The 57,671-nt window shown below is 57.1% G+C and carries 38 protein-coding genes and 2 pseudogenes (1 of these 40 running past the window's edge); 32 read left to right on the top strand and 8 right to left on the bottom strand.

Going from position 1 to position 57,671, the window contains the following annotated elements:
* Positions 1-53: the 3' portion of a nuclear transport factor 2 family protein gene (locus A6V37_RS39715; protein ID WP_075643607.1), read on the top strand. Its footprint begins 433 nt before the window's first position; only the last 53 of its 486 coding nucleotides appear in the window; its start codon lies beyond the left edge, outside the window; its stop codon occupies positions 51-53.
* Between the two features lies 1 nt (position 54).
* The gene (locus A6V37_RS34915; protein ID WP_064271939.1) at positions 55-981 is read left to right on the top strand and encodes an NADP-dependent oxidoreductase; all 927 of its coding nucleotides are present in this window, start codon (positions 55-57) and stop codon (positions 979-981) included.
* A gap of 636 nt (positions 982-1,617) precedes the next feature.
* On the opposite strand, the gene A6V37_RS34910 is transcribed toward A6V37_RS34915, so the two are convergent.
* Positions 1,618-2,409 carry an alpha/beta fold hydrolase gene (locus tag A6V37_RS34910; protein WP_064271940.1) on the bottom strand — a complete coding sequence of 264 codons (792 nt, stop codon included), beginning with the start codon at positions 2,407-2,409 and terminating at the stop codon, positions 1,618-1,620.
* 972 nt (positions 2,410-3,381) lie between these two features.
* Here A6V37_RS34910 and A6V37_RS34905 point away from each other — a divergent pair.
* The 4 genes from A6V37_RS34905 (at position 3,382) to A6V37_RS42950 (ending at position 8,384) form a co-directional block, all read left to right on the top strand.
* On the top strand, positions 3,382-4,929 hold the full coding sequence (locus tag A6V37_RS34905; protein ID WP_064272045.1) for a methyl-accepting chemotaxis protein: 1,548 nt from the start codon (positions 3,382-3,384) through the stop codon (positions 4,927-4,929).
* 230 nt (positions 4,930-5,159) lie between these two features.
* Positions 5,160-5,876 (top strand): substrate-binding domain-containing protein, encoded by a 717-nt coding sequence (locus A6V37_RS34900; protein ID WP_242665970.1) that lies wholly within the window; start codon positions 5,160-5,162, stop codon positions 5,874-5,876.
* 1,173 nt (positions 5,877-7,049) lie between these two features.
* A complete protein-coding gene (locus tag A6V37_RS34890) occupies positions 7,050-7,928 on the top strand; it encodes an intradiol ring-cleavage dioxygenase (RefSeq protein ID WP_064271942.1) in 879 nt (292 codons plus the stop codon).
* 213 nt (positions 7,929-8,141) lie between these two features.
* Positions 8,142-8,384: a DUF2798 domain-containing protein gene (locus A6V37_RS42950; RefSeq protein ID WP_341845771.1), complete on the top strand. Its 243-nt coding sequence runs from the start codon at positions 8,142-8,144 to the stop codon at positions 8,382-8,384.
* 166 nt (positions 8,385-8,550) lie between these two features.
* Here the strand turns inward: A6V37_RS42950 and A6V37_RS43270 are convergent, their stop codons facing one another.
* Entirely contained in the window at positions 8,551-8,748 is a 198-nt protein-coding gene (locus tag A6V37_RS43270; protein WP_423213169.1) for an nSTAND3 domain-containing NTPase, read from the bottom strand.
* Positions 8,749-9,518: 770 nt separating this feature from the next.
* On the opposite strand from A6V37_RS43270, the gene A6V37_RS34880 reads away from it, so the two are divergent.
* From A6V37_RS34880 to A6V37_RS42675, 4 genes are all read left to right on the top strand, one after another.
* Positions 9,519-10,676 (top strand): ComEC/Rec2 family competence protein, encoded by a 1,158-nt coding sequence (locus A6V37_RS34880; RefSeq protein WP_064271943.1) that lies wholly within the window; start codon positions 9,519-9,521, stop codon positions 10,674-10,676.
* Positions 10,676-12,922 (top strand): ThiF family adenylyltransferase, encoded by a 2,247-nt coding sequence (locus A6V37_RS34875; RefSeq protein WP_064286826.1) that lies wholly within the window; start codon positions 10,676-10,678, stop codon positions 12,920-12,922. The genes A6V37_RS34880 and A6V37_RS34875 overlap by 1 nt, the downstream gene beginning before the upstream one ends.
* A 28-nt stretch (positions 12,923-12,950) precedes the next feature.
* Positions 12,951-14,111: a patatin-like phospholipase family protein gene (locus A6V37_RS34870; protein WP_165614500.1), complete on the top strand. Its 1,161-nt coding sequence runs from the start codon at positions 12,951-12,953 to the stop codon at positions 14,109-14,111.
* 228 nt (positions 14,112-14,339) lie between these two features.
* Positions 14,340-15,209, top strand: coding sequence for a hypothetical protein (locus A6V37_RS42675; RefSeq protein ID WP_242665971.1), 870 nt, complete (start codon positions 14,340-14,342; stop codon positions 15,207-15,209).
* A gap of 161 nt (positions 15,210-15,370) precedes the next feature.
* On the opposite strand, the gene A6V37_RS34860 is transcribed toward A6V37_RS42675, so the two are convergent.
* The gene (locus A6V37_RS34860; RefSeq protein ID WP_064271946.1) at positions 15,371-16,696 is read right to left on the bottom strand and encodes a ComEC/Rec2 family competence protein; all 1,326 of its coding nucleotides are present in this window, start codon (positions 16,694-16,696) and stop codon (positions 15,371-15,373) included.
* 529 nt (positions 16,697-17,225) lie between these two features.
* Here A6V37_RS34860 and A6V37_RS41105 point away from each other — a divergent pair.
* The 8 genes from A6V37_RS41105 (at position 17,226) to A6V37_RS34820 (ending at position 28,055) form a co-directional block, all read left to right on the top strand.
* Positions 17,226-17,375 (top strand): hypothetical protein, encoded by a 150-nt coding sequence (locus A6V37_RS41105; protein ID WP_157447930.1) that lies wholly within the window; start codon positions 17,226-17,228, stop codon positions 17,373-17,375.
* Positions 17,376-17,396: 21 nt separating this feature from the next.
* Entirely contained in the window at positions 17,397-17,837 is a 441-nt protein-coding gene (locus A6V37_RS34850) for a hypothetical protein (protein WP_064271948.1), read from the top strand.
* Positions 17,838-18,173: 336 nt separating this feature from the next.
* Entirely contained in the window at positions 18,174-19,934 is a 1,761-nt protein-coding gene (locus A6V37_RS34845) for a hypothetical protein (RefSeq protein WP_064271949.1), read from the top strand.
* Positions 19,931-23,059, top strand: a complete 3,129-nt coding sequence (locus A6V37_RS34840) for an AAA family ATPase (protein WP_064286825.1) — start codon at positions 19,931-19,933, stop codon at positions 23,057-23,059. The genes A6V37_RS34845 and A6V37_RS34840 overlap by 4 nt, the downstream gene beginning before the upstream one ends.
* 379 nt (positions 23,060-23,438) lie before the next feature.
* The gene (locus tag A6V37_RS34835) at positions 23,439-24,665 is read left to right on the top strand and encodes an ABC-three component system protein (RefSeq protein WP_064272048.1); all 1,227 of its coding nucleotides are present in this window, start codon (positions 23,439-23,441) and stop codon (positions 24,663-24,665) included.
* The gene (locus A6V37_RS34830) at positions 24,665-25,153 is read left to right on the top strand and encodes a three component ABC system middle component (RefSeq protein WP_064271951.1); all 489 of its coding nucleotides are present in this window, start codon (positions 24,665-24,667) and stop codon (positions 25,151-25,153) included. The genes A6V37_RS34835 and A6V37_RS34830 overlap by 1 nt, the downstream gene beginning before the upstream one ends.
* 2 nt (positions 25,154-25,155) lie before the next feature.
* Complete coding sequence (locus A6V37_RS34825) at positions 25,156-27,141, top strand: DUF3732 domain-containing protein (RefSeq protein WP_064271952.1); 1,986 nt, start codon at positions 25,156-25,158, stop codon at positions 27,139-27,141.
* A gap of 479 nt (positions 27,142-27,620) precedes the next feature.
* Positions 27,621-28,055 carry a hypothetical protein gene (locus A6V37_RS34820; RefSeq protein ID WP_064271953.1) on the top strand — a complete coding sequence of 145 codons (435 nt, stop codon included), beginning with the start codon at positions 27,621-27,623 and terminating at the stop codon, positions 28,053-28,055.
* A gap of 267 nt (positions 28,056-28,322) precedes the next feature.
* Here the strand turns inward: A6V37_RS34820 and A6V37_RS34815 are convergent, their stop codons facing one another.
* On the bottom strand, positions 28,323-29,372 hold the full coding sequence (locus A6V37_RS34815) for a hypothetical protein (protein WP_131799949.1): 1,050 nt from the start codon (positions 29,370-29,372) through the stop codon (positions 28,323-28,325).
* Between the two features lie 534 nt (positions 29,373-29,906).
* Here A6V37_RS34815 and A6V37_RS34810 point away from each other — a divergent pair.
* The 12 genes from A6V37_RS34810 (at position 29,907) to A6V37_RS34755 (ending at position 52,037) form a co-directional block, all read left to right on the top strand.
* Positions 29,907-30,191: an H-NS histone family protein gene (locus A6V37_RS34810; protein WP_064271955.1), complete on the top strand. Its 285-nt coding sequence runs from the start codon at positions 29,907-29,909 to the stop codon at positions 30,189-30,191.
* 282 nt (positions 30,192-30,473) lie between these two features.
* A complete protein-coding gene (locus A6V37_RS34805; RefSeq protein WP_131799950.1) occupies positions 30,474-32,060 on the top strand; it encodes a hypothetical protein in 1,587 nt (528 codons plus the stop codon).
* The gene (locus A6V37_RS34800; protein ID WP_064271957.1) at positions 32,057-34,534 is read left to right on the top strand and encodes a phospholipase D-like domain-containing protein; all 2,478 of its coding nucleotides are present in this window, start codon (positions 32,057-32,059) and stop codon (positions 34,532-34,534) included. The genes A6V37_RS34805 and A6V37_RS34800 overlap by 4 nt, the downstream gene beginning before the upstream one ends.
* A 248-nt stretch (positions 34,535-34,782) precedes the next feature.
* On the top strand, positions 34,783-35,568 hold the full coding sequence (locus A6V37_RS34795; protein WP_064271958.1) for an H-NS family nucleoid-associated regulatory protein: 786 nt from the start codon (positions 34,783-34,785) through the stop codon (positions 35,566-35,568).
* 479 nt (positions 35,569-36,047) lie between these two features.
* Positions 36,048-36,320 (top strand): hypothetical protein, encoded by a 273-nt coding sequence (locus A6V37_RS34790; protein WP_064271959.1) that lies wholly within the window; start codon positions 36,048-36,050, stop codon positions 36,318-36,320.
* A 64-nt stretch (positions 36,321-36,384) separates the two neighbouring features.
* Positions 36,385-37,395 (top strand): IS21 family transposase, encoded by a 1,011-nt coding sequence (gene istA, locus A6V37_RS34785; RefSeq protein ID WP_064271960.1) that lies wholly within the window; start codon positions 36,385-36,387, stop codon positions 37,393-37,395.
* Entirely contained in the window at positions 37,392-38,180 is a 789-nt protein-coding gene (gene istB / locus A6V37_RS34780) for an IS21-like element helper ATPase IstB (RefSeq protein ID WP_064271961.1), read from the top strand. The genes istA and istB overlap by 4 nt, the downstream gene beginning before the upstream one ends.
* Before the next feature lie 82 nt (positions 38,181-38,262).
* Positions 38,263-38,772 (top strand): hypothetical protein, encoded by a 510-nt coding sequence (locus tag A6V37_RS34775; protein WP_157447929.1) that lies wholly within the window; start codon positions 38,263-38,265, stop codon positions 38,770-38,772.
* Between the two features lie 183 nt (positions 38,773-38,955).
* A complete protein-coding gene (locus A6V37_RS34770; protein WP_064271963.1) occupies positions 38,956-40,650 on the top strand; it encodes a site-specific integrase in 1,695 nt (564 codons plus the stop codon).
* A 591-nt stretch (positions 40,651-41,241) separates the two neighbouring features.
* The gene (locus A6V37_RS34765) at positions 41,242-45,060 is read left to right on the top strand and encodes a hypothetical protein (RefSeq protein ID WP_064271964.1); all 3,819 of its coding nucleotides are present in this window, start codon (positions 41,242-41,244) and stop codon (positions 45,058-45,060) included.
* Between the two features lie 540 nt (positions 45,061-45,600).
* The gene (locus tag A6V37_RS34760) at positions 45,601-50,601 is read left to right on the top strand and encodes an AAA domain-containing protein (RefSeq protein ID WP_064271965.1); all 5,001 of its coding nucleotides are present in this window, start codon (positions 45,601-45,603) and stop codon (positions 50,599-50,601) included.
* Positions 50,601-52,037, top strand: a complete 1,437-nt coding sequence (locus A6V37_RS34755) for a hypothetical protein (RefSeq protein ID WP_064271966.1) — start codon at positions 50,601-50,603, stop codon at positions 52,035-52,037. Before A6V37_RS34760 ends, A6V37_RS34755 begins: the two co-directional genes overlap by 1 nt.
* A 167-nt stretch (positions 52,038-52,204) precedes the next feature.
* Here the strand turns inward: A6V37_RS34755 and A6V37_RS43355 are convergent.
* Positions 52,205-52,774, bottom strand: a pseudogene (locus A6V37_RS43355) (transposase); the annotation flags it as partial.
* A gap of 367 nt (positions 52,775-53,141) precedes the next feature.
* On the opposite strand from A6V37_RS43355, the gene A6V37_RS34745 reads away from it, so the two are divergent.
* The gene (locus tag A6V37_RS34745; protein ID WP_064271967.1) at positions 53,142-53,924 is read left to right on the top strand and encodes a phospholipase D-like domain-containing protein; all 783 of its coding nucleotides are present in this window, start codon (positions 53,142-53,144) and stop codon (positions 53,922-53,924) included.
* A 323-nt stretch (positions 53,925-54,247) separates the two neighbouring features.
* Here the strand turns inward: A6V37_RS34745 and A6V37_RS34740 are convergent, their stop codons facing one another.
* Both A6V37_RS34740 and A6V37_RS34735 read right to left on the bottom strand, forming a co-directional pair.
* Complete coding sequence (locus A6V37_RS34740; RefSeq protein WP_064271968.1) at positions 54,248-55,144, bottom strand: DUF5677 domain-containing protein; 897 nt, start codon at positions 55,142-55,144, stop codon at positions 54,248-54,250.
* A 54-nt stretch (positions 55,145-55,198) separates the two neighbouring features.
* Positions 55,199-55,402 carry a hypothetical protein gene (locus A6V37_RS34735; protein ID WP_064271969.1) on the bottom strand — a complete coding sequence of 68 codons (204 nt, stop codon included), beginning with the start codon at positions 55,400-55,402 and terminating at the stop codon, positions 55,199-55,201.
* Between the two features lie 575 nt (positions 55,403-55,977).
* On the opposite strand from A6V37_RS34735, the gene A6V37_RS39705 reads away from it, so the two are divergent.
* On the top strand, positions 55,978-56,229 hold the full coding sequence (locus A6V37_RS39705; protein WP_075643606.1) for a helix-turn-helix domain-containing protein: 252 nt from the start codon (positions 55,978-55,980) through the stop codon (positions 56,227-56,229).
* 832 nt (positions 56,230-57,061) lie between these two features.
* Here the strand turns inward: A6V37_RS39705 and A6V37_RS34730 are convergent.
* A pseudogene (locus A6V37_RS34730) lies at positions 57,062-57,671 on the bottom strand (adenosylcobalamin-dependent ribonucleoside-diphosphate reductase); the annotation flags it as partial.

The following is a 57,671-nucleotide window of genomic DNA, read 5'->3' as shown; positions in this document are numbered from 1 at the left end:
CTCATGGAATTGTGCTGGATCTGCCAATACCGATGCCCGCGCCCGAGAATTGATATGAAAGCTATAGTGTATAAGCAGTATGGTGGCCCAGAGGTTCTCGAGTACGTCGACGTGCCCGAGCCAAAGATTTCACAAAATAGTGTTCTGGTGCGTGTGAAGGCGGCAGCCATGAATCCCGCCGATCACATTCTCCAGTCAGGGGCGGCAGATCGCTTTACGGACGCTTGGTTTCCAGTCATACCTGGCTGGGATGTTGCTGGAGTCGTGGAGCGCGTAGGCGCGGGGGTTACGGAGTTCGCTCCCGGCGATGCGGTATTTGGCTATATTCGCAACGAGATTTTGCGGCACGGCTCGTACGCCGAGTTTGTCAGCGTGCCCGTGGAGACGCTCGTCAGGAAACCTGACGCGATGAGCTGGCACGCTGCCGCTGGACTTCCTCTGGCAGGGTTGACTGCCTTTAGGGCAGTGATCCAGGTGCTCGCGATTGAACGCGGCGAAACTTTGCTGATTCATGGTGCAGCGGGTGGCGTTGGTGCGCTTGCCGCGCAGTTGGCGGTTAGCCGTGGAGCAAGGGTTATCGGGTCCGCGTCTATCGTTGGGCAGGATTTTTTGGCGTCGATCGGCGTAGAGCCCGTCGTTTACGGTGAAGGGCTTTCTGAGAAGATTCGCGCAATATTTTCTCACGAGTTCGATGCAGTATTCGATTGTGCCGGGAATCGTGCACTCGAGTCCTCCGTTGCCCTAATTGGGCCCGCTACGCGCGTGTGCTCGATAGCAGCTGGTGGCCCTGGAATCACGACAGTCTTTGCGCGGCAAAGCGTCGAGATATTGAGCCTGCTCGCTGATCAGGTAGTTTCCGGTCACCTAAAGGTGCCTATTGCGGCCGTTTGGCCGCTGGCAGCTGCAGCCGCCGCTCAGGAGGCTTTGAAGAAGCCTCACGCTCCCGGGAAGTTTATCCTTGTGCCGGATGCGGCTGCCTGATTTCTGCTTGGTGGCAGTGCGACCAGCGGTATTTTGATCGGGTGCGAGGCAAGGCTTGCCCGTTACGTCAGGGAACGATGCCGCGAATTTCATAGGCATCGCTCACTACGCGTTAGAGCTGGCGAGCTTTCCCGTATGCAAGGATTCTAGGCTTCTAGGCTTGCGGGCTCGAGGTCTTACTTAATGGCGAGCCGTTTGCGCAACTTGCGCCACTTCGCTGGGATGTGCCGGTTCATCTTCGACAAGGCGCTGGGTTGCAGAAGCTGAACTACGATGCCAGCCGAAAGGGCCGAATTGCGATGACCTGGCGCATGACCACTTGGTGCAACGGCTCGCAGACATCTTCGCTCAGCGCTTCTCCGACCCGTCCACTCCAGCATGTGCACCGGATTTTGGACCTGCGTGAGCGGGCATGGATATGGCAACGACAAAGTGCAGACCCGTCAGGGGTTCAGGCCGGATATTGCCGGCACACCTTTCGTGGCGGTCTTCTTGTTCGCCACGGGGTGCGAAGGTCAGTTGCGAAGCCCGCGGCGTGCCGTTGTGAGGCGAAGTGCTGGGCGACGACACCCAGCACGATCGACGGGGTGATCCCGGAGATTCTCAGGTACCCACCGAGTGTTTCCTCAGTCGGACCTATGGCTTTGACACATCCTGTCCAGCCGCCTCAAGAATCAGATTAGCCACTTCTTGTGGCTGAGACAGCAGTGAGACATGGCTTGCATTTATTTCGATCGTTTGGGCCTTCATGCGTTTGGCCATGAAGCGCTCGAGGTCGGGATTGATGGTGCGGTCCTGGGTTGATACGGCATACCAGCTGGGCTTATCGTGCCACGCCGCAACGGTGGTTTTGGCTATTGTGATGGCCTTGCCCATCGGCTGCTGTACGGCGTAGTAGGTTTCGGCTTCTGCTTTGGGGAGGTCGCCGGCAAAGTCAGTGACAAAGGCGCTTTCGGAGAGCTTGGCGTAGCTGTCAGTCGACCATTTCAGTCCTGCCGAGGCCGGCGCGACGGGGAACTTGCGAGTCAGCGCAGGATAGTCTTCACCCGCATCAGGCGCTCGTGCGGCGATATACACAAGTCCCGTTACTTTGGGGTTGTCGCCGGCCTGGCTGATGACCATACCAGCGTACGAATGACCAACCAGCAGTGTCGGTCCGTCCTGCTCGGCCAATACACGGTTCACGGCGGCCACGTCCGCGTCGAGCGACGTCGTTGGATTCTGCACCGCAGTTACGTGCAAGCCCTTTGCCTGCAGTAGCGGAATCACCTTGGCCCAACTCGATCCATCGGCATAGAGGCCATGTACCAGCACAACGTTATGCACAGGTGTGGCGGAGATTACTGTGGTGCTTTGAGCCCAGGCTGCGTTGGTTATCAAAGTGGCCATCGTGATGGTCACGGCAGCGCAAAGCGAATGGGGTTTCATTTGAATTTCCTTATCGGAGACGAGGGGGATTTGCACTGCCACAAACACTTCTGCTTACGCGATATTCCGCACTCAATGATTAAACGTTTCTATGACACGTATAGGAAATTCTCTGACGCTATTGCAGGGCACCGGTTGAAGGCGTCGTGCATGGCAGGATAGGTTTCGCGCTTGCCGTTACGACATGGTATCGCCGCATGACTTGTGTCTCTGTTGCTGTGATTGAATTGAACAGATGTAGGTTGTTCAATCCATTGTTCATCAAATCGTGCGTGATGCTCGTTGGGCCTTCCTTCCGGTTCGGACATTTGATACTGTGACGCACGCTCGTTATAGCTGTCATTGATACGACAGCGGGCGTGATGCGGCAGATCGAACGGCACGAGCAATACAAATATATCGGGAGGCGGCCTTACGAGACGCCGGCAACGCGCCACTGGTGGGTCTCTCATTTAGTCTGTGCAGACATGTATGTTGATGTTTACCGACATCTGATCCGCGCACTTATCTAGATTGAGCCACGCAGAAGCAACGTTCTACAGGTATTCCGCCGAAGGTAACTTTTCGGAATCTGCCGCCTTGGTGGCAGCCGCTCTCATCGGCCACTTTTCCCGCGCTGAGACGTCGGCGATACAACCGGTGAGGGCAACATCCGGACCCACCAATCAATAAGCAGTGCGTCACCTGGCGGCCTCGAACGCAATCGGGGAATGCGCCTTTTAGTTCGGTGCGTCAGCGCATGCAGCCAAAACTGAAAAGAATACGTGAAGCTTGTGCGCCATGACGTTGTATTAGAGCGCATTTTGAGCGCGGCGTCGTATGCGTGGGAGTGAATGCATTTTCTGCATGATGAGTATTCCATTGATAGGGTACTTCCTGGCTCTCACGCGTATTTGTGCGCGCCGTAAACATTCCTTGGCGGCCTTGTCCCGCCAGTCATGTACCACACGTGGAAAACCGAACATGCAAAAGATGACACTCAACAAGAAGCTCCGCTCGATGATCGCGATCCTCTGGATCGGCATGCTATTGATCGTCGCCTTTGGCGCTTGGCAAAGCCGCGAATCAATGATCCTTGAGCGGCGAGCACAGCTCACGACTCTCGTAGATGAAGCGATGAGTGTCGCGAACTATTACTATGGCCTCTCGCAACGTAAGATCCTCTCCGAATCCGACGCGCAGAAGCAAGGGCTCTCTGTGATCGGCGCGATTCGCTATGGCACTGACGGTTATCTGACCGTCAACAACTCGCAGTCGATCATGCTGATGCACCCGATCAAGCCCGAACTCAATGGGACGAATCTCGCCAACTTGACCGACCCCGCAGGCACACATCTGTTTAGAGAGGTCATAAAGGTCGCGAGCGAGCCCAACGGTGGCTTTCTCGAATACGTCTGGGTGAAGCCGGGCCACAGCGAGCCCTTGCCCAAGTTGGGCTACGGCCGCCGCTTCGCACCATGGGACTGGGTGGTTGAAACCGGTATGTACATGGACGACGTGCGTGGCGAGTTCTACGATAGCCTGCTGCGCTGGCTGGGCGTGACCTTCCTCCTGGGCGCCGCCGCCACAGCAGTGATGGTGCTCGTGGTGCGCAGCGTGCGCAGCAGCATCGGCGGTGAACTCGAAGGCGCGGTGGACGCGGCCAATCGCATCGCGCAGGGCGACCTCACCCTGCGCCTGCGGGTGCAAGGCACGAACGAGGCCAGCCTAACGCGCGCGCTCGCAACGATGCAGACAGCGCTCGTGCAAACCGTCTCGCGCGTGCGCAGCGGCGCGGAAAACATCAACGTGGGCGCGAACGAGATTGCGGCTGGCAACACGGATCTCTCGCAGCGCACCGAGGAGCAGGCAGCGGCGCTCGTGCAGACTGCATCGAGCATGGATCAGATGACGGCGAACGTGCGCCAGAACGCGGACAGCGCCCAGCATGCGGCGTCGCTCGCGAGCCAGGCAGCCGACGTCGCCACGCGCGGCAGCGCTGTGATCGACGACGTGGTGCGCATCATGGGCGATATTACGACGAGCTCGCAGCAGATCGGCGATATCATCGGGGTGATCGACGGCATTGCGTTCCAGACCAACATCCTCGCGTTGAACGCGGCCGTGGAAGCGGCGCGTGCGGGCGAACAGGGCCGCGGCTTCGCGGTCGTGGCCGCTGAAGTGCGCAGCCTCGCGCAACGCTCCGCCACGGCGGCCAAGGAAATCAAGGCGCTGATCGAAAAGTCGACCGGCACCGTGACCGAAGGCCAGCAGCTCGTAACCCATGCGGGATCGACGATGACCGAGATCGTGCAGTCGGTGCGGCGCGTGCACGAGATCCTCGAAGAGATCAGCAACGCTTCGCGCGAGCAGAGCGCCGGCATCGAGCAGGTCAACCGCGCCGTGGGCGAGATGGATCAGGTAACGCAGCAGAACGCGGCGCTCGTGGAAGAGGCTGCTGCCGCCGCCCATTCGCTCAAGGATCAGGTGAGCGCGCTGCGCGAGTCGATCGCGAGCTTCCGCCTGCCGGAGAACGGGTGACGTATGGCGTCCGGTGCGGAACGCATGGAGCACGGCTGCAGCTTCGCGGTGGTGGCCATCAGAGTGTGCAGCCTCGAGGGGTGTTCAATATGTCCAGCATGGTTTTCCAGTATGTTGTGTCTTGCTGCAACCGCTAGCAAGCTTGTCCACCCCTCCTATAGCGGATTGTCATAACAGCTAGTCGGTTCGTCGCACTAGGCAATGCACATCCCGATTGGCAGAATCGGGCCATGGAAAACTTCGCTGCCTCTCCTCGTTCCGACGACAGACTTGCCGGAGTCTCGTCGATGGCCACACGGCTGTTACTCGCTGACATCAGCGCGCTTTATCGCGAACAATGCGGTATTGATGTCCATTTCAGGTCTGTGGGCGGAGTCGACGCTGCGCGACTTGTGCGTGAAGGTAATCCCTTCGATCTTGTTGTGCTCGCGAGCGATGCCATCGACGCGCTGATTGCCAGCGGCCACGTGGTGGGTGGCAGCAAGACAAATGTCGTCCGCTCGAACGTCGCCGTGGCCGTACGTGCCGGCACAGCTCATCCTGCAATTCACAACGAGCGGGCGCTCCGTGAATCCATACGCGCTGCGAACCGCATTGGATATTCCACCGGACCAAGTGGTACGGCCCTTATGAGTTTGTTTGCCGCTTGGGGGATAACCGATTCGATGGGCAATCGTTTCGTACTTGCACCCCCAGGCGTGCCGGTCGGGCAGCTTGTTGCCGACGGGGTGGTGGATCTAGGCTTCCAGCAATTTAGCGAACTCATGAACTTACCGGGCATCGATGTGCTGGGGACGATGCCAGACGACTGCGCGATTGTGACGACGTTCTCTGCGGGAGTCTGTACGAACACGACGCACCTCCTGGAAACGCGCGAACTGCTTGATTTCCTGTGCTCGCAGGCAACTGATGAGCTCAAGCAATGCCACGGTATGGGGCCAGCGTGAGCGATGGTAGTTCCCCTTTTTCGATAACTGCCCGTGGGCGTATATGCGCGGTCAAAATGCAACAGCGCGAAAGGCGCTCGACGAATGGTGCAGTCGCTAGACTGCCGGCGCGGGGGCGCCGGAGCATATACGCAAGGCATCGGATCTCTGGGTAAGTTCTTCTTCGCGGTGAGCGTCATTAGACTGCGGTTGGCCCGGTTTCCAGGAGGCGGTTCAACCTGAACGTTGTGACTAACCGCGCTCAACTTACCGACTCGTGGGATCTTCGAGTGGTAGGCGTGAGTCGACCGCCATTTGACGGTGCATGCCGTTTTGGAATTCGATCAATTAGCATCTGACTATGGCGGCTTCTCTCTAGCTCGTCCATACTGCTTTCCAAGCCCACCTCATGGTCATCGCTGAACTCCTCATCAAGCGCAACGTCAGCACGACGGCCACATTGATGATGACGTTGACGGGGCGCATGTGGTCGGGTTAGTGCACGGAGCATTTGTTATCGGTCTGCCTTCCGCGACTAAAGGAGATCAAAATGAACTCGGAAGGGAAGTCCTTGCGTTGGCTCATCGAAAAGTGGTTGGCGCCTTCGCCCGATTTTCCGATTCGCCTGACGCGGTATGGTCGCGCGAACTGCAGACCAGGGCGATGTGTGCTCGTGCAGACGTCCAGAGCGGTCATGCCATTCGAGGTTTTCTTTTTTCGGCACGCTGATGGCGTGTGGCGCGTGTTTCCACCTGCTCCTAACGCTCTCACTATGCACGTGCAGCGCAAGAGGGATAGCGAAGCCGTCAATTCAGAGAGCGAGGTTTCACGTGCCTGATACGACTACGCAATTCGCGGTTGGCATCGCAATTCAACGGTGCCTAACGTTGGTAAAGGCGCCGATGAAACGGTATGACGGAGGCATATCGCTGACACTATGAGAAGTGTCGGCGAATTGCGAATGCAGTCATCCTCGATGGCCGCAAGGGCAGTGAGGATTATCGAAGCATGGCGGGCGTCTAGGATTTGCTTTGCAGTTCAGACCGACCGGCGGGTGTGCGAACCATGCAGGGAACGGTGGCATAGGTTTTCGCCGAGAACTGTCATCCACTTTGCGTGAGACTGCTTCGGGAACGAAAACCTGCCCATCGCAGCTCCTTTTCAACGAAGATAACTCACCAGCGGAAGAAGGGAATGCGCGATCTTAATGAGGGAAACATCACTCAGGCGGTATTGTCGAGTCTCGCGAATATGCCAGAGGGGCGACTGAGGACAATCATTGTCAAACTGATCCAGCATCTGCATGCGTTTGCTCAAGAAACCGGACTGACTGAAGAGGAGTGGAAGTACGGGATTGATTTTCTTACGGAAACTGGGCACAAATGCACAGAGACGCGCCAGGAATTCATTCTTCTGAGCGATACGCTGGGGCTGTCGCAATTGGTCGTCGCACAAAGCCATCGACGCCCGGATTCGGCAACGGAGCAGACAGTCTTCGGACCATTCCACGTGCCGGGCGCCCCCGAAGTGCCCCCTCACGGGGCCGATATTACAAACGGAGCGGCCGGGGAGCCGTGCTTTGTTTTCGCTCGTGTGAGCACGACCGGTGGAGAACCCATCGCGGATGCGCTTGTGGATGTGTGGCAGGCGGACTCGGATGGTTACTACGACGTTCAATTTGCCGGCTGGGACCTTGAAAACGCGTCGTTGCGCGCGAGGCTTCGGACGGATGATAAGGGTACTTTATCGGTTCGCACTGTGTATCCCAGGAGCTATCCGATTCCTACGGACGGGACAGTTGGATTGATGCTGGAAGCGATGCATCGCCACCCAATGCGGCCAGCTCACATCCACTTCATGGTGCAAAAGCCTGGTTTCGACACACTGGTGACGCACGTGTTTTCAGATACTGACGAATATCTCGATTCGGATGTTGTGTTTGGCGTGCGCTCCTCGTGCATCGCTCAGTTCTTGCGGCACAAAGCAGGGATCGCGCCGGATGGCACCACTGTGAATACGGCTTTTTACACGATGCACTGCAACCTGGTGCTAGACACCACCCCCACCGCCTGAATGGTCACGCAGGGCGCTAACTTTATGATGCGAATTTCATCGGTACATCAGGACCGATGAAAGTCAAATCAAACCTAGCAATAAATACCAGAAGATGCCACGCAACAATTTAACCCTTCGATTCGACAACGGTCCCGATAAAGATTTTGCGTATTTGATTGCCGTTTATGAAGACAATCCTGGGTACTCGCACAGGCGCTCGTGAGTGTTGGAATGGCCAAAACGATGTGGAAGATCCCGAAGCAATACAGCCATTTTGTGTACGGCGCAATTCAGTCTGGAGTAACGTGTGCGGTAGCATCCGCGATCGCAAGCATGCAGTTCGTTGCGGAGGGGACGTTTATGTCACACTGGCTGCGGTCATATTTTTTTTCCTGGGTTGCGATGTTACCCGTTGTCGTCGTCGCGGCGCCATCCATCCGCTGGCTTGCCAACCGGATTACGCGTGAATGCTAGCCGTATCGGCAGCAGTCTCGCCTACGACGTGATAAGCAATAACGGCTAGACCGCGGGTCATCCCTCAAGCGAATTGTTCTTCCTCAGTGCGTCTGAGCACTGCTGCCTTCGTTTCCATCGTTCTGGTTCCCACTTGATCAGGTGGGAATCAGATTGAGACTCCGCGCTACGGGGAACAGACGTTAATGACGCAACGCCTATGGTTGTAGAAAAGCTGCTCTTTTTCGCCTTTGCTCAGCTGTTCGACGTGTATGACAACCTGAGACTCCTGAAGAACGGGAAGAGCCGGCTGTTCTAGAAAGCGCTTTGCCGCCTGGTAGATGTAGTCACGGGACGTAAATGCCACTTTTGCGCCACGCCGAATCGCCGCCTAGACGTGAGGGAAGGTGCGATTCCTGGCTATCGTTGGCGCGCAGCACTCTCTATTATCAGCAGAAGGTACTGCAGGCAGAGGACAAATATGCAAGCTTGAAAAATCGTATCCGTGGGCTCTTTGAGCAACGCAAGGGTCGCTACGGGTACGCGACCGGCGTCTTACGCGAACGTTGTCGCTTTGCCCATCGAAGACCATATCGCTCACGGAATCGGCGAGGGCGATCTCCGAACTGCTGATCAAGGTGGTTGACGAACTGTGTAGCGAACATAGATGGAACGGTGCCCGAACTTAACGCTTGCTCGAAGAGCGATATGCCGAGGAACGGTTGAACAAGAGAGCCAGTCCCGCTCTATCCCGATTTGCGGGGCTGGACGAGAGTCCGATTTTCCACTTACTTCACCATCGGCGGTCGTCACTCGTCACGCCGACAATGCTGTGACTGTCGCCATTTTCAGCATGACCGGGTCACGTAAGCACCACCCGAAAACCGTACACCGGTCAGCAGCCATGGTCCCAGTTGCGGCGCGATCTGTCGTCACGATCCGGTCGAATGGCATTCCTTGCCGATTCAGGCAGAGCGCAAACGTTTTCCTCGTGGCGGCCGAGGCGAATCTCGCAAGGCAACACTACATATTGGAAATAAAACGAAAAAATCCCAACATCTAGTGATTTCTTGTAATATGATTTGAGATGAGTAGGTAAAAGTTGCCGTCCGCCTGGCGGCGCACATAGACGTTTTCAGATGGACGGAGAATCACATGTTTGCGGATGTCGATGGACCGTCGTTTATATTCTGGCCGGTTGGCTGTGGTGATGCCACCACCGTCGTAATCAGTGATAGCGAAGTCTTGCAGATCGATCTAAATGATTGTGCACTCGCGGACGAAATCGACAACGGCAGGATTCCCGTCGTCGACGAACTGATTGCCAAGCTGCCCAAGCGGAATGGCAAACCCTATCTCTCATGCTTTGTTCTCACGCATCCGGACGAAGATCATTGCCGTGGGTTTGCGAACCTGCTGAAGCACGTCACGATCGGCGAGTTGTGGCACACGCCGCGGATCTTCCGCGAATACCATAAGGATCTGTGCGCGGACGCGCAGGCTTTCAGGAAAGAAGCCGGGCGGCGGCGCGAAGAGACCATCGCGGTGCAGGGTGATCCCGGCTCGGGTAACCGAGTACGGGTGTTCGGCTATGACGATCTGCTGAAGGAAGAGAAATATCAAGGCTTGCCGAGAGCGTTTCTCACGATACCGGGCAACCCTGTCACCCTGCTGGACGGTATCAACGTAGGGAGCCGTTTCAACGCGTTTATCCATGCGCCATTCAAGGATGATTCGGCTGACAAGCGGAACGAAACGAGCCTTGCGCTGCAGATATTGATCGGCAACTCCACGCGATCGATGGCTGGATTGTTCTTCGGTGATCTTGCGCATCCTACGCTGCGCCGCGTGTTCGATGAGACCCGGAAGCACGGTAACGATAGCCGGCTTTCGTGGGATGTGCTGCTTGCGCCGCATCACTGTTCCAGGAAAGTGATGTTCGATAACGACGAGGTGGAGCAACAGGATATTCTGGACGACCTGAAGTCAGGGAAGCGCAAGGGCGCGTATATTGTGTCGTCTTCGCCAGCCATACCCGGCAGGAACATGCCGGGCGATAACCCGCCCCATGCGAAGGCGAAGTTTCGTTATCTGGAAATCGTCGATGCGCCGGGCAATTTTCTCTGCACCGACGAATACAGTACGTCGAAGAAAGTGCGTCCCATCATCTTCACCGTCACCGACACGGGCATCCGCCTCGTCGATAGCGACTATACGCTGTCGGAGCAAGCCGAAGACGATCTCGCCAAGGCCGTCGCCGCTGTTCGTGGAACGAATACGCCACCCGCGGCGAAGGTCGGGTTCGGCAAGTAATGAGGACCGAAGGTCAACGCTGGGCACTCGAGCAGTTGACGCAGATTGCCGAGAAATCCAATGACGCGCTTGAGATCGTCCAGGTCACGGAGCCGGCTTCGACTGGCGCCGACCTGAGGATCTCGGTTTCCGTCGCGTGCAGCGCCTATACCGTGGCAGCGGGCGGGATTCCGTTCCGGCCGCGAGAGCGCTTACTGATTTTTGTGCCGCCAACATTCCCTCTCGAGATTCCGGCGCTCTGGTTCGCGCATTCCGACTACGGCGGCTTCCCGCATGTGCAGTGGGGGCATACGGTATGTCTTTACCAGTCGCCCGAAACAGAATGGCATCCAGCGGATGGAATGCTCGGCTTCGTCCAGCGTATGCACGAATGGTTACGGGCAGCAGCCCTAAACGAGCTTGACCCAGTGGGACTGCCGCTGCACCCACCCGTCGCCTATTATGACGGTCGGGCGCTGGTCGTGGTGCCGACCGTCAACACACCTGTTGCTGCCGCACCTTTCTGGGCCGGTTATGCCCGCATCGTTCGCGAGAACGAATTTTGTGTTGAACTCGGCGAGTGGCTGGACTACAAATCGCCCGCGTCACAAATGAGCGTCGCGCCTGCGATCCTCCTTCCATCGGACATGCCGTTTGAGTATCCGGAGACCTTCGCGGCGCTGCGGACCGTGCTGCAGGCGCGAGGTATCCCGCTTGACGTCATTCGGCTGCTGCTGACAATCGGCGCATTGCACAACCCGGAGAACAAGCCGCTGGTATTCGTGCTTGGCGCGGCCATGCGAGGCATTGCTGGCGGCGAGCGGCGTCAGCATCTCGCGGCCTGGCGCATCAAGGCAGACGATGCTATCGAGTTGCGCAAGGCCGTGCTCGCCAGAACCAACGACGATCCAGTTGACGAGCGCCTGTTTAATGACTGGGCCGAGAGCGCATCCATTGACTGGTGTTCGGTGCTTGAGGATCGCCCGGAAATCGTGGTGCCAAGGGATGCCGGTACGCCAGCTGCATACTGGCGCGGCCGTCACGTCGCCATACTGGGGTGCGGCGCACTCGGCAGTACGATCGCGACATTCCTGGCACGCGCCGGTGTGGGAAAGCTCACGTTGTACGACAAGACGGTCGTTAAGCCAGGCGTGCTCGCGCGCCAAATCTTTAGCCGACACCAGGTGGGCGTCAACAAAGCGTACGCAACACGCGCAAACGTCCGCCTCATCAACCCGGCGATCGACACTGATCCGCAGCGAACAAATATCATTCATGTCCTTGGGAGTCCCGAGAGCGCGCAGACACTGTTCGAGGCGGATGTCGTCATCAATGCAACGGCATCGATCCGCGTTGCGACTGCGCTGGAACTGTGTCTGCGTGAGCGACCGGGTAGCCATGCGCCGATCATCTCAATGGCGGTCGGGCATCGGGCAGACGCAGGTCTTATGACCTTGGCCAGGAGCAACGGGCCGGGCGTTGCGCTCGACCTCGACAGACGCATGAAACTGGCGTTTGCAAATGCGCCGAGCGCGCGCATGCTGCTCGATGAATTCTGGCCGACAGATGCGCGAGCATCGCGTCTGTTCCAGCCAGAGCCCGGTTGCTCTGATCCCACGTTCGTTGGCTCCGCCTCGGATATCGCAGTACTGACAGGTCGCATGCTGAATGTGGCAGCGGGCTGGCTAGCCAGCGGAACGGATGAGCACGCCCGTGGGTTCGGCATGCAGCCATCTGAGGCCCCACGCGTCCGTGCCGATGAACCGCCTGAAGCGGAGTATTCGTGGCCATCCGATGATGTGCTTGTCGATCCACGTCATGGCTATCAGATCCGGCTTGCCCCTGCGGCTAAATCTGCAATGCTCGGATGGATGCGCAAGTCGGAAAGGATGTGGGGCCCCACGCCGGAGACAGGCGGAATCCTGTTTGGCGAGATCGACCGGTTTCTCAAGATCGTGTGGATCACGGCCGTAAGCGGCCCGCCACCCGATAGTCAGGCAAGTCCAGTGGGTTTTATCTGCGGCACCCGCGGCGTAGCCGAGATGAATGCAGAACAGACCTCGAGAACGAGAGGCTCGGTGGCGTTCATCGGCATGTGGCATACCCATCCGGGCTCGCAACCCGATCCAAGCCATACAGACCGGAGCGCGATGGTGCGGCTGTTCGAAGGTACCGATTTTCAGGCCCATCAGTTTCTGATGCTCATTGTCGGTGGGTCAGCGAAAGCGCCGCTAATAGCAGGCAATGTATTCGACCGTGATGACTGACGCACACCGAGAGTCCTCCGGGACATTTTTGACGCTCGCGCTCTCCGGCGGTGGCTCCCGAGCGATGGCCTTTCATCTTGGATGCCTGCGTGCGCTCAATGACCGCGGGCTGCTGGACAAGGTCAGAGTAATTTCCACCGTATCGGGCGGAAGCGTGATTGGCGCCTGCCTCGCGTACTGGGGCGCGGAGTTCGCTGAGTTCGACCGGCGGATGGTCGACATCCTGCGCAGGGGTTTCAACGGGTCGATTGCAAGGTCTGTTTTTTTCAGCGGCGAAACACCCAAGATTTTCGCAACCCTTCTTTTGACTGCGTTGCCCTCCTTCGCGCTCGGTGCGTTGGGAGCAGTGCTTTCCGTGATACGTGTCATCACGCGATTGCCGACGAGACGACTCGAAAGTGGTCTCGCCCGGCTATCTGGTCTGCTACCAATCTGGGGCAGCCTGACGACCGCGTTCGAAAATGCGCTCGCACGGACGATCTTCGGCGACACAGTGATCAAAGACGTCCGGTGGAAGGGCGTGGAGGTCATTATCAATGCCTGTGATCTGCGCACGGGCACCGCATTTCGCTTTGGTTCCGAAGCATCAGGAGGCTGGCGATATGGCCGCATTGAAGACAACCATATTCCCGTTGCCCGTGCTGTTGCGTCGTCGGCGGCGTTTCCGTTGCTGCTACCGCCGTTGATCCAGAAATTCTCCTTTGTCCGAGGCAACAGGACATCGGCGCAGAAGGTAGTGCTCACCGACGGTGGCGTCTTCGAAAACCTCGGCGTAACCGTCCTCGAACCGGGCAGAAACTCGGGCATCAGTGTGAACAGCTTCAACGCGACGCATATCATCAGTCTGAATGCGGGGGCAGGGCAGGTCGGTGGTGAGTCCAGTCCGTTCTGGTGGATCAGTCGCGTAAAGCTGTCTTTCGAGACGATCCATCGCAAGGTACAGGATGCAACCTATAGCCGGTTGCATCAATACGCGCGCAACGGACTGCTGAAGGGCTTCGGCATGGTGTATCTGGGCCAGATGGACGAACAGTTGCCTTATGCGTCGCCGGACCTGGTGCGCCGTGAGCAAGTGAAGGACTATCCAACTAATTTCGCCGCGATGCGGCAGGCAGATCTTGACGCGTTGTCGTTACGTGGCGAGCAGCTTACCCATATTATCCTCGACCGATATCTGTCTACTCTCTGAATATCGGAGAACCTTTGCAGATGAGCTGATCAAATATGCGCATGATGAAGCCAGTTCAGCCTGGGCATAGCCGCTTCAGCGCAGGACTACAGATGCGTTGTCAACGATGCGACACATCGGGTAATGACCGGGGCGGGGCAGTTGATCCGGAATTGTCAAAATGAACGGTTTATTCCAGGATCGCCGCTGTCGGGGCGCCAACAGGAACATCCCAAGTTAGGAGAAAGTATGCGCGATGAGTTAATGACCGAAGCGCTATGCTGGCAAGTGGAATCAAAGGTTACCGCGGACTACGCATACAAGATAAAGGGCGCATTTGATCTTGACTGCTATTGCCCAAATGACGCCTGCCTCGTCAAGGTGTTTCCCAAGAAGAGGATCAACACCTACTTCTTCGCTCCCGAACGACATGTCGCTGGCTGTTCCAACGAGGCCCGTTCCACTGAAACGTCGCTATTTCCTGGACGGCCGCATCCAAGACCCGCGGAAGAGCCACGCAAAAGCGTGCCAAACCTTCTCGGTCCCGGCCCGACGATAAAGAAGAAAACCGGAGAGCCCACAAAGGCGGAATTGCTACAACTGGCTGTGACCGTCCGTACACTCCCCGCGTACTACCCGGGAACGCTGGAAGAGGTGATTGATGCCTGGATCCAGTTGACGCCCGGGGAGCGTGCGCTACAGCCATTGACTATCGGAAAGCAGCACCTGACGTACGAGACTGCCTTTACGTTTCTTGGCAGTGTTTCCGATGACATCAGTTCGCTGAATCCGCGTGAGCGGATCATTTTCGGCGCGTCGACCGTCAGAGAGGCTGACTATAGCTTTCTTATAGAAAGCAGAAAGCGATTTCTGCATGAAGCGAGGAAACTTCCCCTGCTACTGGTGTCGAGCAAAAAGAAAGTGCTGCCCGACTACCTTCCGACACTGGTAGACAAGAAGGCAACGTTGTTCTGGCACGGCGCCATTCCCGGCTTGACCGACAAGAAGAATGCTTTCCGCTTCGACCTCGATTTCAGTTCTCCATACGCGGGAGTCGCGCTCAGATTCGGAGAGTTGGCATCTTGGACAAGTGCAGCGTCCGAGAACGCTCAGGCTTAAGGTTCTTGGGCTGCCAGGAAACACCGCAGTCCTCTCGCAGGCCAGCATCCCGCTAAAAAGCAGCATCGTGCAAGACTTCCCTCAAGCGACTGTGGCACGCCAAGTTCGACCATCTTGCGCGGCACGGATACGAGACCGCGCGATGGATTTACGCACTGTTTCTAAATGGATGGAATCCCCACACTGCATGGATGGGCGAAGGGGCAAGCGTCCGATACGACTCTCAAAGGGCCGTTCCATGGCTGAAAGACGTGACTTGGGCGACTTCCATAGTGTCCCGTCGATATGGGAGTAGGCCATCCGCCGTCATGGTGCGCATCTATGGTCTCCCAAAATGGATGTTTATATGAGTTCCCGCTTCCCACAGAACACATCGCGCGTGCCCCGCGCTTTGGTATCGGAATCTGTTTGGAATGCAGTCGCCCGCCGTGATGCGTAATGGATAAAGCGTTAAACCGTTCATTTGCCACAACCGACGGGATATAGCGGTATCCAGCGTCGCCAGGCAACAGACAACGTTTGGTGCCCCTGGCGCCGCCAAACAACGTCACCGCGATTCCGGAGTCGTTCGTCGTCTTTCCCGTGCACAACTCGAGAAGCATGCTCTTGGTGCGGTACGTCGGAGGCATCCCCCGCACCCACAAGCTCAGGCGCCCCAGGCCTCGCAGAATCCATGACAACGACTGCTGGATCGGCTTCGGGGGAGGGAGGGGAGCAATCCAGTCACTTTTCAGGAGATCGGGAAATCGACAAACTGACGACCAATGGTCCCAATCCCAGTGGGAAAGGATAATCGGCACGTCATGCGGACAAAATCCTTTGAAGTTTTTCGGGAAGGTGGACAGGTTCTGGAGCACACCGCCGCCAACGTCGACGTAGAGCATCGGAAAGAAATGGCCGCTATCCTCGTACATCAGCGCCTGACTGGCGCCCTGGCCGACGTCGAAGACAGCCACGCCCGCGCTCTTCATCGATGAGTATCCGCCGAGGACATTGGGATTCAACTCCCTGTCCGGATTCCCCTTCAACCAGTAGTGAGGCGGGATGGGGGAGCCTTGTGAGGTCGACCCTCTGAACTTCCTGAAATGAATATGAACACGTTCTCCGGCGTCAAGAAGTTGGCCATACTGCATGCCATTGTCTTCGTTCACCGTTGCCGGACTGACCACGACTTCGAACCATACGATATCGCCGGGCTCGCTGTTGCCGATGTTCGCATATATCCCACTTTCGTCGTCGAGCGCGAGCACCGATAGTGAAACCTTGTTCCAAAATCGCCCAGGCTCCATCTGAGTGTCGACAAGCTGGTCAACGTCGTCTGCAAAAGCGCACTCGAGGTAAACTGGCTCCCCCCGTTCCTCGTTCTCTATAGGCTCTGCGACTTCGAAGGCCGCATAAAAACGTCCCTTTGGTCTTTCACCAGGCTCTCCGGACGAGAAAAACCGGTTCCTGTTACTGTCAGGAAAGCGATCGTCGAGCGTACTCATCTAAGCCCTCAGTTTGGTCTGTGTGCTTGTTCACTGGCAACATGCGAGGCGCATGCGCTCGCATGTTCAATGCCGGCGCCATCTTCTACGGTCTTAACTTGAACCAGGATGGATGCGATGAAGATTCTATCTGGACTTCGCGCTCAATACCTCAGCGTTCTGGTACAAATGATATTCGCGAGTCGGCGCGACGGTAACGTACTTGCCCGCCGGGAGCTGCAACCAGAAAACGATGAATTGGTCTTCCGCGGCTGTGGATAACGTCAGGAAACGAGTTTTCTTTCGCTGCGGGCGCTCGACCCGAGTTGCGGTCCGTTCAAACGCGACCTCGTGCATATCAGCTCAGCGAGACTCGTGCCTCATACTCATACCTCGCCGACGGGCATTTCACCTTGATCGAGGCTCGTCGCACGGAAGAGCGGAGCTACAAACCCCTGGTACATGAGCTCAAGCTTTGTGGAAAGGAGATAATTGATACGCTTCATATCACGAACTGGAATAACGACCACTGCAATCTCGGCGACCTGAAATGGATCCTGAAAACCTCGCGTCCAGCAGGATCGAATATCCCGGCTATGAGCCGCATCCGGACACGGCGCGCGAATGGCTTTCTGCCATTCGACAGCACGATATGACCAGCTACAACGTCGACTTCGCCCTTGGGTCAACCAGGGGGTGAACGGTCCTTTGGAATTTGTCCATGACAAGCCATCCTGAGCATGAACTGCCGACTACAGCAGCGATCGAGTTCCGCGACGAGCTTCTTGAAAAGGGCTGGCCGGACGATCGCCGCATTGCCGAACTGGCGGGTGAGGCGCCGTGTCCGGGAGTTGCAACGTACGCGGTCCAGGCGCGCGCGCGAGGCTCCTTGCTGGGTGTCTGGTCGGCCCCCACGCATTGCTTCCTGTACCCGGACTTCCAGTTCGACTCATCAGGCGACATTCGGAAGGATGTTGCCGAACTCCTCGCGGTCCTGCCTGGCGAAGACGATCGCGGAGGCTGGAGACGCACATTCTGGCTGTATTCGCCGCATGCCTTGCTCGATGACCGCGCGCCAGCGGAGATGTTTATGGACGATCCGATGCGGGTGATTACAGTTGCACGGGAGGAATTCCTGAGCGACCCAGAGGCCATCTGGTGAATCGCCGGCTTGCCGGGCTGACCTGATCGGCGAATAAGCCGCGACGCCCGGAATCGCGGTAAACACGCGACAGTGCTAAGAGCGAAGGCCCCCTGAAAGATTGAATGGGAAGTGTTCCTGGCGACGCTTGGGGAGTACAGCCGGTGGCTGCAATTATGCAAAACAGATAATCGGCGCAGCCGGTCACTTTCGATGGTCCACCATGTCGCGAAGAACTCAATGGTCGATGACCGCATCGGCGGCAGTCGACAATCCCGCCTTGCGATGGCAAGGATGTAGAATCTTGCACAGGCTCGGCTGACCCAACGGGGTCCACCAACCAGGGAGAACACTGGAATGATGGAAGTTAGGGAAGTTCGCGAGTTGCTGGCACAGCTCGACTTGGAGTCTCCTGACTTGGAGATGCTTCGCCCAACAGAGGCCTCTTATACCTGCCTGCTTCTTCAGCCGAGCGGTCCAATCTTTGCAAGTGGTGCGCGGATTGGTGGGGTCGACCAGGACCTGAACGCTCGAAAAGCGATTGCATTTGCAAAGCTTGCCAACGAGAGAGGAGCTCACCTTGCGGTAGCGCCAGAGTACTTTACGCCTTGGTCTGCCATCAGGTTACTAGTTGAACAAGGCATTGTTCCACCACTTGGTGCCTTGTGGGTACTTGGTTGTGAGAGCATCCACCAAGAGGAATTGGCTCAGTTCAAAGGCGATGTTGCTGTTTCTTGCGAGGTTGTCCACGAGCCTTTCGACGCCTTGGCCGCGGATCGACCATTGCTTGACCCGGTGGTCTTGCTCTTTGCGACAAGGCGCACCGATGGAAACTCACGTTTGGTGGCGCTGGTTCAGTTCAAGACTCACCCATCGCGAGACGACCTCTTTTTCGAAGAGGGTCTGCTGAAGCGTGGGACTAGGGTCTACAGATTTCGCGGGCGCTGCGGCACCTTGAGTACCTTGGCATTCATCTGTTCAGACGCCTTTGCACTGGATGACGCGCATGTCAGCGACCTCGTCGACCGGTCCACTCTCATTCACATCCAACTGAACCCTGATCCTCGTAATAGCGTTTACCGACAGTATCGGAAGACAGCATTCGATCTCGACCCGAGGATATCGGAGTGCCACATCCTGTGCTTGAACTGGGCCAGGACGATTGTTCAGCATGATGACAACGGGCATACGGAGACTTGGCCGGCTGTTGGCGGCTCAACCTGGTATTGCCCGGAGGATGCTTGTACCCAGATCGACGACATCGTCCTTCCCAACCATCGGCTCGGCCTATACTACACCCACATGAAAGAGCGTCGGCATGCGCTTCTTTTTGACTATGACGAGGCGGTCTTCGAGTGCCGCGTTCCGAAGGTCGTCACTAGGGGGCAAGCCGTTCTTGCCAACAAGAACGGGCCGAACGCGGTGGTCCGTTATGAGTGGGACAACATCGGCGGTGCATGGAGAGCTCAAGGCGAAACGCGCAAAGCTGGTTTCGATCAACTACTTCGCGCAAGTGCGGAGGCAAGGTCCGCACTTGCGCACGTGGACGGCGAGAACGCCCTGAACATAGAGCGCTTGCTGGCGCTTTCCGCCGGTGCAATCGTCGGCAAGGACGACTGGCATAGCCTAAAGAACATCGACTCGTTTCGCATCGAGTCCGACGAAGTGGTCCGTCGGATCACGGTTGCACAAGATACCAGCCAGGGCGCAGTGCAGTTTCGCCACGCCCGGCTCGAGATGATAGCGAACATTCGCCACGAGCTCGATACTCGACCGACATGGCCCCCTCAGATTGAGGGCACGGATAGCCACGCGCAGATTGGGTGGACTGCCGGGGCGTGCCACTTCAATGTTCGCTGCGCTGACGGGAGGCCCGGCCTCATCTGCTATCTCGGGGAGGCGCCAGGGGCCCGGCAGCTGGAGAATATACCGGCCATGCTTATCGACCTGTTGCGACGGGCGGGTGGACCACACCAAACGCGCCTGTGCATTCTTTACCGGCGCTTCGGTGAGTTGAGATTTGCACCATTACCTGGCATGACCCGCTTTGATGACGCGTTGATGGATGAGCGAGACATCCTCTCAGCTGATCCGAACGAAACCTTGGAACAGACATGACCAGCATTGATTCAGTGCGCGAGGTGATCTCGCAGCATTTTCAGCATGTCGAAGACCTTGGCAATGGTGTCATGCGAGGCGAGCTGCGTTACGGAGACAAGCCATACGCGGTTGCCTATGTTGACCTATCCGATACGGTCGTCGAGCGTTCTCAGGATTTGACGGGCTTTCAGGAGAATCTGCTCGGCGCGGGGTTCTTCTCGCCCGACAGTGACCTGCGTTGGAACAGTTACCTTTATTTCCTGGCCGGCCCGAAATCAGTAACGAGCGACCAGTTTGGAAAGGCCAAGGCGCGCATCGAGGCGGACAGACACTTCGCCCGGAAGTTCGTGCTTGAAGCGGATGACCTCGTTCTGCGTCTGCAAGAACCGGCTGCGAACGAAAGTTCCGGGCCTGCGCAGGTAGTTGATGTCGGTGTGACGTGGGCCGGCCTCCTAGCAGAGGCGTCTCTCGGTTCATTGATCGAGCAATCTGCACGTAAAACAGCGCTCGACCAGATCGCAAACGGAGGAGCCTTCAAGGCGGAGGCAGTGCCTCCAGCGTCGAAGACCGCTCTGAAGGCGGATCCCCTTGCGAACGGCCTTCTCCGTAACCTGAAAGTCGGGTCTTTCAGACGTGTTAACCAGGGGAAGTCGTTTGCGTTCGGAGACGTTAACCTCATCGTGGGCGCAAACGGGACCGGAAAGACGTCTCTGTTGGAGGCTATCGAGGCACTTTATTGCGGCCGGGTACGTCGGGACCCGGATGCGCCATTCGCCGACATCGTTGGAACGCTGGAAAACGACCAGGGAACGCGGGAGGCGGTCAAGGCGCCCGCGACTGCACCGGTACTAAAGGCGAGGAACACCCTTTGGTATGGGCGAGCAGACTATCAGTCCAACGCGATAAGCCAGGGCTTTTCGCGTTTCAACTTTCTCGACACTGACGCGGCGTTCCGACTATCGTCCGATGCCAATCACGAGGACATCCGGGAAGATTTGGGTAAGCTGCTCGTTGGGCCCGAGACTTCAAAGCTCTGGGACTACCTCTCTAAGCTGAACGACGATGTAAAGACGCGTCTGCGCAATCTCAACGAACGCTTGCCGAATCAGATCCGAGCAGTTGAACTACTCGAGGCAGAGGTTAAGCGGCTCCGCGAGGCACCATCTGAGGCAAACACTCTTTTTGCGGCGTATCGCGATGGACTTGCTCGATTGTCGCCTGCGTGGTCGGTTGGCGCGGACAGCGGTTCGTTGGATGCAGGAGCGCGAGAGAAGCTCGACACCTTGATTCGATCCACGAGGCTACTCCAGTCGGCCGTATCAGAGACACCGATCACTCGCGAGAAGGTCGAACGTCGGCTGGCTCGACTGCGCGAGGCCTTAGCCTCTGTGAAGCTTCTTCACGAAAGGTACGAGGCCTCATTGAAGAGAGGTTCTGAGGCTCAAGCCAGAGCGAAGTCGAATGAAGCTCAGCAGGCACAACTTGAGCAATGGTTGCGGCTATTGGAGGCCGGAGTACCTGCACTCGCGTCCGGTGTTCGTGAGGCAGAGGAACGAGCTTCAAGCCTTCGTCGATTGCTGCGAGATCAACCCAGCGCAACGCTGCCTCCGGTAACGGCCGAGTACGCTGCGTTCAACATTTCTGACGCGCGAGAACTCGCGGAGCAGAAACTAGATTCTGCCCAAGAGCAGGAGGGGATAGCTGACCTCGCCCTATCCCATAGCATCCAGCTGGGGCAGTCTCTTGACGCGCTCCGAAGAGACCTCCACGATGCCGCAGTTGCCTACATCGAACGTAGTGGCGACGCGGCCCTGTGCCCGGTGTGTAAGACCGAGCACTCGCCGCCCGAGTTGGTTGCGAAGCTGGAGGCGCTAGTCGCGTCTCATGGCGCTGGTGCGTCTGAAAGTCTGAGGCGCAATGCGCAAATAGCCAAGGAGCAGACATTGCGGTGTCGGCAGGACGTGACCATCCTCGATGCCTTGGAGAAGTACGCAGAGGCGTCAGAATCGGTGGCATCGACACCATGTGGGACGCTACAGGAGGACCTGCGGAGAACGGTTGCTGACTTGAGTATCGCCAACTCAGATTTACAGTCTCGGCGGAATGCCCTAAGCCAGCTTGATCTACAGGGTGTTGACTGGACAAGTTGGGAGAGGACGCGTGATTCGAATGCAACGCCGTTACTGCCGCCGGACGCTGACCCCGTCAGTGAAGCGGTAATTGAGGCGGCACTCGGCGCTTTGCGCGAACAAGCGAGCAGTGAGATGCAGGTGGCAGAGAACGAGCAGGAGCAGGCGAAAACTCTTGCTCGAGATGTTACAGACCTGGTGTCGGAAGTGCTTGATGAGCAATTGCAGCGGGTGAACCTTACGCAACAAATCACAGTACTAGAGCGAGCCCAACGCCAGGCGGAGAACGCGTTGCTGGAGCTGGATGGAGTTGCGCGTCTCCTGCAGGTGGCTCCGAGTACGAGTATCGAGGAGATTCAGGTTCAGCTGGAAGCCTGCTTGCTAGCTTTCGATAAGGCTCAGCATGCGTTTCAAGCTGAGGAGCAAGCGAGAACTGCCATCGAAGAGAAGACGCTCGAGCTCAAGACGGCAAACGATCACCTGGCTGCGGATACAACGACGCGCGCCAACCTTCTTCGAGCGAGCGAGACCCTGTCGAAGGTTGTAGAGCAGTACTCCCTGGAGCGTGCGACTGCTGATGCGTTCGGTGCGATAAAGGATAAGGTAAGTGCCGTCTTCGCACAAATTCACTCCCCTCAGGAGTATGAGCTGGGAGATTTCACAGAAGAATCACTCATCATTCGACGCGAGAATAAGCAGGTGCACGCCGTTACCCAGGTGAGCACTGGCCAGCGGGCTGCCCTCGCGTTGTCCATATTCCTTGCGCTAAACGACAGCGCCAAATCGGCACCACCAGTCATTCTCATCGATGATCCTGTTGCTCATATCGACGACCTCAACACACTGTCGTTCCTGGACTACCTGCGGGAGATTGCCCTCCGCACCCGGAAGCAGGTCTTCTTCGCTACCGCCGACATTCGGCTAGCGGCACTGTTCCAGCGAAAATTCGAGTTCATGGGGAACGACAGATTCAAGCGCATATCTCTGCCGCTACCTAGCGAGTCATCCTCATAAGCGGAAAATCCATGGAGCAAGTCAGTGCTTTAGCGAACAATGGCCCCCGCTTATTCACGCCGGTTGACAACGGTTCAGATCTCCTGGGTGATATCGTTGGCGTCGATTACCGGGAGGTTGGGGCGAGTGCCGCACCGTCTGACGAACTCCGGTCGCGGCCGACGCGATATACGCGCGCGGTGATGTCGGTTTGATCGGTGTTTCAGAACGCATAGTTCTGGCGATCAGAAGGACTTTTGGCCACGGTGACTAGCCGTGGATGAAAGCTTCGCCCGACACGACTGTATAAAAACACAGGTATCCTCCTCGGCAGATTTTGAGCGAAACTGAACGGTTAATACTTACTATGTTTAACAGACTAGTTTCGGGGGCGGGGCCTATGGTAACTGCCGAGGCGGGAACAAAGATCGCCGGCTATACCTATCAGCTTCAACGCGCGCTTCACCGTATGTTCTCCAGCGTTCACGGCAACATTTTGATCGGTGTGGAGACCGGCGACGACGTTGTTGAACTGAGGATGAGTGACGACGGAACAATTGACGCTGTCTTCGAGCAAGACAAGCATACGATCAAAGAGAGCGGCCAGCCCTATCAGGACGGTAGTAAAAATCTCTGGCACACGATTCACATTTGGCTCGACAGCGCGGTCAAAGCAAGGGAGCAGTACAGCGAAATCCGATATTACCTCGTAACAAACAAATCTGTCCCTGTACAGGCGATGGCAAGACGTCTGAGTGACGCAACCACGCCTGAGGAGGTCGAAGCCTGCATCGCCGAGATTAGAGAAAAAGCGGCTGTTGTCGGTGAGAACGATAAATCGGAGATCGCCGCTGTGAGCGGATTCGACGATGCGTCCCTCCGCTTTGTCATCGAGCGAATCGAACTGGTGGACTCCAGCGGAACGGTCGATGGCGTTCGGATCAAGGACGCTACGATTCGTCTGTTCCATTTAACGGATGACCTGGTCGACAAAGGGGAGGAAATCTACCGTGGATTGCTAGGGCAGCTAGTCGATTGCTGTCAGTCGGCATGGATAAGCCGTGAACCAGCCTGGTTGCGAAAGCCCCCCTTCGCCGAACGTTTGCGGTCGGAAATGAACGCGTATCGGGTGGACCGGTACCTAGAGCGCAGCCTCGCTTCCATCGCATGGCGCGAGTACCACAAAGGAGACGCGAAGGATCTCCTCTTCATCGCACAATTGCAACACCTCCGACTATCCGACGAGTACTGCACGCGGGCGTTAAGTCACTACTGGAGCTTTTATTCCGAACGCATCCGGCTACTCAACGCTGGGATAGTCTTGCAGCGGGCATGGAGTGCTCGCGATGGCGCGCTTCATCAACGCTGGCGGGCCATCAGAGATGAATACCTTGAGTTCGAAGGTGATATCGACGAGGGTGATGGCATGGCGATAGCAAAAAAGATCGCCAGAGATACTTTGAGTGGTGACCACCGCGCGCCGCTTGATGGTCGAGAGACAAGCGAACCGTACTTCACACTGGGGCACTACCATGACCTCGCGAACCGCCGGGCAGACGATGTTTTTGTGTATTGGGATGATGCCTTCGCACCAGCCAAAGATGATAGCGACGGAGAGGCATCGTAATGCAGGTCCGTGACGAAAACCTCATTCACAACAGCGCACTTGCCAGCTTGCTCCTGACGACATTTGTACGGGCATTTGAGGAATCCTCTGCGCATACCGAACGACCGGACTTCCTTAAGCTGCTTCTTGTCTTGCCGATCGTATGGCATCAGGCGAGTTGTGATGAGGTCAGACGACGTCAGTTTGACACGCCATTGCACGCCGTCTTGTCAGAACGCCCGCAGATAAAGGCCGACTTTCGGGAAAGGATAAGCGCCTTTGCCCCGGTCACAGGTCGCGCGCTCAACCTTGCGTGTGCGGCGAAGCTTTTGCGAACGGACGCGAGAGACGAAGAGAATCTAGTCTTCTCCATAAACTTCGCCAGATGGCCACAGGGCAGCAAGCCAACCAAGGCGCCACCTGAAATGTTGCAGGCAATAGACCGCCTCGCCATTTGGTATGCGCGTGAGTCTACAGCCCAGCTCTACAGCAGATTCCTGACAAATTAATCATGCAATTTCACATCGAGGAACTCATCCTCTGGCCAGTGAACAGGGAAAATGGCATACATACGCTTTCTTTCGAGCCAGGAAAAGTCAACATCATCTATGGGCGAAGCAGGACAGGCAAGTCATCAATCATCTCGATTATCGACTACTGTCTGGGTGCGAGTCGCTGCGCGATTCCTGTCGGAAAGATTCGCGACAGCGTGTCCTGGTTCGGCCTGCGCGTGAACATCAGCGGAAAGTCGTTCGTGGTCGCACGGCGCACTCCCGGTTCGCGGCAGACCAGCAACGAATTCTATCTGGCACCGTATGAAGAGGAGCTTCCCGAGGTCCCGGAATACACGCATAACGACACGCGATTCAAAGAGAGATTCAATAACCTCGTCCGACTCACGAATCTTTCGCTTGAGGAGGGTGATAAGGTCAAACAGCACGATGGACGTCCGTCGTATCGAGATCTCGCTGCGTTCAACTTTTTGCCGCAGCACATCGTCGCCAACCCGAACACGCTGTTCTTCAAGGCGGACACTTACGACCACAAAGAGCGATTAAAGAAGGTGATGCCATTCGCATTCGGTATCATCGATGGCACCTATCTCATGAAGGAGCGCGAGCACGCTCAGCTTCTGCGGGAGCTGGATCGACTGCTAAAGCAGCAGGAGGCTCGCAAAAGTGTCATGTCATCATGGGAGAGCCAGGTTGAGCGTTTGTGGTCGCTCGCCGTTGAGCTGGGAATGGTTGAAGCGACAGGCGTTGATGGTACCGATGCGCGCGTTGCCGCTCTTAAATTGTTGGCTGAGCGTTATGCCAAGGGTGAGTTGGAGTCTACTCTCAAGGCGCCGGACTATGGCTTTACTAACGAGCGCTACAAACAACTTCAAGACGAAGAAGAAGCGGCACAGACGACTGTAGACGATCTACGCCGTCAGATCCGTGGATTCGAAAGACTGTCGGAGCGGGCCCAAAAATTCAGCGACGCGGTTGAGATTGAGCGCAACCGCGTTGTGAACCTCGACTGGCTGAAGTCGAGTCTGTCGAAGCAAGGGACATGCGTTGTCTGCGGCAACGCGACCGACAGCCACCACACCGTCATCAGCCACCTTGCAACAGAGATGGAGCGGATTTCAGAGCTCTCGGACGCACTCTTCGAGAGCCCCATCGTGGATAAGGAGATCGAGGCTGCGAAGACAGCGCTCGTGGACGCGCAGCGCAAGCTTCATTCGGCTCGGTCTGCGCGAGTGGGGCTGCAGAGGACCGATAGCGCCACACGAGATTCGTTAAGCAAGGTTTACGTTCTTCTCGGGCGGATCCAGGCGTTGCTAATGGGAATTGAAGCTGTGCGGGGCAGAGACGAGTTTACGAAAGAGATCGAACGAGTCAGCGGGCTTCTCGACGAGGTTGCCAAATATCTTACCGGTGTAAACAAGGAAGCGAGGGAGAAAACCGTTGACAATAAGCTCGCCGCCCTCATTGGCAAGTACGCCGATGAGTTCAAGCTCGAAAAACGAGGCAACGTCGGACTCGACAAGCAAGAACTAACGTTAAGCTTTAGTGCAGGAGAGAACAGCAAGAAGGAATACCTTTGGGAGGTCGGGAGCGGAGAGAACTGGATGGGGTATCACATCGCAACGTTCCTCGCTATCCACGAATTCTTGTCTGACCGAGAGCGCTCGAATTCACCAGTGTTCAACTTTCTCGTCATCGATCAGCCGAGTCAAGTGTACTTTCCAAGTGCCGCAACAGGTGCGAATCAGCTCGACACGGACGCTGAGCATCTGGTCGAACTGAGGCGGACGCGGGATCAGGATTTCGTTGCGACCCGACGAATTTTTGAGGTGCTCGAAATGGGCCTCCGGGCAACGGATTATAAGTGCCAGATTATCGTTCTCGACCATGCCGACGATACCATTTGGGGTGAACTGCCTGATACGGTCAAAGCAGCCAACTGGAAGGCGCCTGACGCTGGGCTGATCCCGCATTGGTGGCTTTGATGTGCGCGTGCTGGCCCTAACCAAACCTTCGCGACCAACGCATGGATCAATCTCGACCGCGGCGCGTCCAAACGCCGCCTATCAGTACCCGACACACGTCAATCGTTCTGAAGCCAGGCGGGCAACAGTACAGATTGAACGACTTTGCAAGGCCGATCTGATGGTCGAGGTATCTGCGGTCGCGGAGATTCCGCGTTCCAGATTTCGTCTGCCGTGATCGCCTGTAACCGGTCCGTTGCCGCCATTAGGACGAGCGCCGCTTCAATGGTAGCATCCGAAGTGTTTTGTTCATTTGCGCGATAGTGTTGATCGGCAAATCAACGCTGACACGGGACTTTTTCAGGCTTGGTCTCCGAGTGATCTGTCTATGTGCGAAGCGAGCGACGGGAAATATGATCGACGTGGGGGTGTCAAATGCTTTGGATCAGATGTGAACGCTTGGGACACTCTTGGAAAATATAAACAGCAAAGGAAATCTCTTGAACCGCGAAAGATTCTTGGTAAAGTCGTACGGTGACAACCCCGCTGGGGTAACTGCTGGGCTTGTTAAGCTCTTGGAATTATTGCCCAATCATAAAGATGCCGTGATCGTAGTTCCTGAAATGGGAAAGGTATCCGGAACTATGCTTGTTCCAATCCTTGGGGAAGACTTATCGAAAAGACTGATAAAAAACAGAGAGATTCTGTTTGACGATGGTTCAAGAATCAGCTTGTGCGCTCAAGCAACGTTGAAAAATTATAGGCGTGCCGACGCCTATCTGGTCTTGTGGGGTTCCAAGTACGCTATTCAAGATGTCGAAGCTCTTGACCGCTGGAAATCCTTGGTTTTGGTAACCTGGATGCCTGAAGATTCGGCCGAATGGGAAGCAGAAAACAAAGTTTCAGTCATATACGACGACGGAAGGAATCAATAATCTGATAAGCGATGCAACTGAGCGGCCCGGCTTAATTCACTATTCGAGGGGCCGGCATTTCGTACGGCGAGATTATCGGCCAGCTACCAATCTATGGGGAAACAATGAAGCACCCGGGACAGCCGAAGGCACCTCCAAGCTGGTACAGGGATCGTGAGCCGTCATATATCGAGGAGGCATGAGGGCGCGAACAGTGAGGAAATTCGGGAGTCGCGATCAGTGCGAGACCCGACGGCTGTTAGCCGCGCTCTTGGCGACGTCGACTAATCATTTCAAATTTTCGCGATCGAGCGTTACCGCTTGTGCTTGAGTCGTGCGAGCGCACGCATCCAGTACCGCACGCACAACCCGTTTCGAGATCGCGGTGAGATCGCCGTCCGGTGTGCTGCGCTCACGAATCTGCCGGTCCGGATGAATGAGGTTACGTGATTCTCGCAGTGCTTGAGCATGTCGTCCGAGGCTTTCGTCGATGTATCCAAGCTCGACTGTAACCTTTATAAGAGAGGCGAGCGGCCAGGCTTCGAATGGCAGTACCTGCTGCTTCTGCCTGTCCCGCGGCGCTGCAAGGGCGGCCTTGCAGCGCTCAATGTCGCGGCCGAGCCAGTCGGGTAGCACCACTTCAAGAATTGAGGCATACAGTGCGGTAGCTGCGAGCCAGGCGCGCGCTCCTGTACATCGCGCCGCCTCCTCCCAGCGATAGCGAAGATTGTCGGCGAGTTTGGGCTCGAGCCCAAGGTCGTCGAAGGGCACTGGCTCGGGCTTGGTGGCTGCAAGGATAGTCGCCGGCGGCTGGAGGCCGAGGCGTGGCACGACCTCACGCGCGTACTGGCGGCGCCCGTCCGCGGTCAACATTAACCGGAACGGCCAGTTGATTAAGTCTTCGTCTTCGCGTCGAACCAGTCCTTTTGCGATCAACTCATTGACCATTGCCTCGGACGCCGTCTCACCGAAACGGTGTAGGTAGACCGATAGTGCCGTGGCGGCCAAGCCAGAACCGGTGGGCACCTCGCGCTCTTCGCCGCCGCTCGCAATAAGAGCGATGGCGAGGGCTTCGACTGAACCGTCTTGCGTTGACAGAACGAGGTGCCGACGTCCTCGTTCCTGCCAGCGCATCTCGCGTGCGATCTTGCCGGATTGGGTCGCTTCCCAGTACTCGCGGAGATCACCACCGAATCCGCTCCTTCGAAGAACGAGACCTTCGCGCTCCATGCGGATGAATTCCTTGCCCACTTCAGCGGCAGAAAAGGTCCAGGTCGCTTCAACATCGCGGATGGCCTCGAGCGCGTACCACGATTGGATGTTCCCTGCGTCGAACATTTCATGCTCGAAGATAGCGTCACGGAGTTCGGTATCAGTTGTTAGGGGCGTCATTCAATGGTTGGCCGTCGGCTGCCGGCCGGGGCGGGCGTGCTGCGGGCGCTGCACGGTAACTGAATTTTGCCATACAGCCATGCTGGAAAGGCGAGTGCGCCAGCGTCAAAGATTCACGCAGTCGATGGCTGTTTGGATGATCGAGCATCAGCTCCTCGACCACCCATGGTATCCGTTCGTCGTTCGAGCGACGTGTTGCGCTTCCCTTCCGCCGCCTTGATGGAGTCGGTCAGCTTGCGCTCGAGGGCCGAATCTTTAGCACCCGGCTTCCAGATAGCGGCTTCGTGCCACCCGCGGGTGGTTCTAGCCAGCGCCAAAGCAGACATTGCAACCTTCGCGCATTCGTATTCGACCGGCCCGCAAACGTCGATCGGCTCTGCGAACTCCCGAAAAGCTTCGACCTACTCTCGGGCACCATACACCATAGCCGGGTAGGATAAACTGACAGTTCGGTTCCCATGCCAATCCGAGAAATAAACGATGTCCGACCTGAAGGATTTGCTTGCTCAGCGTGAACAACTCGAGGCACAACTTGCAGCCGCTTTTAAGGCGGAGCGGATCAATGTGCTTGATGAAGTTATTCGGAAGATGAAGCTTCATCGAATCACTCTGGATGAGATACGAGGCCCAGCGCCGGTGGCAGTACGAAAAGCCGTACCAAAGTATCGTGACCCCGTGTCGGGGCGAGAGTGGATCGGGAGGGGCAAACCGCCGAACTGGATCAAAGGCGTGGCAGATCGAACGAAGTACCTCATTCCTATTTGAGCCGCGGTAGCCGTCTTTCGACCTTGGCGACAGTTTCAGGTTGCCTCGCGTAGCGCGGCACGGCCGCTCGTCACCAACGGTCCTAGATGAGAGTTTCCGAACAGACGCCGGAAGAGATTTCTCGGCGGCCTGATGCATGACGCAAGGTGAAAATACGAAATGGCGCGATGAATTGGTGCCGGTGGGGGCTGGCATAATCTTGCTATCGCAGGAGCGCAGGCTCTGGACGCACAAATCGCGGGATAGCGACCTGACAGAAAAACAACGAATAGCGGGGGAGACTTGGCCGACAACGAGAGAATGGGGACGGGCCATCCGGAATGGACCGACCGAGACGAAAAGAGCGGACTCGACCCGCTCGGAATGCAAACAACCAGCGTGGCACTCTACCAGCGATTGCTTCCCGGCATCAGCAACGTGACATTGCGCGTGCGCTACTATGGGTTCTACGTCTGGCTGGCGGACCACTACGCGAGGTCGATCAGGAATACGTCCGTTGACGCGTGGTGCCTTTTCCTGCGGCGTGCGGAAGCGCTATACGCGCTCGTTGCGCAGGACGATGGCGATGCGAGGGGAGTTGCGGGCAGTCGTTGGGCAAAGCGAGCGCTTCAGGCGGGAAGCAGAAGCGGAATCACCTTTTCCCGCTACACCGACCGGCAAAGCGGCAAGCCCCAATATCTCAAGCAGAAGTTTGGTGCGTTTGGTGCCGCCTATGGTTCGCAGATCGAGGAGATCGGCCTTCTAGAGTATCTGGAGACGCACGAGATCCCAGTGCCCACCAGGGACACCGGCGAACGCCTTGCCAAAGCCTTCTCTGCCGCAATCGGTCGTGCCGGCAAGATCTTCCTGGATGCGGTGAAGGACGGTGTTGTCCAGCGGAGCGAACTGAAGCGAATGGCGAGCATGCTGCCTTCTGCTATTACGAAAGACAGTGACGAGTGTCAGCTTTACAGAGACGTCCTGTTCGGACATGTGCGTGACCCGGATGCCGGTGCGATGCGACGCAGCAGTACACTTAGGCTGGTGCTGTTAACCGCAGAGAACCTCGGCTACTGGCCCAACCGATGGGACGTCAGATGGAGGCTCTATTCGTCTCATAACTCCTCTGGTGAACTGTTGCCCGCCGTCCCAGGCGAAGCGGAGCCTCACGCATTCGCTTGGCTGGTGTACCACGCGAACGATATGCTTCAGGTGTGCTATGGTGCGCTTCTCAAGTATGTGTTGGACGTTTTGGGTGGCAGTCCTTCCGGCATGTCAGTGCAACGGTTGCTGACGAACGTCATTCCGAGTATTACTTCGGAAATCGGGCAGAATCTTCCGACCTGGCAGCACCTGGTGGACTCGATCGAGATTGCCGACAACGCATGGTCCGAAGAGGCAACGAGCGAATGTACGTTGCTCGAGGCGATTACTGCCGGAGCTAGCGACGTTGGTCTAAGCACCAGCGAATGTGCTGCAAACGCATTGAGACTCTTGGCCGTACTCTACGGCCGCTTTAAGGAGCAACTGGAACGGGCGAGGACTGAACTGCCTGTTCTCTCGCGTTCGATTTATCTCCCATCTATCGTTTCCGAACTGGAATTCTTCAAGGCGCGCTCCGAGGAGCCGATCGCCCAATTGTTAAGCTGTCTGTTGCGTGAGCGGATCATTGAGCGCCATCTGTGGGTGGCGATCCAGAAGCTACGAATGCAGGGCGACTATACGTTCCTGATCGAAGCAGACGACGGGAAGGTGCGGATGAGGCAGAAAGACACACCGACTCTAACGAACCCGCGGCTCACGCCCGCAATTGATTTTCTCGTTGATATCCACTTGATGGTTGAGAACGGTCTCACGGCGGCCGGTAAAAATATTCTGGAGGCCGCGTGAGATTGTTCGAGTGCTTTGCAGAGAAGGGATTCCACACAAGCATTGTAACTACCTTCAACGTTGATCTGAATGCTTACGAATCGATTTCACTTTCCCGGCTGCGTGAAGCGGGATGTCGCAATAACATCCTCATCGCGGACGACCGGATGCTTGGATACGCACTCGGATCGAGCGATGCAAGACCCAGGCATGCCGGACGCCTCTACTCGATCGTCGGAGCGCGGGCGACCGGAGTCTTTCATCCGAAACTGATCCTGCAGCTGGGACGAGAGGGCGGCCGGCTTCTGGTTGCGTCTGCGAATATGACCGCCGCTGGCCTCGCCGGCAATCTTGAGGTGGTGGGCGAGGTGCGTGCCGGTGATGACGACGTCGCGGCATTGCCACTTCTGCGCGCCGCACTTGAGTTCGTTGCCGGCTTCGTGGCTGACTTCGCGCTGCCACGCAAACAGATCGAATGGGCGATGCGCAGAACACCGTGGATCCATGAGCAGACGGACGGTTCCATCGTTGATCTCGAGGAGGGCCGGCTTGGCTTCCTCTCGAGTAATGGTGAAACAGGTATTGGCGAGCAGTTCGCTGACCTTGTAGGACGGCGCAAAGTCTCCAGACTTCTCGTTGCAAGTCCTTATTGGGATCTAGACCTTGGCGCGTTGCGTAGGTTGCGCGCCAGGCTTGGCGCGAAGAGCGTCGCTGTCCTTTTGCAGCCAAAGAACGCGCTCTTTCCCGTCCATGCGCTTGGGCGAAAGGATTCGATTCAGCTGTTTGGCATCGACAGGGTAAAGGGCACGACAACGACCCGCTTCGCTCACGCCAAGGTGTTCATCGCCGAGACGAATGCAGGCGACTGCGTACTGTATGGCAGCGCAAACTGCACTCAGGCAGCGCTAGGCGTCGATGTGGCGCCGGGTGAAAACGAGGAAGCGAGCCTGTATCGGGAACTGCCGCCCGGCACGGCTGTGGAGATCCTGGGACTCGAAGGCGCGCTAGCGGAAGAATTGAGTGTTGGGGACATTCCCAAATTCGAGCCGGCCGAGGATATCCCCTTGAAGGACCTCGAGAGCCACTTGCCCGGTCGTTTCGAATTGAGCGAGTTGACGCTTCGCTGGTGGCCCCCTAAGGGCGCAAGCGTCACAGACGCCGAAATTGAGCTCAGCGATCGCGACGGAAAACCTGTAGATGGAAAGCTAACACGTTCCGGTTCCAGTGATGCGCCAGCCAGATACCACTTTGAGGGATCTGAGGCCCCTTACTTTGCTACTGTGTGTTGGCCGGGCTTCAAATCGTCGCCGGGCGTCGTGATTGTCGAAGAGGCAATCCAAAAGGCACAACGCAAGTCATCGACCCGTGCCGTTGACGACGCGTTATCTCAGCTTGATGACGTGGACGCATCGGAGGGCTTGTGGTTGCTCGATATCATGCACAAGCTGGCGGTTGCGGAGCAGAAAGCGCTGACAGAAGCCGACCAGAACAGCGCTCGACAGCGTACCAAGGCGGATAAGCCGGCGCGATCTCCAGGACGCGTGCTGACCTACGAGCAGTTCATTGAGGGGAGGTCGGGGATCAATCCCGAGGCCGATACTCCCGCGAGCCTACTCGGCGCTTCGCATCAGGACTCCGTCCGCACGTTCCTTAACGCATTGATTGGCAAGAAGGGACCTTTGGTGCGGTCCGCCGACGAAGAAGATGAGGTCCCGAAACTATCGATGGGCGATGAGACCGATTCGGGTGAAACCGCGCTCGAGGAAGACGAGCGCTTCAATACCGAGCAGCAACACGGAACGAAAGCCAAGGGAGTCAAAGAGGAAGAATCACAAGAGCGTCGCAAGTACAAGGCAATGCGTGATTCGCGACAGAGCATTGTAAAAGCGGTGAGATCTTGTCAGGAGACCTTTCAGGAAGATGCCGCGCTTGGCGCCCTTGGGGTGGTCGAACTGCTTCGGCTGCGCGTTCTGCTTGCCGTTGTACTCGGCGCAGGTAGCAGGGTGGCAGACCCAGTCCCAACTGGCTCAGATTCCACTGGTATTAGGGCCGTACTACCCATCAGTGGTGACGACAGCTGGCGCCGCTTGATAGGAAACTTGCTGTTTGACTTTTTCCGGAATCATGGCGGACTTCGAAAGCCGCTCATCGAGAAGGTCGTCCTCGATATTGACGATGAAGTGGGTTTGCCAAAAGATGTACTCGAGTGTTGGGCAACGTGCTACTGGGCCATCTGCGCGACACGTGTAGCAACCTCTGACCGCGGCGAGGTTATTGTCCCGCTGAAAAGTGAGAATTCGATCGCGGAGGATCTGTACCGCTACACTCAGTTGCTGCCATCGGAATTAGGCGGTGAAACGGTCAGATCAATCTTTGCTGGGATGAGTGCACGATATGCGGAGCGCCTTGGCGTGTCCGTAACGAGGCTCGAAGAGGAGCACCGCTCGTTGCTTAGCGCTGTGTCTCAGGGGAACGTATCGCAGGGTATGCGTTGATTGGGTCGGCGCTCTTCTCCGGCCGTGAGAAGGTGAGCGTCGGTGTGTCTGCTTTGCGGCAATGCGCGGGCCGTCGCAGCAAACATGCAGTTTCTTCGAATCTGGGTTTTTCGATAGTTCCGTGCTGCGATGCGCGTGCACGTGGTGCATCTCGTGGTGCAATAGCGCCTATATTTCCGCACAACTTGCGTCTTTGTAATCTGCACTGTGGCATAGTGCAATGCGCTTTACATACCAATGGGAAGAAAATGGCTACTCTAGAGAACATACAAGCCAAGATTGCGAAGCTCCAGTCTCAGGCGGAAGCAATCGCGAAAAGGCAATCTTCCGCTGTTCTCGAGAAGATTCGAGCCCTTATGGAAAGGCATGGCGTCACGACCGCAGACATTGATTCGTATGTTGGCGGGAAACGACGAGGCCGCAGGGTTATGGCGAGCACCACCGGGAATCAATACGCCGGAGGTGCGAAGTATCGCGATCCGAAGTCTGGTGCAAGTTGGAGTGGACGCGGTCGCGCGCCGGCATGGATTGCCGGTGCGAAGGACAGGAGCAAGTTTCTCATCAGTGAGTCTGTTTCAACAGCGGCACCTCCCGCTAAGAAGGTGGCAAAGAGCGGCAACTACGTACGGGGACCGCAGGCACCCAAATACAGAGACCCCAAGACTGGTGCAACTTGGAGTGGGCGAGGTCGCGCACCTGCTTGGCTCGCGGGCGCTAAGGATTCGTCCAAGTTCCTGATCGCGGAGAGCGAAGCGATTGCGACTGCAGAGAAGTCCGTCGCTGTACAACGCGGCACGGTCGCAAAGAAGGCAAAAGCGGCAAGAAAGGATACGAAGAAGGTCGCAGTAACGAAAAAGGCTGTTTCCAGGAGGGCTGCATCGAAAGCTGAACCCGCAGTGAAAAAGGTGACAAGGAGCAAGCAATCTGTCCGAGCACAGGCGCCGAAGAAGACGGTGCCCGCGAAGCGCGCATCCAAGTCATCCGTAGCCGAATCGGCTGCAGGTACCGCAGTCGATTCCACCTCAGTCGGCTAAGAGCGTCTGAGTCTGCTGGTGAATGAGCAGGGGGTGAAGTGCCATCTCCAGTCGTTGCCAAACTGCAAACCTGTCGAGTTGGGACGCTCGATTAGTCTTGCGTGGACATGATGAATCTGATCCGGCTGGCTCTCTCTACGAAAGTTTCGCTCCCAATGGCGGTTTGCGAAGTCGTCACGCGCGGGCCCGGTAGTGGGCCCGTGCCTCTTGGATGCTAAGTATTTCCGCATTTTTTGGATCATATAGGTTTGCTAGTACAACGGCGGAAGGTTGAGAAGACCGCGCATTCCTGACGTGTTCCAGGACGAATATCTCCCGTCGCCGCTTCCCTTTTGTGCCAATATCCATTGCAACCGGACCTCCGACGATCCCAGTGTGAATATTGCGCCGTTTCAACTAAAGTTGTAGAGCGATGACTGACTGCAACTAATTAGGTGCCGCAACGGTCGGTCGAATGCTCGCACGATGACGACAATCCGATGCCGGGCGACGTCGACACGGACAGTCGGCTGAAGACGAAGGTAAAGGGGCAGACTATGCCGACTCAATACTTGACCGAACTACCCTTGTTTGCGGGTCTGCCAGAGGATCTGCGAGAACTCGTCTGCGATATCGAGCACCACGCGGGTCTGCGCGTGATAGCAGAGTCGACAGCGAAGGAGAAGATGGCCTGTGAGTTCGGCAAGCGAAAGGCGGTCATCCAAGTGCCCGAAGCCGGACCGCCGCGCGCGTCGTTGTTAGCGCCGATGTAAAAATGACCCAGTCGTCGAAGTAAACCTGACCCACCTGGGAGACGATGGCGGCTTTTTGCCGCCGATGCTGACTCAGGAGCAAGCAGTGGAAATCAAGGTATTGGCCAGGCGCGGGACGGCGGTGCGGGAGATAGCGAGGCAGACGGGTTTATCGCGCAACACCGTGCGGCGCTATCTGAGGGACGAGCAGGCGAGCCGTTACAGCCAGCGTGAGCCGCGAGCAACGAAGCTAGACCCGTTCAAGGACTATCTGCTGGAGCGCGTCGCCGCCGCGCGGCCGCACTGGATTCCGGCAACGGTTCTGCTACGCGAACTGCAGGAAGCCGGATACGAAGGCGGCATCAGTCAGCTCAAGGCATTTCTGGTGCCCCACAAGCGTCCCGAAGCCGAGCCGGTGGTGCGCTTCGAAACCGCGCCCGGCAAGCAGATGCAGGCCGATTTCACCGTTATCCGGCGGGGACGCGAGCCGTTGCTCGCGCTGGTCGCGACGATGGGTTACAGCCGTGCGAGCTTCGTGCGGTTCACCGCGCGCGAGGACGCCGCGACGCTGTGCGAATGCCTGCGCGAAGCGCTGGTCTACTTCGGCGGCACACCGGAACATGTGCTGTTCGACAACGCGAAGTCGGTGGTCATCGAGCGCGATGCATTCGGCGAAGGCCAGCATCGCTGGAATGCGCAGTTGCTGGCGCTGGCGGAAACCTATGGCTTCACGCCGAAGGTGTGTCGTCCGTATCGCGCAAAGACCAAGGGCAAGGTCGAACGCTTCAACCGCTACCTCAAGGAGAGCTTCGTTGTGCCGCTTGCAGCGACACTCAGGTCATCGGGGTTGAAGCTGGACGTCGAGGCCGCCAATGCGCACATTGGCCGGTGGCTGACCGAAGTTGCCAACACGCGCCGTCACGCAACGACGGGCGAGCGTCCAGCGGTGAGGCTCGCTGCGGAACAGGCGGTGCTCCTGCCGTTGCCGGCGCAGACGCCAGCGCTTGCTGTGCCGGACAATCGCCGGGTGTTGCCACGTGAGAGTCTTCAGCATCCGCTAGCGGTCTATGACGCGTTGCTGGAGGTCGCAGCATGAATCTGCAACATGAACGGATTGCCCGGCTGTGCGCACAACTGAAGCTCGACTGTATCGCCACTGACTGGGCGCCGCTCGCACAACGCACTGCAACAACCGATTCGAGTATGGCCGACTTCCTTGAACAGCTTCTGCAAGCGGAACTCGGCGCGCGCGAGCAGCGCAAGCGTCAGGTGCTGACGAAGCTGGCGGCATTACCCGGCGTCAAGACGCTGGAGCAATACGACTTCGGCTTCGCCAGCGGCGCGCCACGTGCGCAGATTCAGGAGCTGGCGAGTCTGGCGTTCATCGAGCGTGCCGAGAATGTCGTGCTGCTCGGGCCATCTGGCGTCGGTAAGACGCATATTGCGACTTCGCTCGCGTACCGCGCGGCGCAGGCGGGCATCAAGACGCGGTTCATCACGGCCGCCGACCTGATGATGCAACTGGCCGCCGCCCGACAGCAGAACCGCTTGCGGGAGTTCTTCAATCGCGCGGTGATAGGACCCAGGCTGCTCGTCATCGACGAAATCGGCTATCTGCCATTCGGGCGTGAGGAGGCAAACCTGTTCTTCAATGTCGTCGCCAAACGCTACGAGCGCGGTTCAATCGTGTTGACCAGCAACCTGCCGTTCACGCAGTGGGCGACGGCCTTCGCTGACGACCAGACGCTAACGGCGGCGATGCTCGACAGGCTGCTACATCACGCGCATATCGTGCAAATCAGCGGCGAGAGCTATCGACTGAAGGACAAGAGGAAAGCGGGACAAACAGGCACGCGGGCAAGCGCCAAAGCAGCCGCGTGATACAGGACCCGGGTGGGTCAGATTTACTTCGGCGAAACCTCGAAATGTGGGTCAGGTTTCAGTCGGCGTTGACACGTCGTCTGTGTTCCATGAGCTACTGCACCTGAAGCGGTATTTTGTCGATGGCATGCCGAAGCTCGTCTACTGCGACGACGAGCACGAATTCGAGGACGATGACGACGCACGGACTCCGCAACTATTTGCCAGCCTCGACAATCAGATCGAGCACCTGTTCATTGTGCCTATCGAGCTCGCGCGGTACAGCTGCGCGCGAGGTTATTGGGAAGAGCGCATCGGCGAGGTGCTCAAAGAGCCGCGGCTTCCGGATGACGGCGCAGTCATGGTGTGGGAATTCATCCACCGAGTCCTCAAGGGCGGGGGGCAGTCTGGTGCAGCACAGGTGCAGGTCGACCAGCGGGGCTTGGGCGAAGCCTGCGATCGGTTCCACCAAGCCGTAGATGAGTCCAAGGAGGCCGCTACGCTATGCCTCTTCGAGACATTCGTCCCCGCGAAACTGCCCCGTGCTTGCCTCGACTACTTCGTCCAGCAACAGGAGATTCCGCTGGCCAGTGTGAAGCGGCCGGCGATTTGAACATCGCCGGTCCGTTCCGTGCGCCAAGGCGCAGACGAGCGAAGCATTTCGGAAAGGGTGAGGGCGGTCGCCACAACTTTAGTTGAGCACTGCCATTGAAATAATTACGTAAGCATTGTCACGCAGATGGGCAGATAAATCTTCTTATCAGTCCGCTACCAAATTTGGTCTAAACTGGCGAGCATGAAAACGCGTGAGACCCTTCCCAAAAGGACTAGCTCCGACTTTCCCGACGAAGCGGAGCTGGCTGCGCTACGTAGCTGGTACGCGGGCCTAGACGCACGCGCCGCGGTCGCCCGCTATCTGGGTGATCGGCGGGAGGTTGGTGCGTCGTCGCGCGCCATCCTGGGCCGCATCCGCCGGCAACTCGTCGCGTTCGCCGTGCAGCGTCATCGTGGGAATCTGGCTGCGGTTTTCGCTGACCGCCAGTCGAAGGCGTCGGCCGAAGAGGTAGCCGACGCAATAGCGGTGTTGCGGAGCCTGCCTATGCCGACGCCGTCAATCACAGACGCCGTCGAAGTGTGGCTGCCATCGCGCATCTTCGCGGCGCTGCACGCACACGGCATCCAGACGCTGGCCGACCTGACTGTGCGGATTCCGCGGCGACGACGCTGGTGGACGGCAATTGTCGGACTCGGCGTCACGGGGGCGCGCCGCATCGAGGCGTTCTTTGCGGCCCATCCGGCGCTGACTGAACGGGCGCGGGCGCTGATCGACGCGGCGCCGTCCGGCAACATCGTGCCGTGGGAGCAACTGCGCGTGCCGCACGACGTTGATGGTTCGCAGGGGCAGTTCCGGGCGCCGCATGCCACTTGCCTGCTGAACGCGTCGAATGACTACGAGGCAATCCAGTCCTGGCTGGCGCTGCACGAATCCGCAGCTACGCAGCGCGCATACCGCAAGGAAGCTGAGCGCCTGCTCCTGTGGGCGATCGTCGAGCGCGGTCGAGCACTGTCGTCGCTCAACACAGACGATACGATTGCCTACCGGGGCTTCCTGCGTCGACCGACACCACGCGAGCGTTGGATCGGTCCGTCGCGGCCTCGGCATAGTGTCGAATGGCGGCCGTTCACTGGTCCGCTGTCCGCACGCTCGGCGGTGTACGCCCTGAACGTCCTGTCCGCGCTGTTTCGCTGGCTAATGGAACAGCGCTACGTGCTCGCGAACCCATTCGCCGGCGTGAAGGTCAAGAGCAACACGCAGCGCGCGGGGATGGATGTGTCCCGTGGATTCTCCGAAGGCGAGTGGCTACTGATCCGCACGGTCAGCGACGGACTCGAATGGTCATATGGCTGGAGTGTGCCGGCTGCGCAGCGGTTGCGGTTCCTGCTGGATTTCGGCTACTCGACTGGCTTGCGAGCGAGCGAGCTTGTCGGCGCAACGCTCGGAGATGTCCACCGTGACGAGCACGGCAACCACTGGCTGCATGTGATTGGCAAGGGTGGCAAGCTGGGCAAGGTGGCGCTACCGTCGCTCGCGCGGACCTCGCTCGACCAGTATCTCGTACAGCGCGGATTGCCGGTCACGCCGGCGCGCTGGAACCCGGCGACGCCGCTCGTCTGCAGTATCGACGAGGACGGAGCCGGTATCGAGAGCACACGGCTTTGGCGCGTTCTACGCCGGTTCTTCGTGTCGGTAGCCAACACGATTCAGGACGAACAACCCGCGACGGCCGAGAAACTACGCCGCGCGAGCCCACATTGGATGCGTCACACGCATGCGTCGCACGCACTGGCACGGGGAGCCGAACTCATCATGGTCCGTGACAACCTCCGCCATGCCTCAATCTCGACGACGTCGACCTATCTGCATAGCGACGAAGTGCAACGAGCCCGACAGTTCGATCAGGCGTTTGGTACGGGTGATTTCAAGCGGTAGCCTCCGGGCATATCCCGACGTTGGTCCGCTGGAAGGGTATCGAATCGTACGTCAGACTGAGAACCGGCCAGTTTGGTCGTAGAATCCGTCCACTCGATTTATTCTAGATACACGTTGTCTTGTAAGTCTTTGCACGCGAGCACTAACGCTACGACGTGCATCGACACACTGGCTCCGCCACAGTGGCGCTTCACATCAGGTCGATGCAGGCACGGACCGGAGCGTCATCCAGGCGAAACCAGCTCCTTGCGGGTTCGGCTCACCTTCGTCAGTACCCGAAAACAGCAATGCAGCGTCCGTTGCTTGCAATGCGAATTGCATTTTGGACGGGCAAGCGGCCCAGGTGCAATGTTTCTGACCCACTGATATGCTCGCGCATGCGCGGGCATGTTGTCCGAGCGCGCTCAACGGCTCTCGACGGAGGTCGATGCATTTGCGGATTGGACCACACGAGGGTTCGTCTGCAGCGTCAGCTTGATCTCAGTCGGTCCCATAACTCATAAACAGCTTTCCACGCGGTCGTTGCAAGACGTCGGCGGCATCGCGGTTGTCCACCCACCGTCGAGTGGTTAGTCACTGGTATCGAACAACATGGCAACGGTCAAAACTGAAGACCTGGAACGATTTGCAACCGCGGAACGGGGCCCGACTCTCCTGGGTGAGCTTATTCGCCGGTTGATCTATTGCTGGGTGCCCAACCGGCTCGCGACGATCGGATTCCATTCTGGGACCGCGAATAATCTTCCTGGTTGGGACGGACATGTGCAACTGCGGGCGACGGAAGGTGAACCGGCGTTCAACGCGCTTTGGGAGTTAAGCACTCAAAACGCCACCCGAAGCAAGATCATCAGGGATGTGAAGAAATCCTTCCGCAGGGAGGTCCCGGACGGTTGGGACAAGAGCAGAACTGCATACGTTGCGGTGACATTGAGAAAGCTGCAGGACGTCAGAAAGCTGGAGAGGGAAATATCGAGCCTGCCAGGCAACACCTGGGGCAGGGTCTACGTCATCGATGCGCCGGCGTTGGCGCAATGGATCGAGAAGTGCCCCGCCGTTGAAGCCTGGTGTGCGGAACATCTCGAGATTGGTACCGGCGTGTACGGCGTATCGCTGGAAACTTTCTGGCGGAACTGGTCGACGCAGCACCGTCCCCCGATATCTACCGAACTCGTGACGGCAGGAAGACCCGTTAAGGCGATGGATGAGCGGTTCAGGCCAGAGAGAGGGCAGACGCTCACGTTGTTGACGGACTCGGCCGCGGAAACAGCCGGATATCTCTATGCATATCTCAAACAGCGAGGTGAAAGGGAAGGGGCTGAGAACGCGCTCAGTAATTCACTTGTCGTTTCGTCACTGGACGCCGCAAAGATTCTGGCGCTGCAACCTGTCGCGGACACACAACTTCCGGTCACAGTCCTTTTGCCGCCCGCCAACGAAGCAGCGTTTATTCTGGCTAACGCTGGACATTATGTTGTGAACGCTATTGGGTATGCTGTACCTAGCCACAAGCCTGTCGCTATCAGGCGTGCACTTCGAAGAGATTTTGCAGAAGCGCTCCAACAGTCGATGGGCATGGATGCTGAACGCGCTGAGCAGGAGGCACGAACGTGCGGCGCTAGCGTTTCTGTCTGGTCAGTCTGGAATCGGCATGAAGGCAATGCCCTCATGAACGTGCCGCAGTGGTGCGAGCCGGGGCACCTTGCAAGGACACTGCCTGCGGTTCTCGCGTCGGGGTGGGATGAGCGAGCAACGGAAGACAAGGAGATTCTTCAGACTCTGAGCGGTGTCGACTATCAGACATTTGTTCAGGAAATCGGCCTTCATATGCGGAGCGACCCACCCTTTCTGGAGCGCGTGGACAGCGTGCTCTCTGTGGTAGCGCCGACAGTAGCATTTGCACTCTCAGCGAAGCGCATACCGCAGCCTCTACTAAAGACGCTGGAGCAATGTATCGAGACTGTCTTCACGAAAATCGATCCGACGATCGTTCCTGCGTGGGACGGACCGCTCACGCTTCCGGCAGAGGTGATGGTGCAGGACCATTCCAGCTGGCTTCGAGATGGTTTGCTGGAAACCATACTGCGTATTTCTGCCTTCAAAGAGGTGCTGGACAACGAACACATCGCGTACGAGTATGGAGGTTGTCAGGCATTCGTCGACAGGGTCGTCGGGAAAATTGCGATGTTCCGCGATGAGCCGCGCTTTTTCGCCGCATTGTCATCCAATCTTCCGACGATGGCGGAGGCGGCGCCTATCCCTTTTGTTGAAGCCCTGGAGCAGGCCCTCCAGGGCTCGCCCGTAACATTGCAGCCGTTATTCGAGGACAAAGGCTTCTTTGGGCCAGTATTACATACGGGACTTCTATCCGCACTTGAATGCCTCGCGTGGGAGCCAACGTATCTCACCCGCATCGCTATCCTGCTTGCGCGTCTCGTGGAGTACGAGGGTGACGGCAGGATCGTGAACAGACCATCAAACAGCCTCCGTTCTATCTTCCTGGCGTGGAGTCCTAGCACTAGTGCGACGCTATCCCAGCGGCTGGACGTCCTGAACAGACTTGCAGAAACGTTCCCGACAGTAGCGTGGCGACTAGCACTGGCTATCCTGCCGCGAGCCTCGGACACTAGCTTCCCCACGCAGGAGCCGGTGTGGAAAGACTTTGGACGGTCTACTCGCGCGCCGTTGACCGAAGAACATAGGCGGGAAGCGTTTCTGGCCTATATCAGTTTTGCACTTTCCTTGAGTGATTCCGCTCCCGAGCGTCAGCTGATCCTCATTGACCACTATCCGATGTTTTCTTCGGAACATCGCGCGATGCTGCGGGCGCAATTGACGACTACAGCGAGAGCACCGAATCTCGCTCCGTCTACAAGGGAAGGCATCCTGGAGGGGATTCGGCAGCTGGTTGCCAGACATCGCAGATTTTCCAACGCAGTTTGGGCGATGCCGGCTGTCGAAACCGACGCGCTGGAGGCAGTGGGCCGGGAATTCCGGGGTTCTACGGTAGTGGAAGAAGTCAGGTGGCTTTTCGACGAATTTCTTCCGGACCTGGCGGATGTCGAATCGGACATCAATGCGGCTTCGGAGAAGGTAAAGGCATTGCGCGACCAGGCATTTCTCAAAGTACTGGAAAGCGGTGTCGACGCGGTGGACGACTTGTTCTGCAAGGCACGCCACCCTTATCTCGTCGCGCAGCAGGCGGCCGAGAGCATACAGGATACTGACGGGATCTTTGCCTTGCTCGACCGGTGGTTTGGGCGACTCTCCTCTCGAGACGAACGAGGCGTACCGGTCCTTTGTGCGACGCGCTTTGCTCTCGCGGGTGACGACTGGATGAGGCAGCTTTCAGACGCGACGGTCTCGCGTGGGTGGCCCGAATGGTCTCTCGGACTTTGTCTGGCGGACATGGCGGACAGCCGGACGCTAATAGACAGTCTGAAGGGCAAGCCACCTTCAGCGGCATCGCGTTATTGGGCGACGCGAAGTCAATACCTTCGTTCTACTGATAAACCACTCAATGATGAGATCGCCGTCGCGCTTGTTGCTCACGGGCGGGCAGCCGAGTTGGTTAACCAGAGCATGAAGATGTTGAGTACCGGAATCGCGATCGAGGTTATGAACGCAGCGCTGAGTCAACTGGCTGAAAAACGGGAATCGATTCCGATGCTGGGGTACAACGTCAAAGAGACAATTAGCTGGTTGCGCAAGCAAAACGACGTATCGCAGGAAGCGCTCGACAGCATGGAGTTGCGTTGCCTTCCTCTGCTTCTTGCTGAATTGGGGGAAGGAGAGCAGTTGTCGTTTCATCGGACCATGGCTCAGAAGCCTCATGAGTTTATCGCTGTAATTTGCGCCGCGTATGCACCTGCGAACCCGGCGGACGAGCATGCCGACAAGGACTCACCCGACCCTTTGGAGCAGGCGAATGCCACTATTGCCTGGCGCGTCCTTCGTACCTGGCGCACCCCTCCCGGCCTGAACGCGACGGGTGAGATGCAGATGCCGTTGTTGATGGAGTGGATAACCCAAGCTCGCTCACTTGCTGAGCAGTCGGACAGAGCGGCCGTTGCTGACCAGTATATCGGAGCCGTCCTATTACACAGCCCGCCTGAGCGCGATGGCCGCTGGCCAGGCGATGTGGTGGCCGATGCTCTCGAAAAACTCGGTTCGCGCCAGATTGAAGATGGTCTGGCTATGGAGGTCGTCAATAGCCGAGGCGTTACCACACGGGGAGTGCTTGATGGCGGCGCACTCGAGGAACAGCTTTCCGGAGAATGGCTGCTTCGGGCGCAGGCGCTTCCCGAGCGTTGGCAAAGGGCCAAGCAACTGTGTCGAAAGATCGCTGCGGCGTGGCGACAGATGGCCAGTGAGTTCGACGTTGAGGCAGCGAAGAGGCGGTTGATGTCGTGATCTTTGTGACCGCGGCACCGAAAGCTGCCTTGAGGCCGATGGATACCGCGAGAATATGAGGTCGCCCTGATCACTGTGGGCCATCGGCACTGGCGCACACGATTCGCTCCGGTATTGGCGACTGGTGGGTGCGGCATAGCGGCAGTAGTGCCACTATGCTCTGCGGGTCGGCACCGTGCGAGATTTCACTCAAGATTTGTTTCGAGTTGCCGATATGCTGTCGTAATCCTGCAAAGCGGCAAGACGATTCGCGCGATCATTTCGACGTGCTGTGTTGCCGCGTGAATGCGGCGACAATAAGAGGTTGACTACGCGTTTGCATGAGTGACTCGTTGCGCGTTGCACGGCCCGGCTACCAGCCGGCGGTTTGTGCGCATTGGGTGGAAGAGCGGTTAACTATCGGGATCACGACGTCTGGCAATCGTGACCACGCGGATTTACGCATGCGCGCCTGCACGCAACGATCACCGCGGCCGGCATGCGTTCTTCGAGAGCGGATCGGACTGTCGTAGTCGAAGTGGAATTTGAGAGAAAAGCCAATTGAAAATCTATAACAAGGGCCGTGGCATCCACGATCGCGAGATACACGGTATAAACCGACTGCAGACTGACCTGCCCAGTGGGTGGATGGCGTTCACCAACCTGGAGCTTGCGCTACCCTATGGCGGTCGTGAAATCGACGTAATACTCGTGATCGAAGATCGAGTACTCGCGGTAGACCTGAAAGATTGGCACGGCAAGATTACGAGTTCGGGGGGAGCATGGAGCGTAAACGGAAACCCTCGCGAGGGTGGATCTCCCGTCGAGAAGATCCTTTCGAACTCCCGGGAACTGTATCTGATGCTGCAGCGCTATCTGAAGACGCCCGCGGCACGAGCGAAACTGAACGGAGTCACAACGTGTCCCAAAGTCGACGGCTGTGTGGTGTTGACGGGAACAAACGACCGTTCCGGAATAGCCCCAACGGAAATTAACCGCGTATTTTGTCTCGATGCTTTCATCAAGGCGCTTCAAGACCCGAAGCAACGGGTTGCGATGCTTGCTGGGGTTCCTGCTGTATTCCATTCAAAGGATCTGACGACTGACCCGTGGCGGAACCTGTGGCAGCAGTTTTTTAACGTGAAAGAGGGATACTTCAAGCCATCAAGTCGTCGATACGGGAGCTTTCAGGCTTTGTCGGATGCCCACACGTTCGAACATCCAAAGCAGATTTATCGTGAATACGACGTCGCGGATAACGCGGCCGGCGGGGCAACAGGACTATTGCGACGCTGGGACTTTACGAAGGCGGAGACACGATTCCAGAACGAGGACGGTCGCCGTGAGATTGCGGGACGCGAACGCGAAATCATCGCTTGGCTTAACGATCGAAATGCTGAATTTGAAACCTCGATTCTCCAGCCTCGCACCGACGATGATGAAAAAGGCATCGAATATTGGGAAGTCTTCGACCGTCGAAAGAGGTTGCAGCGCCTTCTGGATCTGAGTCGCAACCAGATTCTCGAGTTCACGCGCGAAACGCGGATCGAACTTGTCCGCCAGATCGTACACAGGGCCGCGTTGATGCACCGTCTTAACGCATCACACCTTGACATCGGCGCGCACAGCGTCTGGATAGAACCACCGTCCCTTGTTCGACTGTCGCATCTGATGTCCGCGAGCTTTCAAGACGTTAAATCCCTCGGCAGTCACCGCTATCAGTTTCTTTCCACGGTGAGACTCCCGGAAGACGCGTTCGGAGTCGACGTCGACTCCCGAACGAAAGACGTTTTTCTGCTGGGGTGTGTTGCTCATCGATTGCTCTTTGCCTTTCCTCCTGCAGCGACCGCTGACGATCCTCCCGAATGGGACGCGTCGGTGGACAAGGATGACGCATTCGGTACCCTGCACAATTGGTTTGAGCGTTCGCTCGCGTGGTCTGCCGACGATCGATACGCCGACGCGTCCGCAATGCTCGAGGCGCTCAATCTAGCTCTAGAATCCAAACCATCAGCTGCCGAGGTTCTGAAAGGACTCGAGCGATTCCGCACGATGTCGTCACAACTGAAGCTCGTGAGTGAGTATCCCGTCGTCAAAGAGATCAGAGACGACGCGAATATTGCGATGTGGCGAAGCGCTTCTGAAGGGAAGCAGGTCCTTGTAAAAATGTGGAAGCGCGAAGGGTGGGGCGACCAGACCCGCGAGGCGCCAAGGTTGCTGGGGTTCCTTGAGCAGGCGGAAAGCATGATCATCGAGCGCCCTCCGGGAATCGCGGGAATTCAGCGAGCCATTTGGCTGGGTGATGCAGTTGTGCTGATTCAGGATTTTATCGATAGTCCAAATCTCGCCCAATCCTTGTCAACCTCCGATCTTCCATGGATGGATGCTCAGTTTGGTCTTGCCTTCCTGCGCTCGTTCATTGCTACAGTGGTGTCCCTCCACGATAAGAAAATCGCCCACGGTGACATTAAACCTGAGAACATTCTCGTTATCGCTGAAGAATCGCCGCAGCCACTTCTCGTGGATATTCTTGATTTTGTCCATGTCGATGACGGAGAGAAAATGTCGCGGGCGTATGCCCCAGCGACAGGGGGCCGCTTCGAGCGAGACTGCTACGCCGCAACATGTATTGTCGAGGAAATTGTCGCCCGAGCAAACTTAGCAGCCGGCGGATTGGAGAGGCTTAATGAAGCCATTCTGAAAATCCGCACCGAGTCGCCGAAGAATGGAACATTACTGCCTCTTGCAGAGGCCCTCGATTTCATTCTTGACACCACCACCGACAACGCTGTCCGTGAGATTACCCTGCGCGTTTGCGTAACTGATACACGTCCATTCCTCTCGGACGAGGGATTTCTGGCGTTCCGGATTACGCCTGGGGGAAGGCAGTTACGTGTTCGCGGGGCAGTCGAACAACTGATCTTTCAGCTGGACGGTCGGAGGCAAGCCCTTTCCGTACGCCGCGAACCCATTGACCAGAAACAGATCACGAGTATTGCGCGATGGGAATTCGCCGCAATCGCGGCGGAGCTGACGCTTGTAGCTGCCGATCGAGACGATTTCAGCGATCTCGAGAATGTCCTATCCGACAAGGATATCGCGGAAGCATGGGATGCGGCTTACGCACTGGCGCTCAATACTGAGGCCGACCGTCAGGCATCCACCGGAGACGACGTCAGCGAAGACGTCGAACCCCCGTCCGAAGTTTCAGCTGACGAGCTTGAAGAGAAGATTTCGTCTCAGTCCGGGTCAGGACAACTCGACGTCCAGGCGCTTTGGCGTCACCTGATCGATTCGGAAGCCGAATTTGTCATCGAGGGTGAGGCGACCGGTGCGAGCGCATATAAGCCTCAGACGCAACGACACATTATTCCGTTCGATCTGGAGTCCGGGACGTTTGACTTCGGCCGGGAAGACACAGTTACAGTCAGCCGATTGGACAAAGGCGGTCGATGGACGCGCATCGGCCAGCTTGACCTGACCACGTCTACGGCGGACCAGCTTGAGATTGATGTCCGCAAGTGGGGCGGAAAAACCGGGGAAGGGTTAGTAGCCGACGGGCAGCGCTTGAGGTTCGAAAGTCACTTTGAGATCACGAGTCGCTCGCGGCGGCGGGACGCCACTATGCGATTGCTTTCCCGCGAGGCACGGTACCCCGACCTTATTGACGTCTTCGATGGCAGAAGCGCGGACTCGGTTGCCAGACGGCCCGTGGCGGCCGAACCATCTGACCTGGCCGAGCGATACGGGCTGAATAAGGTCCAGGCAGAAGCGCTCTCGAACCTCCTTGAGACGCGGCCGGTCGGTTTGCTCCAGGGGCCACCTGGAACTGGAAAGACGCGATTCATAGGAGCGTTGGTGCATTTCGCGCTCACCCATGGGTTGGCTCGCAACGTGCTCGTGGCCAGCCAGTCACACGAGGCAGTGAATGGTGCAGCCGAAGCGGTAGTTAAACTTTTTCATGAGGCGGGAGAAACGCCAAGTCTGCTAAGAGTAGGGCATGAAAGTAACGTTTCGGAACGGTTGATGGCTTATCACACAGGAAAGGTTGAAAGTCTTTTCAAGGATCGATTTCGGGCAGATCAGTCGGTACGTCTTCGTTTGGCAGGAAGCGTACTCGGAATTCCGGATGAACTCCTTGAGCAACTGATCATTATCGAGACACTCATACGTCCAGTCGTTGAGCGTCTGGAGCAAATCCAGGGTGAATCGTCGGGCTCGTCTGCAGATCCGCGCGAATCCGGCCTGCGTCAAACACTCGAATTGTTGGTCGAGAAACTCTCGCATCCGTTCGACATCAAGGACATCGTCACAGCGGACGACCTCGATGATGTGGCGCTCGATATCGCAAGCCAAGCTGGATTTACAAACGCAGCAAAGCTGGAACATTTCAGGGATATAGCGAATCTCGCGCGCGATTTTGTCGGCAGCGTGTCGACTCGCGAGAGAACGTTCGAGACATTTCTTGCCGGCACCAGGCAAATTGTCGTCGGTACATGTGTCGGATTGGGGCGATCCTCGCTTGGATTGACGTCCACTTCCTTTGACCTGGTCGTCGTGGACGAGGCCGCGCGATGCACCGCAAGCGAATTGGCAGTCCCGTTGCAGGCCGGGCGTTGGATCGTCCTCGTCGGAGATCATTGCCAGCTGGAACCGACACATCGTCCAGAGGTGGTAAAGCATGTAGCAAAGAAAATCACAACCACCGAACGTCAGGTTGTCATGAGCGACTTTGAACGAGTTTTTGGTTCAGGGTACGGAACAGCGGCAGGTGAAACACTCACCGAACAGTACCGTATGCTGTCGCCGATCGGGAGCATCGCCTCGGAAGCATTCTACGGCGGTGCGTTAACGCACGGCAGAACCGATCCCATTATTCCAAGGGAGTGTCTTCCGGCTACACTCGATAAGCCGCTAGCGTGGCTCACGACTGATAAATTTGGTGAACTTGGTCATCAAAATGAACCAGACAGTCGAAAATACGCCATCAACAATCCAATTGAAGCGGAGCTGATCGTTGATCTTGTTAAGGAGTGGGATCAACACACCAAGTTTCGCGAATGGATTGAGACACAGACCGAGCACGCGCATGCTATCGGTATTATCTGCACCTATCGCGCGCAGTGTGAACTGATTCGTCAAAAGCTCCGCAGTGCGTTTATAAGCGACGGCATGCGTTCGACAATCAAAATTGACACCGTTGACAGCTATCAGGGTAAAGAGAACCCGGTCGTCATCCTTTCGTTGGTACGAAATAACTGCGACGGGAGAGTGGAAGCTGGAACGAACACTATTCTCGAGGGTTTTATGTCGCGCCCCAACAGGTTGAATGTCGCCGTCAGCCGTGCGATGGATCGGCTGGTGTTAGTTGGTGCTATGCGAGGCTGGCGATCCACCGGTCCCATGGGGAAAGTTCGCAAGGAATTCAAAACGCAGATGGACCGAGGCGATGCGCGGGAAATCGACGGGGTTGAGTACAGAGGGCTGAGAGAGACGGACGCTATTCAGCGTTCCACGGCGTCATCAGGACGATCGCGTAGGCCTGTGAAGGGGGCCGCGTAATGACACAGACAAATCGCCCAATACTCAAGCTACCGTCCCGTGCTACTGGTTCAATTGACGAACAGGTAATCGTCCTGGACTCGATCGATGTGCTGCTTCCGTGCCGTCGCTTTACTGTGTCGTACAAGGTATCTGAGCGTGGTTCGATATCACCAACAAGTGAGTTCCTGCTTCGTCTGCTACACGCGGCGGATGGCATTCTGGAAGCCGATATAGCCAGCTTTTTCGGTTTCAACCAACGGGAATTGTCTTTCGTGCTCGAAGAGGTTACGTCGCGGGACTACGTCTCCCGCTCAGACGGACAAGCGTGGCTCACGCCTTCTGGACAAAGTCTCTTTCTCGAAGATCAGCAGTCGCCGGCAATTTACGCAGTCGAAAAGCGGACTGAGAGCGTGTCGTTCGATCTGCTTTCTTTGTGTCCGGTTGAACTTCGCGGACTTAGCGTGTTCGCCATGAAGCTTGATGAGCTTCCGGTTTTGGACGTCGAGGTAGTCGCAAACGCGAGGCAACGTGTGCCCAAAGCGTTCCGGACGCACTTTTCCGAGCTGTTCCTGTCATCGGACCGGAAACTCGCCAGCAAAAAGCCAACCCTCTATTCAATCGATCATGTGGTTGCCGGAGACCGATTTTCGACGATTGTTCCAATCACCGTCACCGCTTCGACTGGCCGACCTCATGCAGCTGAAGCCGACCTGTCTAACTGGCGAGAGGCTCAGCAACTCGAGGATCGTTATACCGTGGTGGAGTCCGTCACCGCGTTCATGGAGACGCTGAAAGTCAGCAAGCGAGCGGACGATATTCAGGGTTATCAGCTACTGACGACATGGGCGCCGGATTTTCTTCGGGAGTTCATGCGTCGCGACGGGCTCGCGGTCGAACGGTATTTCCACACGGCGGCGGCTCGGGCAGGGGAGCTACGTTCCGATCGCCCAACGGTTCCCTTGCTGGGAACGCTATTTACTTCGACAAACAATGAGCGTCTGCACAGTGCAGTCAGATATGCACTTGAAAGGTGCGCAGGCAAACCACCAATTCCGGAAATCCAATGGATAGTTCCGGAAGTACGTTGGGGTCATACAAGGGCTCTTCCTGCCACACTGAACAGCATTGCGCATCTGCTGTTGCCGCAGCCTTTGGGAGACGCCGAAGCTCAACAGGTCGGTGCGACTGCGATAAGTCGCAAGCCGCTGCCGCGCTACCTCGTAGAAGCTTTTGATCACCATCAGTTCCTCGCCGAACAAGCCTCAATTGCACCGTCCGTCGAGGTTTTTTTAGTTCCGGGTCTGGTTGCCGCAGTGCTGGTGCACGCACCGATTAAGGCGAACAATGGGATACCTGTGCCGCTCGGTTTCCTCTCATTCGACGCCTCGGTTGTGCAGCGCGTTATGGAGGATCTTGCAAAAAGTGTGGCCCATGAGATGCGCGCGGGCCAATAAGGTAGTGTTCGTTCTAGGAGTGTGGTGTCTGGCGAACTTTGCGCATCAACCAGTCGGGAAATTTGGGCTCTAGCAGGCCGTTGAAATACACCTCACTAGCGCGAGGAATCCATTTCCAAAGAACCGCCGCGTCGGTTTGGTCCGTGTCGAATTGATACTGAGCATCCTTAATTCAGGTGGAACCAACGCCGTCTCAACGCTGCTTTGCGCGTCAACGCTGCTCTGGCTGCGAGCGTACGCATGCGCGTGAGGTTGTAGGCCGCCTGAGTCAGGAGGAACAACTGCTCGACCCGCTCGCAGCCGCGATTCATCGCCTGACGAATCCGGCCGATCGTCCTGCCCCAGCCGAAGACCTGCTCGATGCGTTTGCGTTTGCGTTGGCTGATGGCGTAGCAGCTAGCGTGTCGTGCGACCGTCAATCGCCGAGCCGCCCGCGCGGCCGTCATTTTGGGCCACATGCGACCTCACACGGTTGGCGTGGCAACTCGCCATGAAGCCCGCCGTGTCGTAGTTCTTGTCGGACACAACCGCAATGGGGGGCTGGCAGCTCGCGCTGCGTCGGCGAGCATTTCTGCCGCAACTTCACGTTCGGCCGTACCGCTGGCCTGCGTCACCTGAGCGATCACCATCAGACCATGCCGGTTATCCGTGAGCAGATGCCCGATGTAGCAAAGCAGCGCACCGGTACGCCGACTCTTGCGAAACAGGTTCGCCTGGCTGTCCGTGCTCGATTCGTGCACTCGAAGTCGCACCAGCTTGAATCTTTGAGCGGCGGTTGCGCACAGTCAACGGACTCTCCTCAACTATGCATATTACGCAATCACCAATGCTGACAAATCTTGGCTCAAGTTTTTCAAATCGCGTCCGATAATACAAGTCGGACGTCGTATGCACTGGTTGAAATGCTAGTACTGCAATCTGTGAGAACCAAGCGAACATTAGACACCTTTATTAGATAAAACGCTCCTCAAGTGTCGCGTATCTGTCCTGCTAGGCCATTCGGTCTGAGTATGATCGAGTGATCATAACCGCCAACGCTCACCTTTTCGTAAGGCTCGGACGTTGGGAATTCATCGTCCCCCTTCATAGATTAATTGAACAGCTATGAGTCACCGTCAAGACCTCAATACTCTTAAGCGGCGTCAAACCGACATGGGAGACAACACCGAAGACGTCCCTTTGGCGAACCTGTCCGTTGAAGTGGAATTGGCGAGAAGCACAAAGTCCGCGTGCTATTTCCGTGATCTGGAAAGCCCATTGATTCGGCATATCCAAAGTGCAGATGCAGTCGTCGGATGTGTTGCGTGGCTCACGAGCTTACGCGTGTTGAATGCGCTAGCGTCGAAACAGGCGGCATCGGTCATCGTCCAAAAAGAGGATTTTCTGCGGCCGGACCTCGATCCCTTGCCCGCGGATTGGAAAACTGAACTGCACGCCTACTATGAAGCTCTATCTCCCATCCGTGCGCCTGGTCATTGGGGGGCAGGCTGGCTGGAGACACGAACGACTGAGGATCCTGTCGGCCATGGGCATCCATTGCACGATGTCGGAATCCGATGTATCGGTCATCGGAGGGGGACGGAATCAGCAATGCCTCGCATGCACCACAAGTTCTTCGTTTTTTTGCGAGCGAAAGACGAGACAGATCCCGAAGTTGTTGAGGGAGCTTGGCCATATCAGCCATATGCAGTCTGGACCGGCTCTTACAACGTAACCAAGAACGGAAAAGCGTCATTGGAAAACGCGCTTTTCATCGAAGACGCCACTCTCGCGGAAGCATACTGCGCCGAGTGGGCACAATTAATAGAAGTATCAGAACAGTTGGATTGGAGAAGCGAATATGCTGCACCGGAGATCGACTATAACACTGGTGCATGTATCAGCTGACGCATAAACTTCTGTTTCGGCGGTTCGCTGAGACTCGCTTGGCTGTGCGGCGATTCTAGACTTTCCCCTCCATCGAACAGTGAAGTCTGCGAATCGCCGTTTAGGCATACACGCATCGATCGACCGTTCAATGGTAAGCGGCCGGACAAGCCATCTTGAAGTCCGGTAAAGCACCTGGGAGTATCGTGTCCACCTAAACGAATAAGCGGACACGTGAACACTGTCGTCGAAGAAGGAATTCCTTCCGAACGTCGCCGCTGGCGACGTCGCAGCGTCCATGCCACCGAGGACAGGGATGAGCAGATTAAATCAGAAAAACACGATTAAGGCTCATTGGTCTTCCTGGCATCGTAGCCACCGTCATACAGGCTATCAAATGTGTGAAAGAGACGTGTATTCACCCGCTCAATCCAGTTTATCGTACCTTTTAAATTATCATCGGACAGGTCGACACGCTGGAGCCATAGCTGGAAAGGCTTAATTGTAAAATTGATGATCGGTGTCACGTATCTGATGTCAGCGGGATGGTAGTCGGTGAAGGCGGAGAAAGTGCCGTCTTCGTTGCGCACCAATCCCCAATCCATAGACTCATTCCAAGAGCCGTGGATTGATTCAGACATCATTCCATAAGTGGCCGGATAGAGATCATCATGCTCAATTTCGGCGAAAATGTCCCGGAAGCTTTTGCCCTGAAGCCGCCATTTATTTTTCTTCTGTTCCGCAAAATCATCCTTGGTCAGGCCTTCAAAATCCATCTTGTCTTTGACGGCAGCGAGCAAGCGCTTCCCCGCCTTCGTGTCGAAGAAGGCCGATCCATTCTCCATTTCCCTGAGAACCCTAAGCCGATCCTTGTAAGAGCACTTGCGGTAGTCGGCGATCGCGGCGTCGTCGTTTAGCATCAGATAGCTGGCGATCGTCGTCGCTTCGATGAGAGGGCGCTCGAAGATCGCGATAACTTCCGCGTTATCCTGCTCGTGATACTTCACGCATTCCTTGAGAAGCTTGCAGATGCGGACGAGGAGCCCGAGGATAGGCGCGTCATCGATCGAATATCCGGTTGGATTACGCTCGACGTTGCGCATCCGCGTGAGCACATCATAAATATCTGCGACGTCCTTGAAGAATTGGACCGAGAATATGTGCAGCCCTTCAAGAGAGCTAAAATGCTTCTCGATATAAGGTGGCTGATATTTTTCGGTAATCTGGGTGAGTTCGATCATGTCGCAGCCTATTATCTGACAGCCACCTTGAACACTCGGCCTGACTGAATAAGTTTAGGACGAGCCAAGTGGGTGTAGGAGCCGCGCCGTAAAATGCCTTAGTGGGCAGAGCGGCTCCTTCAGTACCCCAGCCATCATCATGGCCACGGTGACCAGCGTGGCGATCGACCCGGCGACACCGGCCACCAGGGCTGACAGCGCGACGAAGGCTTCCCTGTCCTGGACACGCAGAAATAGACACCGAGCAACGCTCATCATTTCGCGCTCCTTCTATTGGCTGGCAAGTCGCATCTTCGACGAAGCTGGCAGTATTACAGCGCACGGGTGTCAAATACAAGCTCATCTTCCCACACCGAAGTCTCATCCGGGCGTGGAGACCAGGAAAAGCACGCGTGCTGACAACCTTGCGCATCTCTATAGACGTACCATTTTATTGAGCTTCCGGGCTCCCGGTGACTCCTCAGTGCCATGACTTCAGACAGGAATGGGAACTCGTTACGATGGCCATCGGCAAGGCTCAAATGGAACACGCGACAGCGCTCCGATCCCATCTCCGTCACGAGCTCAATTAGCTCTTCGGGCGAAGATACCAGCACACTTCGAATTGCCTGATCCTGATTGTCAGCTCCCCAGAGGAGGTCAACAAAAAAGACTGGTGACTCGGCGGAAATGCCAACGCATCGCCACGAACGGTGGGGGGCGGAAAGTTTCTGTTTTGCCGGATTTGACTCGGCCCACTGGGCATGGGTCAACAACATCTTGAACTCACAAAAATTCGAATTGTAGATTATATCCCGTGGACCACAGGTCTCGACATAGTCACGCTTCGATAAATGAAGCAACGCGACTATGAGACGCTACGACAGCATCTCGCGATCAACATTAAAACGTTCCGGCGAGACCGTGCGCTCTCCCAGGAGGGCCTGAGCCTAGAGGCTGACGTCGATCGAACCTACGTGAGTCAGATTGAGCGGTCTGTTGGAAATCCCTCACTGCTGATTCTTGCCGCCCTTGCCCATGCTCTTGGGAGAGACGTCGGCGAGCTACTGTCACCTCCACCACCACGACGACAACGGGGGACGTGAACGGTATACCCATGACTCACGCCCACTTTTCACTGTGAAAAGTGGGCAGCGGGCAGCTCAATCTTCTCAACGTGTGAACTGCTGCTCTGGCTGTGGCGCATCGTTTGAGGATCGCAGCGTGAAGCTGCTCAGCTTGATTTCGCGCAACTGGGAGAAGTCGGCCTGGCGATAACCTGCGGATGTCAGCATGGACTCGTGACCAAGCAGTTCCCGCGATCAGCAGCGGGATCTTTCATCAATTTCGAGCGTTTTGCCCGAGAGATGTCTTAGCCAGTGAGCCGAGGTGCAGTCGAGAACCAGACGCGCAGCGTGTCGCTCGCGGGCATCGCAGAGGCCATCTCCAGAGATCCGGCCTTGACCTTCCAGTAGAGCCCCGATGCATCCAGACCGGGCGACGCTCTCCTCGGATCACAGGGCAGCCACTTTGTCCGGCGACGGCGTTGCCGGGAGTCCACATGGGACACGATCCCGTTCAGGAAAATCGTGCAGATGACGGTTTGACCATGACGCGCGAGGCATCTCGGGAGACCGCGGGATATCGCCTCGGGCCGATCCTCTGATCAGGGTTGGCACAGCTCCAATCGTGAAAAGCCTAACCAAGCACGGTGCGTGGCATCTGCGGTCGCGTGGGCGGCAACGGTGATAACGGGTGAGATGGAAGCCGATTTAAAAGCGCCCGCCTGCGTAGCAGGCGGGCGCGGGACGGCCATTCGCTTGAACATTGCACGAAATGCAATATTTCACTTTATGCGGTTGGGCATTTCATTTTATGCGGTCGATATTTCATTTTATGGTGCACCCCACAGCACGTGGCGGCCGCACTCATCCGCACTCACCCGCACGCGCCCACTTCCCCGCACGCCGTGCAAAAGTCGCAACCGTCCTTGCGAATCACCGCGTTCGCCCCGCACGATCCGCATTTGCGACCGAGCATCGTATGCAGTCCTTGCGAGCCGCCATGCAGCATCGACGCGGCGGCGTCCGCTTCGGCCGGGTGCGGGCGAAGCCCGAAATCCGCCGACAACGCCGTCTCGGCCTTCATCTGTCCACGCGGCAAGCGCGCCAGCATGCGCGAGGGCACCTGATTGCCTTCTGCATCGAGGAAACCGCGCCGGTGCAGGATCTGCTGGATCGCAAAGGCGAGGGCGGCCACTTCCGAATCGTGCCAGCGCGGCGTGCGATGCCCGTCGAGACGCTGCACTTCGCCAAGGCGGACCTGCCCGCGATCCCACGAGACTTTGCGCATGTCCTGCAAGTTGCGCGCGACAAAACCGCCGCGCGCCGCCAGCGACAGCGAACGCATGGTCGCCGTGATCCATTGCTGCGATTCGTCGCGCTGCCCGGTGGGAATGAAGAATTCGATAGGCCGCTCGATGGTGACGTCTTCGCCGCCGAGCCGCCCCGTGACCTCGATAAACGACGCCGCCACGTAAAGCGATTTC

Origin of the sequence: Paraburkholderia ginsengiterrae (assembly GCF_001645125.1) — a bacterium.
Lineage (GTDB): Bacteria > Pseudomonadota > Gammaproteobacteria > Burkholderiales > Burkholderiaceae > Paraburkholderia > Paraburkholderia ginsengiterrae.
The sequence above is the reverse complement of the archived record's forward strand: the minus strand, read 5'-3'. Positions and strand labels throughout refer to the sequence as shown.

Coding starts and splice junctions, on each gene's coding strand:
- A6V37_RS34810 (WP_064271955.1), top strand. CDS start 29,907: ATGTCCGACCTGAAGGATTTGCTTGCTCAGCGTGAACAACTCGAGGCA.
- A6V37_RS34860 (WP_064271946.1), bottom strand. CDS start 16,696: ATGAGTACGCTCGACGATCGCTTTCCTGACAGTAACAGGAACCGGTTT.
- A6V37_RS34815 (WP_131799949.1), bottom strand. CDS start 29,372: ATGTTCGACGCAGGGAACATCCAATCGTGGTACGCGCTCGAGGCCATC.
- A6V37_RS34905 (WP_064272045.1), top strand. CDS start 3,382: ATGACACTCAACAAGAAGCTCCGCTCGATGATCGCGATCCTCTGGATC.
- A6V37_RS34900 (WP_242665970.1), top strand. CDS start 5,160: ATGGAAAACTTCGCTGCCTCTCCTCGTTCCGACGACAGACTTGCCGGA.
- A6V37_RS34880 (WP_064271943.1), top strand. CDS start 9,519: ATGTTTGCGGATGTCGATGGACCGTCGTTTATATTCTGGCCGGTTGGC.
- A6V37_RS34745 (WP_064271967.1), top strand. CDS start 53,142: ATGAGTCACCGTCAAGACCTCAATACTCTTAAGCGGCGTCAAACCGAC.
- A6V37_RS34830 (WP_064271951.1), top strand. CDS start 24,665: ATGCAGGTCCGTGACGAAAACCTCATTCACAACAGCGCACTTGCCAGC.
- istB (WP_064271961.1), top strand. CDS start 37,392: ATGAATCTGCAACATGAACGGATTGCCCGGCTGTGCGCACAACTGAAG.
- istA (WP_064271960.1), top strand. CDS start 36,385: ATGCTGACTCAGGAGCAAGCAGTGGAAATCAAGGTATTGGCCAGGCGC.
- A6V37_RS34795 (WP_064271958.1), top strand. CDS start 34,783: ATGGCTACTCTAGAGAACATACAAGCCAAGATTGCGAAGCTCCAGTCT.
- A6V37_RS39705 (WP_075643606.1), top strand. CDS start 55,978: ATGAAGCAACGCGACTATGAGACGCTACGACAGCATCTCGCGATCAAC.
- A6V37_RS41105 (WP_157447930.1), top strand. CDS start 17,226: ATGGATCCTGAAAACCTCGCGTCCAGCAGGATCGAATATCCCGGCTAT.
- A6V37_RS34770 (WP_064271963.1), top strand. CDS start 38,956: ATGAAAACGCGTGAGACCCTTCCCAAAAGGACTAGCTCCGACTTTCCC.
- A6V37_RS34825 (WP_064271952.1), top strand. CDS start 25,156: ATGCAATTTCACATCGAGGAACTCATCCTCTGGCCAGTGAACAGGGAA.
- A6V37_RS34755 (WP_064271966.1), top strand. CDS start 50,601: ATGACACAGACAAATCGCCCAATACTCAAGCTACCGTCCCGTGCTACT.
- A6V37_RS34735 (WP_064271969.1), bottom strand. CDS start 55,402: ATGATGAGCGTTGCTCGGTGTCTATTTCTGCGTGTCCAGGACAGGGAA.
- A6V37_RS34910 (WP_064271940.1), bottom strand. CDS start 2,409: ATGAAACCCCATTCGCTTTGCGCTGCCGTGACCATCACGATGGCCACT.
- A6V37_RS42675 (WP_242665971.1), top strand. CDS start 14,340: ATGCGCGATGAGTTAATGACCGAAGCGCTATGCTGGCAAGTGGAATCA.
- A6V37_RS34845 (WP_064271949.1), top strand. CDS start 18,174: ATGATGGAAGTTAGGGAAGTTCGCGAGTTGCTGGCACAGCTCGACTTG.
- A6V37_RS34875 (WP_064286826.1), top strand. CDS start 10,676: ATGAGGACCGAAGGTCAACGCTGGGCACTCGAGCAGTTGACGCAGATT.
- A6V37_RS34765 (WP_064271964.1), top strand. CDS start 41,242: ATGGCAACGGTCAAAACTGAAGACCTGGAACGATTTGCAACCGCGGAA.
- A6V37_RS34790 (WP_064271959.1), top strand. CDS start 36,048: ATGCCGGGCGACGTCGACACGGACAGTCGGCTGAAGACGAAGGTAAAG.
- A6V37_RS34850 (WP_064271948.1), top strand. CDS start 17,397: ATGACAAGCCATCCTGAGCATGAACTGCCGACTACAGCAGCGATCGAG.
- A6V37_RS42950 (WP_341845771.1), top strand. CDS start 8,142: ATGGCCAAAACGATGTGGAAGATCCCGAAGCAATACAGCCATTTTGTG.
- A6V37_RS34915 (WP_064271939.1), top strand. CDS start 55: ATGAAAGCTATAGTGTATAAGCAGTATGGTGGCCCAGAGGTTCTCGAG.
- A6V37_RS34835 (WP_064272048.1), top strand. CDS start 23,439: ATGGTAACTGCCGAGGCGGGAACAAAGATCGCCGGCTATACCTATCAG.
- A6V37_RS34840 (WP_064286825.1), top strand. CDS start 19,931: ATGACCAGCATTGATTCAGTGCGCGAGGTGATCTCGCAGCATTTTCAG.
- A6V37_RS34740 (WP_064271968.1), bottom strand. CDS start 55,144: ATGATCGAACTCACCCAGATTACCGAAAAATATCAGCCACCTTATATC.
- A6V37_RS34890 (WP_064271942.1), top strand. CDS start 7,050: ATGCGCGATCTTAATGAGGGAAACATCACTCAGGCGGTATTGTCGAGT.